The sequence below is a fragment of the Massilia sp. IC2-477 genome (genome assembly GCF_020707265.1).
Classification (GTDB): Bacteria; Pseudomonadota; Gammaproteobacteria; order Burkholderiales; family Burkholderiaceae_D; genus Telluria.
The window spans coordinates 681,436-739,106 of record NZ_JAJFEQ010000001.1 but is presented as its reverse complement, the minus strand read 5'-3'; the positions used below and the strand labels follow the sequence as shown (position 1 = coordinate 739,106).

The window sequence follows — 57,671 nt, the reverse complement described above, 5'->3', positions numbered from 1 at the left end:
GACACGCCGCGGTCGATCAGCGCTTTCGCCTTCTCCACCGACTCGGTCGGCAGCAGCATCGAGATGCGCATCCCGTGCTCGCTGAAGGGTCGCGCGGACTTGCTGTTGAAGTAGGCGCTGGGCTGGCCGGCCGCGCAGGTCTTGGCGCACTGGCCGCCGTCGAAGCCCAGGGTGTAGGCGCCGGTAATCGAATTGCAGTCGACCGCATAGGGCGCGGTCCAGACCATCAGCACCCCCTGCACGCCCGGCTTGAGCTGGCTGTCGATGTCTTCCTTCAGCAGGCGGAACTGGGCCGGACTGAGGCTGCGCGGCTTGCCGGGGATGCGCACGTGCACCACGTTAGCCGCGGGAATAGCCCGGCGCTTGCGATAGTACTCGCCAACCGCGACGCTGGACGGGTCTTCGTCATTGATGACGATGGCCAGTTCGGCTGGCTTGAGCGGTGCGGCGGCGGCCGGAGCGTGGATGGCGCAGATGGCGCCGAGGAGGGAGAACAGGACTACGCGCAGGCTGGCTGACAGGGTCGGTCGCATGGATCGGTCGCAGGATGAACGGATGGCGGAGCCGGGCTCCGCCGCCATCATGCCACAGCTTGCCGTTTTGTCAGCTGACGGCTGCCTGCCGGGCCGGGTTCAGTGCCTACGCTTGAGCGCCGGTTTGGCGCGGCGCCGCCATGCGGTCCAGCCCAGCAGGCCAATGCCGCCGATGTACATCGCCGTCGTACCCGGTTCCGGCACCAGCGAGATCGAGTAGACCTCGAGCGCGTCGACCCGGAACAGCTGGCCGCCGGTGCTGCCGTCGATGATGCTGGTGCCCTCGGACAGGCCGTCGCCATAGCTCACCTGCCAGGACAGGGCGGCGTTCAGGCGATCATTGACGAACAGGTCGGGACCGGCGCCGAAGGTCGGACCGTGGTTGGGTTCGTTGAAGGTCTGGCGCAGGCCGCGGTTGGGCAGGATGTCGTTCGACAGCACCTGGCGCCATAGCTGGGCGTCGGTGTAGTTGAAGATGAAGGCGGTGCGCTGCCAGTCGCGCGGCGTCTGGTGCCAGCCATCGGTGGACGACCAGCTCTGCGGATTGTAGCCGCCCACGACCCAGCTCTGGCCGAAGTCATTGGTCACCTGCAGCAGGGTGAAGGTCATGCCGGCGCCGTCGGCGGCCTCATGGAAATCGCGCGAGTTGTGGCCAAGCTGGCGCGTGTAGATGTTGCGCAGGTCCAGCGGGCCGGCGCCGAGCCAGCGTTCAAGCTGGCCATACAGGGTCAGGTCCAGCAGGGGTGTGCCGTTCTGGGCATGTGCGGCTGGTGCGGCCAGCGCGCTCAGCATGACACCCAGGGTGGACGCCGCAACGATCGATTTCATGATGCCCCCTCGTTCGGTTCAGTTGGGGGCATTGTATGCCCGCGTTACCACGGGGGTCCGCACGGTTCCGCTGCGCAAGCAGCGTCAGCCGTGCGGTGAGCGTCGCAGTGCGCCGTGTCAGGCGCGCTGGTAGATGTCCTCGAAGCGGACGATGTCGTCCTCGCCGAGGTAGCTGCCGGACTGCACTTCGATGAGGTCGAGCGGCAGCTTGCCCGGGTTTTCCAGGCGGTGGGTGACGCCGATCGGGATGTAGGTCGACTCGTTTTCCGACAGCAGGCAGACCTTGTCGCCGCAGGTCACGCGCGCGGTGCCCGACACCACGACCCAGTGCTCGGCGCGGTGGTGGTGCATCTGCAGCGAGAGCTTTTCGCCCGGCTTGACCGTGATGCGCTTGACCTGGAAGCGGTCGCCCGCATCGATGCCCTCGTAGTGGCCCCAGGGGCGGTACACGCGGGTGTGGTGCAGGTGCTCGGTACGGGCCTTGCTCTTGAGGTGGTCGACCACCTGCTTGACGCGCTGCACTTGATCCTTGTGGGTGACCAGCACCGCGTCCTGGGTCTCGACCACGACCAGGTTGTCGACCCCGACCACGGCCACGATGCGCGATTCGGCGCGCACCAGCGAGTTCGTGACATTGTCCAGGTAAACGTCGCCGCGCTGGGCATTGCCCTTGGCGTCCTTCGGCTGCACTTCCCACAGGGCCGACCAGGAGCCGACGTCGTTCCAGCCGATGTCGGCCGGGACCACGGCGGCATCAACCGTCTTTTCCATCACCGCGTAGTCGATCGAGTCGGACGGGCTGTCCGAGAAGGCCTTTTCTTCCAGGCGGCAGAAGTCGAGGTCGCGGTAGCCCGTGCTGACCGCCTTGTCGGCAGCAAGCGCGATGGCCGGCGCGTGCTCTTCCAGCTCCTTCAAGAAGCGCTCGGCATGGAACATGAACATGCCGCTGTTCCAGTAGTAGCCGCCTTCGTCGAGGAAGCCCTGGGCCGTGGCGGCGTCCGGCTTCTCGACGAAGCGCGCCACCTTGTAGCAGTCGCCGCAGTTGGCCACCGCGTCGCCGCGGCGGATGTAGCCGTAGCCGGTTTCCGGCGTCTTGGGCACGATGCCGAAGGTGGCCAGGGCGCCCTGCCCCACCAGGGTCACGGCGCGTTCGACCGCGTCGCGGAAGGCGGCGCCGTTTTCGATCACATGATCAGCCGGCAGCACCAGCATGATGGCTTCCGGGTCGATCGCTTTCAGGTAGTGGGCCGCCGCCGCCACCGCCGGAGCGGTGTTGCGGCCGACCGGCTCGAGCAGGATGCCGAGCGGGGTGATGCCGATCTCGCGCAGCTGTTCGGCCACCATGAAGCGGTGGTCGTTGCCGCAGACGACCAGCGGCGCCATCACTCCCGGCCAGCCGGCTACCCGTAGCGCAGTTTCCTGCAGCATGGTCCTGTCGGCTACCAGCGGCAGCAGCTGCTTGGGCAGCACGGCGCGCGAGAGCGGCCACAGGCGGGTGCCGGCGCCGCCGGAGAGGATGACTGGGTAAATTTTCATGCGCTTGCTTTCTCTTTGATTTTCTGTATGGCGTTCTGGGCCGTACCCTCGATGTCCTTGCGAACCGAACGGCGGCGGTCACGCGCGTTCAGCCATTCTTGCGACGAGTACTCCGAAGCGTGCTTCATCTCGCCCTTGCGGTCGACACTGTAATCCTTGAAAACGATCATTTCATGCAATGTTACATCATGCAACACCCGTGTGTATTCGAACAACACGCTGCGCACGATCTCGGCGCCTTCGCAGATGTGGCTGCCGTGGCCGATCCAGGTCGGGCCGACGATGCGCGCACCCGCTTCGATCTTGACGTTGGAGCCGATGTAGACCGGACCTTCAATCGTGGTGCCTTCCCAGTCGATGCTGGTGTTCAGGCCGGTCCAGACGCCCGGCTCGATCTGGATGCCCGGCACGTCCATGTGGTTGACCTCGCCGGTGAGGACCGTCTGCAGCACTTCCCAGTAGTCGCTCATGGTGCCGATGTCGAGCCAGTTGAACGGGCGGCCCTGGGCGTAGAACGGCAGGCCGCGCTCTGCCAGAAGGGGGAAGAGTTCGGAACCGATGTCGAAAGGCACCCCACTTGGGATCAGGTCGATGACTTCCGGCTCGAAGATGTAGATGCCGGTTGAGATGAAGTTGGACTTGGCTTCGGCTTCGGACGGCTTTTCCTGGAACTCGGTGATGCGCCCTTCGGCGTCGGTGACCACCACGCCATACGACGAGACCTTGTCCCACGGGACTTCCTTGGTGATGACGGTGGCCATCGCACCCTTGCGGCGGTGCTCGAGCAGCGCGGCCTTCAGGTCGAGGTCGATCAGGGCGTCGCCGCACAGCACGATGGTGGTGTCGTCGAAGAAGCCGCCGAATTCCTGGATCTTCTTCATGCCGCCGGCCGAGCCGATCGGTTCGGGGACGACTTCGCCGTCATCCTTGATGTAGCCCTCGAAGGAGTAGCCGATCTGGACACCGAACTGCTCGCCCTCGCCGAAGTACTCCTCGATCTTCTCGTGGAGCCAACTGACGTTGACCATGATTTCGGTCACGCCGTGCTTCTTGAGGTGTTCGACCAGGTAGGCCATCACGGGTTTGCCCAGCAGGGGAATCATGGGTTTAGGCAGGTCATAGGTCAGCGGGCGTACACGGGTGCCCTTGCCTGCAGCTAGGATCATGGCTTTCATCGGACCGTCCTTTACATTAGATTATTTGGCAGTGGTTTGGTAGCGCCACACGTCGGCGCACATTTGAGCGACGTCACGCTCGGCGGTCCAGCCCAGTTCTTCTCGGGCCTTGGCCGGGTCGGCGTAGCACTTGGCCACGTCGCCGGGGCGGCGGTCGACGATCTGGAAGGCGATCTTGCGGCCACTGGCCTGCTCGAAAGCGCGCACCATCTCGAGAACGCTGTTGCCGCGGCCGGTACCGAGGTTGTAGGTGACGATGCCCGGCCCCTTGGCCAGGCGGTCGAGGGTCTTCACGTGGCCGATCGCGAGGTCGACCACGTGGATGTAATCGCGCAGGCCGGTGCCGTCCGGCGTCGGGTAGTCGCCGCCGAACACGGACAGCTTGTCGCGCTGGCCGTTGGCGACCTGGGCGATGTAGGGAACCAGGTTGTTCGGGATGCCGTTCGGCTCTTCGCCGATCAGGCCGCTTTCGTGGGCGCCGACCGGGTTGAAGTAGCGCAGCAGCGCGATGCGCCACTCCGGCTCGGCCTTGGCCAGGTCGCGCAGGATGTCTTCGATCATCAGCTTGCTGCGGCCGTAGGGATTGGTGGCCGACAGCGGGAAGTCTTCGCGGATCGGCACCGAGGCCGGGTCGCCGTAGACCGTCGCCGAGGACGAGAACACGATGGTCTTGACGCCGAACTTGGCCATCGTCTCGAACAGGATGACGCTGCCGTTGACGTTGTTGTCGTAGTAGCGCAGCGGCTGCGCCACCGATTCGCCGACCGCCTTCAGGCCGGCGAAGTGGATCACGGCGTCGACCTTGTGCGCGCCGAAGACGCGCTCCATGGCCGCGCGGTCGCGGATGTCGGCCTCTTCGAAGACAAAGGTCTTGTCGGTGATGCGCTGCACCCGCTCGTGCACCGAGGAGACCGCGTTGGACAGGTTGTCCACCACGACCACTTCATGGCCGGCGTTCTGCAGTTCGACGACGGTATGCGAGCCGATGTAGCCCATGCCGCCGGTAACCAGGATCTTCATGTCGTTTCGCTCTCTGTGATATGTAAATTATATTAAATATGCAACTTTCAGTCGCACGGCATATCACCGCCACGCTCGCAGCCATGCGTTCACCCGGCGCCGGTCGCTGGGCGAAGGCGCGGGGGCCGCAAGGGCCAGGGGGCGGCGTCTCGTGTTCTTGTGTGTCCTGCTGGTGGGCGGCTTCTGCGGCCGCCCTATCCCTGTTTTACCTGCCTGCCTTTCAGGGCTTCCTTGAACAGCAGGCCGATGAAGGCCATGTCTTCAATGAAGTAGCGCCGGAACATGCGGCGCGGCTCCTGCAGGAAGCGGTAAAACCATTCGAGCCCGGATTTCTGCATCCACAGCGGGGCCCGCTTCACCTTGCCGATGGCGACATCGAAAGTGCCGCCGACGCCCATCGCGAAGGGAATCCGCATGTGGGCCTGGTACTTGCCGAGGAACTGCTCCTTCTTGGGCGAGCTGATCGCCACGAACAGCAGGTCGGCATTGCTGGCCCGGATCTGCTCGGCCACGGCCTGCTCTTCTTCCTCGCCCTTCCAGTAGCCGTTGCGGTAGCCCGCCAGCACCAGGCGTGGGTACTTGCGGGTATAGGTCTCGGCCACCTTGCTGACGACTTCCTCGCGTGCGCCGAGCAGGAACACGCGCCAACCCTTCTCGCCGGCGCGCCGCATCAGCGCTTCGAACAGGTCGACCCCGGCGACCCGTTCCTTGAGCGGCTTGCCGAGCAGGCGCGAGGCCCACACCACCGGCATGCCGTCGACGTTGATGAGCGCGCAGTCGTTGATGATTCTGCGCAGCTCGGCGTCACGGCTGGCTTTCACCAGCTTGTCCACGTTGACCACCACGTGCTGATGGGGCAAGCCGGACTGGATGAATCCTTCGACCTTGCCCAGTGTTTCTTCCATGGTCAGGTTATCCACCTGACAGCCCATCAACGTGATCCGGTCATCCATGTGATTCCTTTAATCGGTTAGGCGGCGAGGCCTTCCGGCTCTGCCGCTCCCGCGATCTCCCTGGCGAGGATCGCGACGATGCGTTCGGCCGCCTTGCCGTCCCACAGCTGCGGGCGGCGGCCCTGCTTGCCTTCGCCGCGCAAGACCTTCCTGGCTTCGCGCACGATGGCTTCGGGATCGGTGCCGGCCAGGACATTGGAGCCCTCTTCGACCGTCACCGGACGTTCGGTGTTTTCGCGGATCGTGACGCAGGGCACGCCCAGCGCCGTGGTTTCTTCCTGCAGGCCGCCGCTGTCGGTCAGCACCACGGCCGCGTCCTTCCACAGGTTGAGGAAGGCCATATAGGCCTGCGGGCCGGCCAGCGTGACGTTGGGGCCGAGGTCGATGCCGAATTTCTCGATGTTGGCGCGGGTGCGCGGGTGCACCGGGAAGATCAGCGGCAGTTCCTGGGCGATTTCCTTCAGCGCGCCGGCGATGCGGGCAAAGGTGGCCGGCTCGTCGACGTTGCTCGGGCGGTGCAGGGTCACCACGCCGTAGCGTCCACCCTTCTGCTGCTGCTCTGCCTTGAAGCCGCTGGTCTCGAAAGCCGAGGTATCGGCGCGCGACAGCTTGTCGGCCTGGTACAGCACGTTGTCCACCATCACGTGGCCGACGTAGTGCACGGCGGAATCCGGCTTGCCTTCGCGGCGCAGGTGCTCGACGGCAGCCGGCTCGGTGGCGAAGAACCAGTCCGAGATGCTGTCGGTGACGAGTCGGTTGATTTCCTCGGGCATGCTGATGTCGCCGCTACGCAGGCCGGCTTCGACGTGGGCCACCGGAATGACCAGTTTCTTGGCCACGATCGAGCAGGCCAGGGTCGAGTTGACGTCGCCCACCACCAGCACGGCGGCCGGGCGCTCGGCCATGCACAGTTCCTCGAAGGCCACCATGATCTTGGCGGTCTGCTGGGCGTGGCTGCCGCCGCCGGCCGCCATGAACACGTCCGGCTGCGGAATGCCGAGTTCCTCGAAGAACACGTCGTTCATCTCGCGGTCATAGTGCTGTCCGGTGTGGATGATCTTGAACGTCAACACATCCTGGGCCTGAAGGGCGCGCACGATGGGCGCGATCTTCATGAAATTCGGACGGGCGCCGGCAACGAGGTAAATCAGCATTTTGGACATTTCCCTTTTTTTAACTAGTTTTATTGTTGAATTTGGTAAATTTTTTGCTAATGCAGGAACGTTATTGTAAACCTGCATTCGACCGGAACGGCGGACGATACGGTCGTGATCCGCAGCACTTCGCACGGCCGCTTCGATTCATAGGTGCGCGAGCACCAGCCGAGCGGCGGGTTTTCCGCGCCGCGTACCAGTTCCAGCTGCAAATCGGCCCCGCTGGCCTGCATTTGCAGCACGAAGCGCTTGCCGCGCACGGACAACCCGTGGCTGGTCAGGCGCACGTCGAGTTCCGGCGCGAAGTGCCAGAACAGTTCGACCTTGTGCTGCTTGCGCGCCGACACTTCGTCGCGCACGGTCAGCGTGTTGCTGGCGCTGTCGAAGCGCACGCTGCGCATGTGGCGCACCGGGTCCGACAGGCGGGTATAGCCGTCGTGCGAGCCGCGAAAATCGAAGTCGTTCGGGCTGCTGGGCATGCGCTCGATGCGCGCCTCGGCCTTGCGCAGCCACATGAAGCGGCCGCCGCTGGTGGACTGGTCGAGGCCGTCGATGCGCACGGTGTTGTGGGCCGAGGTGCCGCGGAAGTAGTCGCGCCACTTCTGGTCCTGCCAGTAGGAATAGGTGCCGGGGTCGATCAGGCATTCCTCGCCCGCCACCGAGAGATTCAATGCCAGCGCGTCGGCATGGCCATGGGCGGCGATGCCGAGGTAGCCCAGCGGGCCGCAGTCGAGCATGCCCTTGATCTCGCTGTGCTCGCCGAAGTGGTTCCCAAACAGGAAGTAGCCGCCATCCGGGAAGGCCCAGCCGGTATCGACCTCGTGCGGATCGCAGTCGGGACGCGCGCCCGGCAGCGCATGCAGCAGCCAGCGCACGCCCGGATGATTGTCGACAGCGGCGCCGAACACGGTGTCGCCCAGCGCCAGCAACTGGGCGGCGCGATCGAGGCCGCCGGCGTCGAGGCGGAACACGCTGCCGTCGTCGGCGTCGCCCACCGCCGGCACGTTGCCGCCGACGTCGCGCACCGAGCGCAGGAAGCGCAGCGCGCGCTGCAGCGAGGCCCAGTAGTGGCGCGGGAAAGGCTGGCCGCAGGCCTGGCCCATCAGGCCGGCGACGAACAGGAATTCACTGGAGAAGATGTGGTAGGCAAAGGCCTGCTCGCGGTTGACGCCGTCGCGCGAGTACTGCGCCACGGCTTCGTGCTCGAGCTCGCGGCGCGCCTGCTCCATCCAGTCGGCCGACTCCTTCCAGCACGGCCAGGTGCTGGCGCCCACGTACAGGCCGGACAGTTCGCCGATCAGGTGGTTGTTGGCCGAGGAATGGCGCGACAGGTGGCGCGCGATGGTGCGGCAATGGGCGTGGATGCTGTCGAGCCAGTCGGCGCGCAGCTTCTGGCCGGATTCGCCGGCGAACAGCGCGCTGTTCTCGCCGCCGACCAGCTGCCACACCAGGCTCCAGTTGATCAGGCGGATGCCGAGTTCGAGCGAGCTGGTCCAGTTGGGGCCGGTCAGCGGCGGGCATTGGTCGAGCCAGCTGCGCAGCTGCTGTTCCAGCGCATGCAGCCAGCGCACCTCGCCGCTCAGGGTCCAGGCCTGGGCCAGGCGCACCAGGTGCAGGTGGCGGTTCAGCTCCCACACGTGCTTGATGTCGCCGACCAGTTCGCGATTCGTGATGGCGATGTCGCCGGCGTAGATGGACGGTCCGGTGACGCCGGTTTCAGGGTCGCGGTTCCAGGCGGTGGGCACGCCGACGTCGAAGCGGCGTTCGGCGAACAGCACCACGTGACCGGCGCAGATGCGGTCGGCGTCGAGCAGCAAGGCGTCGATTTCGGCCTGGTCGAGCGCAGGCGCACCCTGCACCGCCAGCGTGCGGGCACGCGGCAGGGGCGCGGGCGCCGTACGGCCGGCCATGCGGCGTCCCATCCTGGTCGCGGCCGCCTGGCGCATCCGGTAGCCCACTTCCGCCACCGACATGCATCTGAGCCGGTTCACCAGCCAACCTATCCTTACTGTTGCGTTCATCTCTTCCCCCCGCTTTGCGAAGTTGCCGCGATGCTGTCGCGCAGTTGCCGATACACCGCTGAAATTTGTCCGATCACGACGCCGGACTCGAATTCTTGCTCGATCGTGGCGCGCGCACGCGCGCCGAGGCGGCGACGTTCTTCGTCGTCACCGAGTAATTTGCTCAGGGCCTGCGCCAGTTGCTCGACCTTTCCCGGCTCGATCATCAGCCCATTGTCGCCGTCACGCAGCGCATCCGGAATACCTCCCACGCCGGTGCTGACCACCGCCTTGCCCGCTGCCATCGCTTCCAGCAGCGCCATCGGCAAGCCTTCCGCATGCGAAGGCAGGCAGAAGATCGACGCGCGCGCCAGCTCGTCGGCCTTGCGCTGTGCCGTGACCCAGCCCAGTTCCTCGATCCGGTCCAGCACGCCGGCGTCACGCGCCCGGCGCTTCACCTCAATCAGTTCGCCCTGCCCGCCGATCGCAAGGCGCATCTGCGGAAAGCGGTCCTTCAGCAGGGCCAGCGCGTCCACCAGTTCATAGATGCCCTTGCGCGGCTCGACCTGGCCCAGGAACAGGATGCGCCCCGCCTCGGAACGGTCCGCCGCAAGCGGCGGCAGCGGCACCGAGTTCGGGATCACCACCACCCTGGCCTGCGGCGCGAAGCCGTGCAGGAAGTCGGCCCAGCGCGTGGACAGGGCGATGACGACCGAACTCTGTTCCAGGGTATGGCGGATCCAGCGCCGCATCAGGGGGCTGGAACGCTCGATGAAACTGTCGAAGCAGGCGCCATGCAGGTGGAACACGGTCCTGGCGCCGCTGGCGCGGGCAAGGGCAAGCAGTACCGACTTGCGCACGAAGCTGCCGTTCGAGGCCGCGTGCGCATGGACGACTTCCGGGCGGCGCAGCAGGCAGGCGACAGTGCGCGCCAGGCCCTTGAGGGCGGCGCCGATCTTGGCCATGCGCGTGCCTTCGGCGTGGGTCGGGATGTAACACACCCCTTCGCGCTCGAACAGGCCGTTCTGGCGCAGCAGCGAGACCACGGTGGCTACACCGCCGCGTCCGCCAGGCTCGGTCCCCAGCATGAGCACCCGTGGCGACGCGTGCGTCGCCGCTGGCGCTGCTGGTGCCGATGCCCGGTTCATGCCATGTGCCTTTCCTTCATCTGCCTGCAATCAAGTTTGCAAAATAGAAATTCTCTTGGATGGTACAACACAGTTTTCCCCAGCATGCGCACGATACGATGCCTGACAGACTCCAGTGTTGCTTTTTCAACTCGATTGCGGCAGGATTTTTGTGTACGTTTCTGCAACAATCCGACCCAGAATAGCATAGGTGCGGTGGCTGTTAACGTACGCTGGGCCACGTTGCGCAAACTCGGCGGCGAGCCCGGGATCGTCCAGCAGGCGTTTGATGGAGGCGGCAAACGGCCCCGCCTCCATCGGCGCGCACAGCCCTGCCCGGCTTTCCTCGATCACCAATTGCTGGTCCGGGATGTCATTCGCCACGCTGGGGATGCCCAGCGCCAGGTATTCCACCAGCTTGGTCGGCGAGGACACGTCGAACAGGGTGCCGCGCGGGATCGGCGACAACCCGACCTCGGCCCGCACCGCATAGCCCAGGGCCACATGCTGGGGCAGCCAGCCGGTCAGCAGCACGTGCTGCCCAATGCCGCGGCGGGCGATCTCGGCGCGCATCCAGTCCATTTCGTCGTTCGAGGCGGCGTCGCCGGCAATCACCAGGAGCACGTCGGGCAGGTCCTGTTTCAGGACCTCCGCCACGTCCAGCAGGAAGTCGGAACGGCGCGCCTGGGCGATGCGGCCGAGGTAGAGGATCACGCGGCGGCCGTCCAGGCGTGCATCCTCGACCGGCGCTACCCTGCCGCGGTCGAACAGGCTGGCGTCCACGCCCATCGGCACGGCCGTCATGCGGCTGCGCTCGAAGCCCTTGCTTGCGAGCCAGTCCGCCATGGCTTCGCTCTGGACGAAGATGTGGCGCGCGCCGGGCAGCACCAGGTGGTAGATGACGAAACGGGAGGCGGCAGCGCGCAGGGCGTGGGCGAGCCATGTCAGGCCCTTGCCGCGGCTGCCGATCTCGTCGCGCCGCACCTCGAAGCCTTCGACGATCGGAAAGGACATCCAGTAGATGAAGGGGACGCGCAGCACGGCGGCGGCCATCCGGCCCAGCAGGCCGGAGGCGATCTTGTCGCGCACCTGGATGCAGTCGGGCCGGCGGCGGCGCCGGGCCTGCAGCAGGCCGCGCAGGTCCCACAGGGGCGACAGGATGGCGGCAAAGCGCGACTTCAGGCTGCCCACCGTGTGCATGCCGCCGGCCGGCCACGGGGCATCGGCTTCGCTGCCGGACTGCCCCACCAGTTCGGTGTTGACGCCATAGCGCGGCATCTCGGCGCCGAACAGGGTCAGCACGTCGGCGCGCAGCGGCGGCAGCGGATCTCGGACGATGAAAGCAATGGACAGGGGCTTGCGCATACTGTTCGGTTCAATCATGGGCAAGCGATTCTAGCCCAGCGTTTTCCGCGCACGCTTCAGCGGCATGGCGCTAATGTGCGCTGCAACACATCCAGGCTTAAAAAGAATACCTTGCCGGCCCCGCGTCAGCACAGCGAGGTCCGCAGCGCCGAAGCCTCGAAATAGATCTGGCGGATCACCGGATGCTCGGCGGCCACCGCCGCCTCGATCCGCGCGATCGCCTGCTCCACCTCGTCGATCGGCATGCCGCGCCGAAACTGGACCGAGGCCGCCAGCAGCACTTCCTCCGGCCCCATCTGCATGGTGCGCAGGCTGGTGACGCTGTCCAGCGCCGGCTCGCGCCTGAACAGCGTGTACAGGGCAGCGAGCTGGTCGCGGTCGATGCTTTCGCCGACCAGCAGGCCGCCGGTCTCGCGCGCCAGCATGAAGGCAGCCGCGATCAGCAGCAGGCCGATCAGGATCGAGGCGATCGGGTCGGCGTACGGGTTGCCGAAGTACTGGCCGAGCGCGATGCCCAGCGCGGCGATGCCAAGGCCCAGCAGCGCCGCCGAGTCTTCGATGAAGACCGTGAACACCGAGGCATCCTTGCTGGCGCGCACGGTCTGCCAGAGCGAGGCGCCCGGCTTGCGCACCGCGTTCAGGGCCTTGCGCGAGACGTTCCAGCTATAGCCTTCGAACAGGGCCGCGACCCCGAGCACGACATAGTTCCAGGTCGGGTCTTCTAGCGGCGGCGGGTTTTCCAGCGCATCGATGCCGTGGTAGATCGACAGTCCGCCGCCCAGCGAAAACACGGACAGGGCCACGATCAGGGCCCAGAAGTACAGCGACTTGCCGTAGCCGAAGGGATGCTTGCGGTCAGCCGGGCGCGTGCTGCGGCGCTCGCCCAGCAGGAGCAGGAATTCGTTGCCGGTGTCGACTGCCGAGTGGATGCCTTCGGCCACCATCGCCGCGCTGCCGGTGATGCCGGCAACGATGAACTTGGCCGTGGCGATGCCGAGGTTGGCCACGATGGCGGCGTAGATGACTTTCTGCGAGCCGCTGCGCGAGGTCGCCTCGGCGCTCACGTCGGCTTCGCGGACCGTGGCATCCACCGTTTTACTGTCGGGCATGGCGTCCTTCATGATTCCTCCGGATAGGAAGGCCAGCCTGATGCAGCCGGGAGAGACCGTCTGTGCGGGTGCGCACGCGCGCCGGATGGTTCAAGCCGCGGCGCGGCTTTCCTTCCACTGCCGCAGGCGCGGCAGCAGCCCGGCACTGGCCTGGCTGTCGAGCTTGCGGCAGAAGTGGGCGTTGGAGGCGCGGATGCGCTCGAAGTCGGCGGCGTCCAGCACCTTCGGATTGCGTGCGCCCTGCTCCGGCCACTGCACGTAGCGAAAGTTATCGGACAGGACGCGAACGGCGAAGCGCGAGTGCATGACCAGGGTCTGGAACAGCATCTCGTCAGGGCACTGGACGGTGCGCATGAAGCGCAGCAGGCGCGGATGGCTGTCCGCCAGGCGCAGCGCTTCAAGCAGGCAATCGCGCGACAGGGCCCACCAGGATGCCCCGCCGTGCGGCGCGAAGCCGTCCGGCATCCGGCGCCGCTGTCCCGTGAGGCGCAGCATGCGGTTGGCCAGGCCGCAGGCCAGGCGCTCCAGCTTCCCTCCCCCCTCGCGGTGGAAGAATTGGTAGCGAAAGCCCACGTTCCAGCCATCGGGCCGGATCGGCGCCGTCTCCAGCAGCTCATGGGCTTGCAAGCGCATGAGCTCGCGCTTGAGAAGCTCATTGGGCAGCAGCGGATAGTCCTGGGCGGACAGGAAGATCACCTTGTCGAAGTCAGGCTGCTCGCGCAGGATCTGGCGCAGCGAAACGAGAGTGGCCTGAACTTGCGAGAAGCCGCCCCAGCGCACGTCGATGCGCGGCGCAACTCGAATGGCGGAGGGATGCAGCGCGGCGGGATCGAGCGCGCTCTTGCGGTCGAGGTGGACGTAGACGATGAAGTCGGGATCGCGCAGCGCTTCGACCAGGCTGTTCAACTGGTCGATGTCCTTGTGCGCACAGATCAGGAATACCTGCTTCATCGCCCTCCCCCAAAAGAAAAGTCCCCCGCAGCGCCTGGCCGCGGAGGACTTTTGCTGCGCGCCGAGTCTAGCATGGCACGCCTCGGGGACAGCGCCCGCTTAGTTGATGCTCACCGTCTGGCCGCCCACGGTCACGGTACGCACCGAGCCCGAAGTCGAGATGTTCACGGTCGGCTTCTTGCAGCCGACGTCGAGCAGCACCAGGTACTCGGCGGTGGTGTTGGCGTTGGCCTTCAGGTAGAAGGCGCCGTGGTCTTCCACCACGTTGGTCTTGGCGCCCGGGCCGATCCACTTGGCGAAGCTGGCGTTGGTGTTCAGCGAACGCACGCACAGCGACTGGCCGCCGGCCTCGACCTTCACGTTCTGGCCGTTCTCGACGCTCATGATGGCCGGGGTGTGCATGTTCCACTCATAGGTGCGGGCCACCGTGCTGGCCAGGCGGTCGCGCACCAGGACGGCGTTGCCGGCGTTGCGCAGATGCCAGACCTGGCGCTTGGCCATGGTCAGCTGGCCGCCATACGACGGCGTCGCGTCGCCTTCGGCATAGTCGTAGCTCGGCTGTGCGGTAAAGGCGGTGATCTTGCCGTTACGCTGCAGCTGCTCGCGGTAGCCGTTCACCATCTGGCCCTTGCCGCCGTCGAAGGTGATCGCGTTCTGCGAACGGGTCTGGTGGTACCAGTCGGTCCAGTATGGCGAACCGTACCAGTCGTACCAGCCGGCCTTGATCAGCAGCGGCTGGCCGGCGATCGACAGCAGCAGGCCGTTCTGGTCGCCGTGGCTGTGGTTGAACGAGCCATAGGGGCTGGACTTGAAGTAGGTCGAGGTGCGCGCGGTCGAACCGAGGTTGCTGTGCATCGCCACCCAGCCGACGGTCGGGTAGTAGGCCGAGTTCTGCGGCGCTTCCTGGTAAGTCGTGTAGGTCACCGGCAGCGGGTATTCGGCCTGCAGCAGCGACATGGCGTCTTCCATGCCGGTGGTGTTCTTCACGTACCAGGCGGCGCGCGGCGACCACATGCGCGAGGCGAAGGCGCGGAACACGCGCGGGTCCGGCTTGGTCTCGGAGGCGTCGCCGAAGGCGTGCGTGCGTGCGCCCGGCGGGGTGAATTCCATCGCGAAGTCGAGGAAGCCCAGGGTCCAGGGCTTGCCGAAGAAGTTCACGCCGCTGGCGTTGGTGAGCGGATCCCACAGCGCCAGCAGGTAGCCGGCCGCGTATTCGGCGTAGGCGGTGCCGTTGGCGTAGCCGCCTTCCGGGCCGCCCCAGGGGTTCGGGCTCAGCGCATAGGCGCGGAACGAGAAGTCGAACCAGGTCTGGGCTTCCGGGATGTCGCCCAGGGTCAGGGTCGAGATCAGGACCAGGAACACCAGGCTGGTATTGCCGTGCGAGTCGAACGGGTACTGGTCGAGGCGGCCGTTGTCGCCGGCCAGGTTGTTGTAGATGACCGTGGTGCGGGCCTTGATCGAGGCCAGCCAGCGCGCCTTGCGGGTGCCGTCCAGCGAGCTGCCCAGCAGGTCGATGGTCTTGGCCAGGCCCCAGGCGATCTGGCGGGTGGCCTGGTCCTGGTTCTCGTAGCTGGTCGGGCCGTATGGGTTGAGCGCGGCCAGCTCGTCGCCGCGGCGCAGCGCTTCGGTCAGGAAGGCCGCGTCGCCGCGCAGGCGCCAGGTCAGCGCCGCCGCTTCCATCTGGCGGGTCGCTTCGTTGATGCGCTGGCGCACGTCGGTCTGCTGGCTGGCCATGGCGGCGGTCAGCGGCGAGGTGATGACGATCGACCAGCGCGAGTCGCTCAGGGACGGCACGGCCGTGGTCTGGGCCTTGACTTCGTTGGCCAGGCGGCTCAGGTAGGGCTCGAGGGTGGTGCGCTTGGCATAGTTCCAGGTCGAGAACGGGGTGACCGACGAGGGCAGCGAGCGCGGACGGGCCTTCGAGAGGATGCGGTTGCGCAGGGTCGCGTTGTCGGGCACTTCGAACACGGTCGAGCGGCTGGTGATCGAGAAGGTGCGCGGGCTCGACCATTCGCTGCTGCCGGCCGGGCGTACGCGCCAGGTGTAGTTGCCGAGGGCCATGGCCTTGGTCGGCAGGTACCAGTTGCGGTCGACAACGACCTTGGTCGGGCTTCCGCCCACCGGGGTGATCTCGATCTCGTAGCTGGCCGGACCGGTGGCGTGGCGGGCCCAGGTGAATGCGGGTGGGTTCTGCGCCTGCACCTGGTTCATTTCAGGCTTGGCCTGGACGACCAGGGGATCGGTCGACTGGACCCAGTCGGCACGTGCGCCTGCGCTCGCGAACAGCGAGGCGAAGGCAGCGGCCAGGAACAGGCTCTTCCGTTGAAATTGCATGTGGGTGCTCCAAGAAAAAAACTGAAATTCCGTGCGCCGTTCCGGGCTGTGCCCGCGGCTCGAGAAAGGTTTGCTGCGCTTGAAAAGCGACTTACTTGACAGGACTAATCCTACCCCAAAGTAAGTTGAACGCAGGCAAATTCCCCAAAGAAATCACCGATTTTTTGCTTGCTTTGCAGAAATCCCACGACAGAATTTCAACTTTTACAGGCCAATATTTTCAGGCTTTTAACGGTCGTAAACGGGCTGAAAAGACAAAACGGCAAAGCTGTCGGATTGCTATCGTTTCATGCAACCGGCACTGCGCGCGCCTCGGCCTGCAGCGCGCGCATGCGTTTCAGGTAGCGCAGGCAGTAAATACCGAAGGCCAGCGGCGCCTTGTCCATGTGGCGCCGGCGCACGTTGAACTCTTCCTGGCGCGCCTTGATGCGGTTGGCCGAGGACACGCTGCCCTCGTGGTCGCGGAACACCGTCAGCGGCTGGTCGATCATGGCCGGGCGCGATACCGCACCCAGGCGCAGCCACAGGTCGATGTCCATCGCGTACTTGAGCTTTTCGTCGAAGCTGCCGACCCGCTCGAAGGCGGCCTTGCGGATGAACACGGCCGGGTGCGGGATCGAGCTGCGCCCGGCCACGAAGGAGCGATAGGAAAAAGCCGGCATCGCATAAGGCGGCACCATCTTGCCGTTCTTCAGGACCTGGATATTGCCGTAGACCCAGTCAACGGGACGCCCCTGCGCCTGCGCCTCCTCGAAAGTGCGCTTGACGGTGGCCAGCACGTCGGGGCCATTGTAGTAGTCGTCCGAATGCAGGTGCGCGATGTATTCGCCGCGCGCCGCTTCGATCCCCTGGTTCATGGCGCGGCTGATGCCGCCGCCCACGTCGCGCAGCACCCGCTTGTTGCCGGGCCTGTCCTGCAGGTAGGCCGCGATCATTTCCAGGGTGCCGTCGGTGGAGCCGCCGTCGACGAAGATGTGTTCGTAGTCCTGGCAGGTCTGGGCCTGGACCGAGGCCAGGGTGTCGGCCAGGGTGGCGGCGCTGTTCCAGGTGCAGGTGACGATGGAAAACGTCGGCTTGGCGGTGGAGAGGGTCGAAGGATTATTGTTCATAAAAGTCCACGATCTTGGGAATAGCCTGGTAAACGTCCATCCCGGCGGACGCCGGCAAGGGACGCGCTTGTGCCGGCCGCGCCAGTTCGTCGACTAGGTGCGTGACCAGCTCCGGCATCGACGTGGCCAGGCGCAGCTGGCCGGGATAGGACTCGTAGACGGCAAGCTCGGGATTGCCGCCGCGCGCCAGCGCCAGGCAGGGCCGGCCCAGCGCCAGTGCTTCGAGGATGGTGGTGCCGCAGGGTTCTTCCCACACCGAGGGCACGACGCAGACATGGCTGGCGGCCGTGAGCGCCGCCACTTCCGTGTTTGGCTGCCAGCCGAGGAAGCGCACCTGCTCGCTCGCATACTCGGCTTCGAGGCGCGCGCGCAGCGGGCCGTCGCCGACCACCAGCACCTGCGCCTGCGGCGGCAGGCGGCCGCGCGCGCTTGCGAGGAATTCGGCGAAGCCCTTGCCGGTATCGATGCGGCCGGCCAGCAGCACCTGGCCCGCCTTGGGCGTGCCGCCGTTTTCCGCCAGGCGCGCCAGCTTGCGGTAGTTAATGAAGTTGTGGATCACGCGCGAGCGCGACAGGTCGGCGTGCGGCAGCGCGCGCAGGAACTGGCGGCGCAGGAAGTCCGACACGAAGATGGTCTTGTGGCGGGCGAAAGTGCGCTCGGTCTCGTCGCGGTAGCGCGCCACCGCATGGCCCGACAGAAGGCTGCGTACCGGTCCGGGCGCCGCATGGGCGCAGGCGGCGCAGGCACGCGGTGAAGTCTCGGTACACACGGCGTCGCCCTTGAAGCGCAGGTGGGTCACGCATTCGCTGCCCTGGTCGTGGCGGGTCTGCACGAAGTTCAGCGCCGGGTCGACGTACAGCCCGGCCATGGGCAGGTGGCCGTGGTAGTGCACCACGTCGTAGTTGCCGATGGCAAGGGCATGCTCGGACAGCGCGCGCGCCACCTTCGCCGCGAACCAGGGCCGCTTGGCCGGATTGAAGAAGCCGAGCTGGGCTTCCTTCCAGCCCACCCGGCGAAAATCGAAACCCGGAACGAAGCGCCCCTGGAAGCCGATCTCCTCGGCGCTCTTGGGGTGGGCGCGGTCGGAACGGCCCATGATGTCGACGTGGTGGCCCTCTTCCATCAGGGCGTTCGACAGGGTGACGACATGCTTGGCCAGGCCGCCGAGCTGGGCGCCAGGCAAATCTTCCGAAACCATCAATATCCGCAAACTCAAGCTCCCTTCGCCTGCCAGCGCGACCAGCCCGACTTCAGGCGCGTCCACGCCATCAAGCGGTCGTCGCGCTCGACGACGAACAGCGCGCCGTGTACGCCCAGCAGCAGCACGGTCACGCTCAGAATGAACAGGAAATCCCAGGCCCCGCGGTCGAACAGCTGCTCGGCCGCGGTGGCGGCGACCGCCACCAGGGCGACGCCGAACAGGCCCGGCGCATAGCCCTGGCCTACCAGGCGCGCGAGCGTGGTGGGCACGGTACGCCCGTGGACGTAGACCAGGAAGATCGTGGTGAAGACAATCGAGGCGACCAGGTGGCCCCAGGCTGCGCCGTCGATCCCCCACCCCGCCACGCCGACGTAGACGATGGCGAGACCGGCCAGGGCGCGGGTGACGGCGAACAGGCCGGACACGCGCGGGTGGCCCATGCCGTCGTTCACGAGCGACGGCAGGCTGGTGAGCGAATCGACGAACTGCGACAGCGCCATCACGGCCAGCACCAGCGCGCCGTTGCGGGCAAAGGCATCGTTCATCCAGTAGCCGAGAATCTGGTGCGCGAACACCGCCACCAGCACCAGGATCGCGGCATTCAGGAACACCACGTAGCGGGTTGCCTTCAGGTAGACGCGGTCCAGGCGGGCATACTCGCCGCTGGCGGCCAGCGCGCTGGCGGCCGGGAAGAACACGCCGGACAGGCGGAAGGTCAGGCTCAGCACGCGGTTGGCGAGCGTGGCCGCCACCGTGAAGTAGGCCAGGCCGGTGACCCCGACCAGGGCGCCGATGATCAGCTTGTCGGCATGGGCATACGACAGGGTGGCAAAGCGCGACAGGAAGGAATAGGCGGAAAAGCCCAGCAGCGCATTGCGAAAGCTCGCCCCCGGCCAGCGCCAGCGCATGCCGGGCAGCAGGCGCCGGATCGCGCCCCACAGGATGCTGCAATGGATGGTGGAAGCCGCCACCCGCAGCAGGATCACTTCGAACAGGCCGTAGCCGAGCAGCAGCACGCCGACGGTGGCGAGCGGCACCAGGGTGCCGAACACCATCTCCAGGCGCGCCGAGATGTCGTAGCGCATCAGCGACTGCGGCACGCTGTTCAGGTAGCTCTGCAGCTGCCCGGCCAGGAAGCCGAGCGCCGCCAGCCGCAGCGTGGCGGTGGCTTCCGGCACGAGCCCCGAGGGCACGGCGAACACGCCGCCCACCAGCGCCGGCGCACTGAAGTACAGGCCAAGCGCGCCCAGCACCCCGATGCCGGCGTAGGTGGCCAGGCCGAAGGAGATGGTCTCGAAGATCCGGTTCTCGTCCTTGCGCGCATTGTGCTCGGCGATGTACTTCACCGAGCCGGCGGTGACGTTGATGTCGATGACGGCGAAATAGCCGACGATGGCCGTCACCAGCGAATACACGCCATAGCCGGCGTCGCCCAGTCCCTTGACGACCAGCGGTACGGTGCCGAGCATCACCAGCGCGGGAATGGCGGCGCCCAGCAGGTTCGACCAGGCGTTACGGGCAAGACGCAGGTTCATCAGGCGGGCACCAGGTGGGGACGCGGTGGCATGAAGGGCTTCACCACTGGTTTCGTCACGGGCGCCGCCTTGGCCACCGCCATCGCCAGGTAAGGCAGGGCGATGCAGACCGCCAGCATCTGGCTGGTGCGTACCTGCGGGAACGGCGTGCCGATCAGGAAGTCGGGAATCATGAAGGCCAGCCCCGCCACCCCGGCCGTGGCCAGGCCGAGCAGTTCAGGCGGCAATTGCTTCAGCGCGCGGCGCGCGAACAGGATGAAGGTGGCCAGGGTGCCGAACAGCAGGAAGGTGCCGACCAGGCCGCTCTTGAGCGCGATGTGCAGCACCCCGCTGTGCAGGAACAGGCCGCCGTCCGGGTTCTGCTGCCAGGAGATGTACTGGTAGCCGGTGTAGCGGCCCCAGCTGCCGATACCGGTGATGGGGTTGGCCAGGAAGTCGCCCAGGGCGAACTTCAGTTCGAGCACCCGTTCGCTCTCGGGCCCGAAGCGCTTGGACTGCATGTCGTAGACCAGGCTTCCCAGCCCTCCTCCCGCGCCCTTGGTCTGGGACAGGCGCTGCACCGCCACGTAGGCCAGGGCGGCGCCGACCACCGGCAGGCCGGCCGTCATCAGCTGCATGCGGCGCTTGAGCGGGAAGCGCATCATGATCACCAGGAAGGCCAGCATGAAGCCGATCCAGGCGCTGCGGCGGTAGGACAGCAGGATGCACATCGCCGTCGATATCAGGGTCATCCACTCGATGGTGCGCCAGAACTTCGGGCGGTCCGTCTTGACGGTCTGGAACAGGTGGACGGCGGCAATCGCGAAGGCGATGGTGCAGACCAGGCTGTCGTTGATGTCGAAGAAGGTCAGGCGGATCTTGATCGCGTTCAGGTTCGCGTACACATTGTTCGGGTCGCCCCCGAAGGCGGCCCAGCGTACCAGCCCGAATAGCGAGCGGCACAGGCCGACGATCAGGATGAAGTGAGTCAATTCCAGCACGTGCTCGCGAGTGCGGAAGGACAGCAGCATCAGCGAGATCAGCGGCGCCATCCAGACGATGTTGGAAAAGCCCTGTGGGGTCAGCGATTCGGCGACGCTGACCTCGTTCACCAGGCCGACGCCGACGTGCGCGGCCAGCAGCACCGCCCAGCACCAGAACCAGGGCCGCAGGTTGCAGGCCGGGGTCGGGTAGCGCTGGAAGGTGGCGGCGACTCTGGCGCAGGCCCAGGCGCCCAGCACGTACCACAGCACCAGGCCGAACAGCAGCACGCCCGAGCCGCGGCTGTAGATGCTGCGGCTGGCGAAGATCGCCATGTTGCCGTAGCTGGTGGAGTTCATGCAGAAGTAGACCGCCAGGTAGGGATAGACCAGGAAGCGCGGCCACACCAGGCCGACGCCGATCCCCGCGACGGCCGCGATCGACAGGCCGATGATGAAGGCCCAGGGCAGCGAGTAATAGACGTAAGGGATGATGGCGTTCAGGTTCATCGAGCGTCCTTGCCTGCGTCCTCAGCCGCGCGCCGGCAGCTGTGACCCACCTCGGGGCTGCGCATGCGCCTGGACCGGGGCCGTCCCGGCCAGCCCGGCGCCGAGCAGGCGCGCGCGGTCGCGCGGCGCCATCACAGTCAGCATGTCGGTGACGAAGCGGTCCTGCACTCCGTAGGCCTGGGTGTCGCTGGCCTGGATGGTCGAGACCCGCACCAGCATGCCATCCGGGATCTCGCCCGACAGGCCATAGGCCAGGCGGCGCAGCTTCTGCTGGATGCCGGCGCGCGCGGCGTGTTCGCCGATCGTGATCCAGTAGGTGATCGGCTCGTTGCGCTCGTGCAGGCGCGCCACCAGGCGCTTGACCGGCAGTTCGCCGAAGCGGGTCGGAAGATTGTCTTCCGCTTCCTTCTCCATCTGGAAACCCTGCGCCACGTAGCAGACCTCGGGCAAGTGCAACTGCAGCGACTTGCTCTGGTCGCCGCCATAGGCGATCGAGAGCATTACGCGCTGCCCTGCCTCGTTGATGTAGGTGCGCGACAGGGTCTGGTCATAGATCTTTTCCAGCACGCTCTGCTGTTCGGGATCGGGCTGGAGCGGCACCACCGAGGGGTCGATGCGCCAGTCGCCGAAGCGCTGGGGGATCATTTGCTCGAGGCTGAACTGTTCGTGGGCCTGCGGTACCCGTGCCTTGGGCGTCAGGGCGCCGGTCAGGGCCGAGGTGCCGGCCATGGCCAGGCCCAGCACCACGCTGATGGCGAAACGGCGGTTCATGTTGCCTCCTTCAGGGTGCCGCGACCTGGCGCGCTGCGGCGGCCGCCGCCCGTGCCCGGACCGCTGCCGCCGCCTTCGCGGCGCTTGATCCACCATTGCAGGCCGTTGTCGACCGCGAGGATCAGCAGCAGCGCGGTGATGAACAGCACCATGCCGGCGAAGCCGTGCAGGAAGCCCTGGCCGGCGGCGTCGCCGAAGTAATAGGTGATCAGGGTCAGCGCGATCACGCGGATCACGTTGGCAGTGAACGAGATCGGGATGATCAGGATCGCCAGCGTGATGTTGCGGAAGGCCGACGGGTGGCGCATCAGGTTCAGGTAGAACAGGCCGAGCGCTTCCAGTGTGAGCAGGGTCTGCAGGCCGGCGCAGGCATCGGCCACCAGCAGCTGGTACTGGCCCATCTGCAGCACCACGCCCGAGCGCGAGATCGGGTAGCCCAGCGCAAACAGGATGTGCTCGGTCACCCAGGAGACCGCCATCTTCATCGGCATCGTCACCGCCGCCACCAGCTCGCTCGGCAGCGGGATCAGGAACAGCATGAAAAAGAAGGGGAACCACAGGACGCGCAGTGCGCGGCTGCCGAACTTGAGCAGGATCACGGCCGCCATTACCACCACGATCGAGGCGACTTCGAACATCAGGATCTTTTGCGAGCGGCCCAACAGGTGGAACATCAGACCGATGGCCAGCACCGGCCAGCCGGCCCAGCTTCCCGCGGGCGTCGGTCCGACGGCGGCATTGAGCTCCGGCCACTTGCGCCAGATCAGCCACAGGGCCAGGAAGAAGATGATCGGACCGTGCCCCTGCTCTTCGCCGATCCAGGCGCCGGTGAACAGGTCGTAGAAGGTGGGGCCGAGCAGGATTGCCAGGCCGGCATAGACCGGCCACCATTCGGGCAGCGAACGCCGCAGGGCGTCGAGGGTACCGGCCAGGGTCGGCGCGCTGTATTCCGGCATTGCCGCCTGGTTCTGTGCCGCCGTCGCCATCTCAGAACTCCACCACCACCGAGCCGACCACCTCGGCGCCGGATTCGGCCATCTGTTCGGCCATGCGGCTGACGTTGGCGATGCGCGTGCGGTGCTTGCAGGCCACCAGCAGCACGCCGCCGGCGCGTCCGGCCACGGCCAGCGCGTCGGCCCCGCTTGCGAAGGGCGGCAGGTCGTACAGCACCACGTCGTAGCGCGACTCGAGCTGGGTATTCAGGTTGCGGAAGCCTTCACGCGCCAGCAGTTCCTGCGGGTTCGGCGGCAGGGTCCCGGCGGGCATCAGGGACAGGTCGACAAAGGCCGGCACGCGCTGGATGACGTCGAGGTCGGCGCGGCCGGCCAGCAGGTCGGACAGGCCCTGGCGCGGCTTGACGCCGAACATTTCCTGCTGGCGCGGGCTGCGCAGGTTGGCGTCCACCAGCAGGGTCTGTTCGCCCAGCTGCGAGAACACCACCGCGAGATTCGCCGCGAACAGGCTGGAACCGTCTTCCGGGGTGACGCCGGCGATCGCCAGGGCGCGCCGGCCGCGTGCGAACCAGCGCAGCATCAGCTGGCTGCGGATCGCGCGCAGGGCTTCGACCTGCGGCGAGAACGGGTCGTAGGCGGCCACCAGCTTGGGCGACAGGTTGGCCTGCCCTTTCTGCAAATACGGATAGGAGAACTGGCGCGCCAGCACCTGCTGGATATCGTCCTCGCTGACCAGCCCCAGGCGCACGGCCGCTTCGCCGAAGCGGATCCCGAGATCCTTCTGCATGCGCAGCACGCGTTCCGCGCTCTCGGGCGTGAGCTTACCGGAATCAAGCAGCAGCGCGCCCATGCTCGAGTCGAGCGGGGCACCGTTGTGGATCGCGCCCTCATGCGGTGCGCCGGTGGGCAATGCGGATAGCACGGATGAATTCATGGTCTGGTCCTATTCTTTTGGTTCGGAAGCGCCGCCCCCGGCGCACCTCGTGGGCGCGCCGGGGGCGTGCCTCAGTTCAGCCGCAGCAGGCGGCGCGGGGTCATCAGCGCGCGGATGCCGGCGGAGCGCGGGCGCTTCATGCGCCACTCGATGGTGCCGAGCACCGGGATGCCCAGCATGTCCTTGACGTCGCCGACGGAGCGCACCGGACGGTTCAGGAGTTCCAGCAGCAGGGCCAGGCCGACGCCGAGGATGGTGCCCAGCAGGATCGAGACCAGGGTGTTGAGCAGCACGCGCGGGCCTGCCGGCTCGGTCGGCGGCACCGCCGGGTTCAGGATCGAGATATCGGACTGCTCGGACTGGGCCTCGATGCGGGTCTGCGAGAAGCGCTGGCTGGCGGAATCGAAGGCGCGCTGTGCGCTGTCGAGGTCCTTCAGCAGTACGCCGAGCTCGTCGCGGGTGCGGTTCAGCTCGAGCACGCGGGTCTTCTGGGCGGCCAGCTCGGCGCGCAGCTCGGACTCGCGCTGGCGGTAGATCTGGGCGTTGGAACCGACACTCTTCGACACGCTGCCCAGGGCGGCGTTCAGTTCGGCGCGCATCTTGCCCACTTCGGCCGAGGCCGACTGGTAGGCCGGGTGGTTGCGGCCGTAGCGCGAGGCCGCCTCGGCCAGCTTGGCTTCGCCGCTGGCCAGACTCACGCGCAGGCTCTGGACCAGGGCATTGTTGGCGACGTCGGGCGAACCGACGCCGTTGGCCATGCTGGCGCGCGAGCTCGCCTCCATGGCCTGGGTCTGGGCCGCCACCAGCTGGGCCGACAGGTCGTTCAGGCGCGACAGCTCGACATCGACGCGGTTGTTGTCGAGGCTGACGATGCCCTTCTCCTGCTGGTATTTCGACAGGCGCGCCTGGGCCGCTTCCAGGTTGTCGCGCAGCTGCTTGGTCTGTTCGTTGAAGTAGGCCGAGGCCTTCTTGGCCGGCTCGGTCTTGAGCTGGACGGCGATCTTCTGGTATTCGTCGGCGAAGGCGTTGGCGACCGCCGCTGCAAAGGCCGGGTCGGCGCCCTTGAAGCTGATCTCGACCACGCTCGATTCACGCGAAGGCATGATCTCGAGTTTCTTCAGCAGCAGGTCGGCCAGCCAGTCGCGTACCGAGCCCTTGCCTTCGCTCGCTTCGCGCCACTGGGCCTGCACGGCCGGGCTGGAGGCTAGGCGCAGCGAATCGACCACGCGCAGGGCCACGTTCTTGCTGCTGATGATGTCGATCTGGGTCGCCATATAGCCCGGCATCAGGTTGCCCGGCATGGTCAGACCGCTCACCGGGTCCACGCCCTTGTAGTTCAACAGCACGGATGCGGTTGCCTTGTAGGTCTTCTGCTGGACCAGGCTCCAGCCCAAAGCGAGCAGGACTGTGACCAGCAGGGTCGACAGGATGATCTTCTTCCTGGCAAGAAGAATCAGCAGGAATTGATGAACGTTCATGGCCTTACCTTTGCATCAGATGCCTTGACAGCGGGGTGGACAGAAACACGACGGGTACTACCTTGCTACAAAAACGGAAAACGAGGCGCGGCTGCGGCAGTACCGTAGGGTGGGCGAATCTCCGCCCACGCGGTCAAATCACGGTACTGCAGCCTGCGCGGCTATTCGTCATCCGACGATCACCGCGTGGGCGGAATCCGCCCACCCTACGTAAAACGAAAAACCTCAGAACCACGATTCACGCACCACGATGACGTCGTCGACCTGGACCGGATCGCTGGCCTTGACATCCATCGTCACCGGGTTGCCGCTGGCATCCTTGCGGGTGATCTTCATGCCCTTGTTGCTGCCGCGCAGGCTCAAGCCGCCGCCGGCCGAGACGGCCTGCTGGACGGTCATGCCGCGCTCGAGGCGGAACGGACCCGGGCGCTGGACTTCGCCGGTGACATAGGCACGCGGGGCGCGCTCGACGTAGATGATGTCGCCGCCGGCCACTTCGTAGTCCTTGTTCAGCTCGCCTTTGCGGACCATGTCGACCACGTCGATGGTTTCGCGCGTGGTGTTGCCGTTGCGGGTGCGCACCAGGCTGATGATGTCGCCGCCATCGCCATGGATGCCGCCCGCCATCGCCAGCAGGTCGAGCACCTTGCGGCGCCCTTCCACCGCGTAGCGGCCCGGACGGTTCACATAGCCCAGCACCGAGACCTGCTGGCTGGCCAGCGTGGTCACCAGCATGTTGACCTGGGCTTTCTTGAGGTAGCCGCCCTTCTCCAGCATGTCACCGATCTTCTTTTCCGCGGCGGCCACCGACAGGCCGCCCACCGCCACCTGGCCCAGCAGCGGGAAGGTGATGTTGCCGCTTTCGCTGACCCGGGTTTCCAGCGACAGGTCGGGGCTGCCGTAGACCGACAGCTTGACCACGTCGCCCGGTCCCAGCAGCACTTCGGCGGCGCCTGCGACGCCCATGCTCAGCACCAGCGCAGCGGCCATCATCCACTTGACGAATCGTTTCATGATTGCTCCTTCACTCCTGTTGTTCGAATTGGTCGGGGACATCGCTTACTTCAGGCCTGCGACGCCGCGGTCGAGCGCCGCCTTGTCGGCTGGCGCGCCGGTGTCAGCGGCCGGCGCGACCGAGTTCTGCGCGGCCGGGGCCACGCCGGCGGCATCGGCGCCGGCGACGGCTGTTGCGGCCGGGTCCGCTGCGCCCGCTGCCGGCACGGCTGCCGGCGCAGTTGCCGGGGCGTTCGGGTTCGGAGCGTAGTCCTTGTTCAGGTAGGCAATCTTGGCGGTGCCGCGCAGGCGCTGGATTTCGGCGGCGGCCGCTTCCTTCTGCTTCTTGTTCATCAGGTACTGGCCGATCTGCGGGCCGGCAATCGCCAGGGTGACGGGCGCATCGCGCACTTCGGCGATCGAGATCAGCATCGCGCGGTCGCCTTCCTTGACGGCGAACAGCTGGCCCTTGTCCATCGACAGCAGCTTGCTCGACAGCTGGGGATTCAGGTCGGCGGTGCTGCGGGTGACCTGGGCGCGGCCGTACTTGATGTTGCGGGCGTCGAGGAAGACGGCGACTTCTTCCAGCGACTTGGCCTTGTCGGCGGCGGCGCGCACTTCCGGGGTCAGGTCGCTCGCCGCCAGGATCAGTTCGTTCATGGCGAACTGCTTGCGGTTGGCGAAGAACTGCGGGTTCTTGTTGAAGTAGTCTTCCACTTCGGCCGGCGACGGACGCACCGGCTCGCCCAGGCGCTTCTGCATGTAGGCCTGGGCGATGATCAGGGATCGGGCCCGCTCGATGGCCTGCATCACCTTCGGATCACGGTCGAGTTTTTCCTTGGCAGCCTCGCTTTCCAGCAGCTCGCGGTCGACCAGCGCCTGCAGGACCTGCTTGCCGGCCGCCTGCTGCTGCTGGCCCGACACGCCGAGGCGCTGCAGTTCTTCGTTCAGTTGCAGCACGGTGATTTCTTCGCCGTTGACGCTGGCCAGGGCCTGGCCCGGCTTCGATTCCTTGGGTGCTTCATCCTTGCTGCAAGCGGCCAGGCTTGCCGCGCACAGCACCAGCGCCGCCGCGGACAGCAGGCGCCGGGGGCTGGGGAAGGAAGTTTGGTTGGCTGCCAAATGGAAGGTTTTCAAGATAGTTTCCTCGACGTTGGTGAGCGGGAAATCCGCTTTTTTGTTCCTCTTGTTATTCCGCATTTCATTCGTGACCCGGAGCTGGATCGGGACTCAACCATTCTGGGTTCCACACGATTCGTTCTCTGTTCGTCAATTAACACTTTACTAGCGCGCCGAAACAATCGGCGCGCCATCGTCACGCTCAGGCGGCAACACGCGCCGCGCCGCCCGGCGCACGTCCCAGCAATTCGGCGGGGACGGCCTCCGGCCCTGCTTCCGCTTCTTCGTCCTGCTGGGCGACGAAGGCTTCGTAGGCGCGGCGCAGGCCGTCCTGCAGTGGCGTGCTGGCGCGCCAGCCGAGCGCGGCCAGCTTGGATACGTCGAGCAGCTTGCGCGGCGTGCCATCCGGCTTGGAAGCATCGAAGACGATGTTGCCGCGGTAGCCCACGGTCTCGCCTACCAGGCGCGCCAGTTCTGCGATGGTGACGTCCTGGCCGGTGCCGACGTTGATGTGCGAATGCATGGGGTCGGTATTCGCCGCATACACCTCGCAAGGCAGGTTCATCACGTAGACGCTGGCGGCCGCCATGTCGTCCACGTACAGGAACTCGCGCATCGGCTTGCCGCTGCCCCAGATCACCACTTCCGGCGCATCGTTGACGCGCGCTTCGTGGAAGCGGCGCAGCAGGGCCGGGATCACGTGGCTGTTTTCCGGGTGGTAGTTATCGCCCGGGCCGTACAGGTTGGTCGGCATCACGCTGCGGTAATCGGTGCCGTACTGGCGGTTATAGCTCTCGCACAGCTTGATGCCGGCGATCTTGGCCATCGCATACGGCTCGTTGGTCGGCTCGAGGATGCCGTTCATCAGGTATTCCTCGCGGATCGGCTGGGCCGCCAGGCGCGGGTAGATGCAGGAAGAACCGAGGAACAGCAGCTTGTTCACGCCGGCACGCCAGGCCTCGTGGACCACGTTGGCCTGCACCATCATGTTGTCGTAGATGAACTCGGCCGGATAGGTGTTGTTGGCATGGATGCCGCCCACCTTGGCCGCCGCCAGGTAGACCTGGTCGATGTGTTCGGTGCGGAAGAACTCCCGCACCTGGGCCTGGTCGGTCAGTTCCAGTTCGGCATGGGTGCGGGTGACGATGTTGGTGTAGCCCTGGGCGCGCAGGACGCGCACGATGGCCGAGCCGACCAGGCCACGATGGCCGGCGACATAGATGCGAGGCTGATTATTCAACACATTTACTCCAGTGAAAGTGCGACGTTGTAGCCATGCGAGGCGAGCAGTTTGTGGCGGCGCGCCGTGTCGAGGTCGTGCGCCACCATCTCCTTCACCATCGCTTCGAAACTGGTTGTCGGTTCCCAGCCGAGGCGCTCGCGCGCACGGCCCGGGTCGCCCAGCAGGGTCTCGACCTCGGTCGGACGAAAATATTGCGGATCCACCGCCACGATCGGCTGGCCGACCGCGACGCCGGGGGCGTGTTCGCCGTGCACGGCGGCCACCAGGCCCCGCTCCTCGACGCCCTGCCCCTGCCACGCGATCTCGATGCCGAGCTCGCGCGCCGCCACCTCGACGAAGTCGCGCACCGAATACTGGCGCCCGGTGGCGATCACGAAGTCTTCGGCCTTGTCCTGCTGCAGCATCAGCCATTGCATCTGCACGTAGTCGCGCGCATGGCCCCAGTCGCGCAGCGCGTCGAGGTTGCCGAGGAAGAGCTGGGGCTCGAGCCCCTGGGCGATATTGGCCAGCGCACGCGTGATCTTGCGGGTGACGAAGGTCTCGCCGCGGCGCGGGGATTCGTGGTTGAACAGGATGCCGTTGCAGGCATACATGCCGTAGGCCTCGCGGTAGTTCACGGTGATCCAGTAGGCATACAGCTTGGCCACGGCGTAGGGGCTGCGCGGATAGAACGGGGTCGTCTCGCGCTGCGGCGTTTCCTGCACCAGGCCATACAGTTCGGAGGTCGAGGCCTGGTAGAAGCGGGTCTTCTTTTCCAGCCCCAGCAGGCGGATCGCTTCCAGCAGACGCAGGGTGCCGATGCCGTCGACGTCGGCCGTGTATTCGGGCGATTCGAAGGACACCGCCACGTGGCTCATCGCGCCCAGGTTATAGACTTCGTCGGGCTGCACCTGCTGCAGGATGCGGGTCAGGTTGGAAGTGTCGGTGAGGTCGCCGTAATGGAGGATGAAGCGCGGATTGTCGGCGTGCGGGTCTTCGTAGATATGGTCGATGCGCCCGGTGTTGAACAGCGAGGCGCGCCGCTTGATGCCGTGAACCTCGTAGCCCTTCTCCAGCAGCAGCTCCGCCAGGTAGGAACCATCCTGGCCGGTCACGCCGGTAATCAGTGCTTTCTTCATATTCTTTTCCCGTGCGGAACAGACGAATCCCGTCCCGGCAGTTGCAAACTCATCAACGATTCTACGCAGCTGGCATGGTCACGCAAGCAAGATAGCAATCGTGCGCGTTGCTTTTAAGTCGGCTCTAAGCGAATTGTTTCCAACTCGAACTTAAAGTGTTTTCACTGGTAAATAACTGCATATTGCGAGCAGTTAATTACTTTTCGATGCAGCCGAATACCCTCGACTTTCCAGCTGTCCGACACCGGAATGCATGGCCGGGTTCAATGCGCGCAGAGTGCACGCTCAGTGTGCGTTCTCCCGCGTCAGCACTACCTTCACTGTCTTCACGATGATCCACAGATCGAGCCACAGCGACCAGTTGCGCAGGTAATCAAGGTCGTACTGGATGCGCGCTTCCATCTTGTCGAGGGTGGCGGTCTCGCCGCGCAGGCCGTTCACCTGGGCCCAGCCGGTGATCCCCGGCCTGACCTTGTGGCGCAGCATGTAGCCCTTGATCAGCTTGCGGTACTGCTCGTTGTGTGCCACGGCATGCGGTCGCGGTCCGACAAGGCTCATGCGTCCCTGCAGCACGTTGATGAACTGCGGCAGTTCGTCGAGCGAGGTGCGGCGCAGGAAGCCGCCGATTCGGGTCACGCGCTGGTCGTTCTTTTGCGCCTGCACCACGTTCGGGCCATCCTCGGTGACGGTCATCGAGCGGAACTTGTAGACGTAGATCTCTTCGCCATACAGGCCGTAGCGGCGCTGGCGGAAGATGATGGGACCAGGTGAGGTCAGCTTGACCGCGATGGCGATCGCCACCATCAGCGGCGCCAGCAGCAGCAGGATGATGCTGCCGATCAGGATATCGCTGCCGCGCTTGATCACGCTGTTGAAGCCCATGAACGGCGTTTCGCTGATCGCGATCACCGGCATGCCGCCCACGGTGTCGAAGCGCGCCTGCATCAGGTCGAACACATAGACGTCCGGCAGGAAGTAGACCGAGGCGGTGGTGTCCTTCAGCTCGTCGATCAGCTTGCGGATGCGCGGCTGGGCCGAGATCGGCTGGCTGATGAAGATCATCTTGATGTTGTGCTGGCGCACGTAGTGGCAGACGTCGGCCATGCCGCCCAGCACCGGGTGGCCGACTCCGCTCGGGCGGCGCTCGTCGTTGCGGTCTTCGAAAAAGCCGCAGACTTCCATGAACAGGTTCGGGTGGCGCTCGCAGACCTTGGCAAACTTGATGCCGACGTCGTTGATACCGACCACCACGATCGAGCGCACTTCGCGCGAACGGTCGCGGCTGCCGGTGGCCTTGCGCACCGCCAGGTGGCTGACCAGGATGGTCACCGGCGTGGCGATGAACCAAGCCAGCAGCACCCGCTCGTCGTAGAAATATTTCAGGCCGCTGGCCGAGCCCAGGAAATACAGCACGGCGATGGTCAGGCACCAGCCGAACACGGTATCCCGCGCATAGGCCAGCATGCGGCCGCTGCGCCAGGTGCGGTAGGGATCGACGTGCTGGTAGACCGAGGTGGAGATGAAGAAGGCCAGGATCATCAGCACCAGCGAGTATCCGGAGAACGGCTCACCGTAGTACAGCGTCGCGAGATACAGGGTCCCCATGATGATCAGGGGATCGAGCACGCGCTGAAAAAAGGAAATGATCGGGATATCGTTGACCGTCATAAGTCGCTTCGTGAAACCTGCTTCAGAACAGCACGTTCGCGTTCACCATCACGGTGTTGGCGTCAAACTTGCCCAGGTTCAGGGTCTGCGAACCGCTGCGCGACTGGTGCTGCCAGCCGGCCGACACGGCGATCTTGCGCTTGACCTGCCAGGTGGCGCGCAGGCTGGCGGTCCGGAGCGAGTCTTCCAGCGAGTCCGAGCCGGCAAAGGCGCGCCGCGGCTCGAAGGCGCGCTGCTCGTAGGCGGCGTTGGCGTCGACCTTGATCTTGCCGGTGGCCTGCCAGCTGGCGCCGACGCTGGCGCCGCGGTTCAGCGTATAGCTGACGATGCTGCTCTCGATCGGGGCGAATTCGCGCCATACCGAGGCGTTGTAGGTCACCTTGCCGCGCGGCTGGTAGAAGCCGTTCAGGCGACCGTTGAAGCCGCTGGTCTTGCCTTCGCCGAACGAGGGCTGCTCGCGCCGCACGTAGCCACCAAGGGCCTGCAGCGTGGTAGAGCCGGTGGCGTACCAGTTGACGCGCACCTTCAGTTCGTCCTGGGTGAAGTCGTCGGTGAGGCCGCCCGGGCTGGATGGGCGGCGGAACGGGTATTCGCCCTTGACCCGGCGCGCCACCAGGCCCACCGAGTTGCGCGTGCGCGGCGTGTACAGCAGTTCCAGTTCCGCGGCGCGTTCAGTGCGGTTGTTCCAGCGCTGGGTCAGCAGCTCGTATTCGTAGCGCTCGCGGGTGAAGCCGGTGCGCAGCTTCCAGCTCGGGTGCATCTTCCAGCCGGCATCGAACCACTGGCGACGGCGCTCGCGCACGTTGCGTTCCTCGCTGAAGAAGTCGGTGTACGAGGACAGCGAGCGGTCGTACAGGGTACCGGCCTGCCCTTCGAACTTGTTGCCCAGTTCCCAGAACCAGGTGGCCTGCATGTCGCGCCCGTTGTAGTCGAGCTGCTTGAAGAAGTCGAAGTCGACCTTCGAGGCCTTGGCCACCACCGCCACGCGCTGGCGGCTGATGCGCTTGTTGTAGACGACGCCTACCTCGGTCTGGCGCCAGCGGTCGCTGCGCTTGCCCTGGAAGGCGGGGCGGTTATCCGGCACCCGCAACAGGTTGTCGTCATAGCCCCAGCCGATGCCACCGTAGAGCTTGAGGCCTTCTTCCTGCTGGGCCGTATTCTGCGCTGCAGCGTGCTGGAGCGGGAGGATGAACAGTGCGCCGAGCAGGGCTGCCAGCGGGCGCAGTGTGTAAGGGCGTGAATGCATCATGTTGTTCGTCTTATCAAGAGTCATTGCGCGTGGAATATCAAGCCTGTGCTTACCAGAACGCCCAGCTGCCGGTCGCGACCACCCAGACCCCGAGCAGGCCATTGGTGACAGCGTGGGCGATTACCGCGGACCAGAGGTTGCGGTGACGCATGTACAGGAGGCTGTAGGCGACGCCGGCGACAATGCCGGCCAGCCAGAGGTTGTGCTCGAAGCCGAACAGGACGACCGAGACCAGGAAACCCTTGATGCCCACGCGCGCCGGGGCCAAAGCTTCGAAGTCGGCGGCATCGACCCAGCGCATGACGAAAGAGCGCCAGAACAGTTCTTCCATGACAGGCACCACCAGCGCTGCGCCGGCGATGCGGATGAGGATCAGGAGCCAGTCGAGTTCGCCGTTGGTGCGCGGGTCGTAGCCCGGGCTCGAGCCGACCGTCATCCAGGGCGCGTCGAGATTCACCCACAGCACCAGCACCAGCACGCCGACCAGCAGCGCAAGCAGCAGCTGCTTCAGACCAGGGAGCGGCGCGCGCAGCTCGTGGTAGCTGCGCCAGTTGACGCCCAGCAGCAGCGCGACGACGGCGATCTGCACCGGGTACAGCCAGCGCAGGTCGGCACGGGACATGCCCGTGCGTTCGAGCATGTCACCGAGGATGATGAAGAAGATATAGGCGCCGAATGGCAGGATGCGCGCCCAGGCGGCGCGGCTGAAGAGGGGTGCGTCGACCGGGAACGCGGGAGGTGCAGTTGGAGCGGTACGTGGATCGTTATGCTCGGTCATGTCCCGGTCTGGTCCTTTCCTTGCAGGCGCCTGGCCTGCCCCGTTCGTTACGCTACTCGCCCCTTGCGCGGGCTTCGATGCGCTCCCAGCGATTGAGAGCGTCGAGCAGCAGGTCGTCGATCTCGGCATGACGCTCGCTCAGACGGCGCGCGTCACCGGGATTCTGCTTGTAGAAATCCGCCGAGTTCAGCTGGGCTGTAATGGCGGACTGCTCATCTTCAAGAGTGGCGATCAGCTGGGGAAGTTCCTCCAGTTCGCGCTGTTCCTTGTAGCTCAACTTTACCTTTTTACCAGTCCCGCTCTGTGCGGTAGATGACATTTCACCAGCTTTGGCCGCGGGCTGCGTGGGGCTGGCGGATGCGGCTTGTACGGCCTTTTGTACCACGGACGCGGGCTTGGCCGGCTCGCTCGCACGCGCACGCTCCCAGTCCGTGTAGCCACCGACGTATTCACGCCACAGACCGTTTCCTTCGGCCACGATTACCTGGGTCACGACGTTATCGAGGAAGGTGCGGTCGTGGCTGACGAGGAAGACGGTGCCCGAATATTCCTCAAGCAATTCCTCGAGCAGTTCGAGGGTTTCGATGTCGAGGTCGTTGGTCGGTTCGTCCAGCACCAGGCAGTTGGCCGGCTTGGCAAACAGGCGCGCCAACAGCAGTCGGTTGCGCTCGCCACCGGAGAGCGACTTCACCGGCGAGCGCGCGCGTTCCGGCGCGAACAGGAAGTCGTTCAGGTAAGTCATCACGTGCTTCTTCTGGCCATTGATTTCGACCCAGTCGCTGCCCGGCGAGATGGTGTCGGCCAGGCTCGCCTCTTCGTTGAGCTGGGCGCGCATCTGGTCGAAATAGGCCACGTTCAGCTTGGTGCCCAGCTTGGCCGTACCGCTGTCTGCGGTCTCGTCGCCCAGGATGATCTTCAGCAGCGTGGTCTTGCCGGCGCCGTTCGGTCCGATCAGGCCAACCTTGTCGCCACGCATGATGGTGCCGGTGAAGTTGCTGATGATGACTTTCTCGCCGTACGACTTGGAAATGTTTTCCAGCTCGGCGACGATCTTGCCCGAGCGCTCGCCGGTGCCAACGTCGAGGCGTACCGTGCCCTGCTGCTCACGGCGTGCCGCGCGCTGCAGGCGCAGCGCCTCCAGGCGCCGTACCCTGCCCTCGTCGCGCGTACGGCGTGCCTGCACGCCCTTGCGGATCCATACTTCTTCCTGCGCGAGGAACTTGTCGAACTTGGCATTCTCGACTTCTTCGTTCGCCAGCAGTTCGCGCTTGCGTTCCTGGTAAGTCGAGAAATTGCCCGGGAAGGACAGCAGGCGGCCGCGATCGAGTTCGATGATGCGCGTGGCGACATTGTCGAGGAAGCTGCGGTCGTGGGTGATGAACAGCACCGAGCCGCGGAATTCGCGCAGCAGACCCTCCAGCCATTTGATGGAGGTGAAGTCGAGGTGGTTGGTCGGTTCGTCGAGCAGCAGCACGTCGGGTGCGGACACCAGGGCCACGGCCAGCGCCACGCGCTTCTGCATCCCGCCCGACAGCGTGCCCATCTTCGCTTCCCGGTTCAGTCCGAGACGGTCGAGCGTGGTGTCGACCTTGTGCGCCAGGTTCCAACCATCGATGGCATCGAGCTTGAGCTGGATCTCGTGCATGCGCTCCATCAGCGCCTCGTCGTTGTCGCCGCCGAACTGGCCGGTCAGCGACTCGTACTCGGCCAGCATGGCCTGCTGGTCACCCATGCCGGCCGCCACGGCGTCGAACACGCTGGACTCGGGATCGAACACGGGCTCCTGCTCGACGTAGGCGATCTTGACGCCCTGCTGCATGACCAGGAGGCCATCGTCGAGTTTTGAGCGGCCCGAGATGATCTTCAGCAGCGAGGACTTGCCGGTGCCGTTACGGCCGATCAGGCCGACGCGTTCGCCGGTCTCGAGGGAAAAGTCAGCGTGGTCGAGCAGCGCGACGTGACCAAAGGCCAATTGCGCGGAAGTGAGGGAAATGACAGCCATGATCCGTGAACCCGTCCGCCACCAGGGGCGACAGACGCAAAATGTTGAAAGAAGCGTGCATTGTACCGACTGGCGCGCCCGAGGCGCGGCTGAAGCACTACACAACGCGATATCTGTCCACGGAAACGTTTTTCCTGCAGAAAAATAATGCTAATGTGACTGCTTTCACCACGCGAGGGCGATCATGTTCAAGAAACTGGCAGCGGAAGCACTGGGCATCAGCGATATCGGCGTCATCGTCGGGCCTGCGGACTACAACAAGGTCGACGCCGACGATTACCTGTTCAGCGAAGACGGCGAGCAGATCTTCTTCCTCATCAAGAGCAAGAAGGACGAATACTGCTTCACCAACCTGGCGCTGATCCATGTCGACGGCGATTCGGCGGTGTCCTCGAAGCGATCGATCAAGCGCTACGACTACGCCTCGCACCAGGTCTCGAAGGTCAGCATCGAGACCGCCGGCACGCTGGACATGGACGTCGAACTCAAGTTTGACATCGACAACATCCGCTTCTCGATCGACATCAAGAAGACCTACATCGAACAGCTGAAGGACATCTACAAGGCCCTGATCACGATCGGCAAGCAGCAGCACCGCGACGCCGTGTGCCGCGACAATGCGCTGCGCACGCTGGATGCGACGGCCTCGGTGCACAAGCTGAACCTGGCGCCGGGCGAAGGTGGTCTGGTTGCCTCGTACGGGCAGCTACTGAGCGCGCTGAACACGGCGATGCTGGAGACGCATACCAAGCGCGACTTCAGTGACGTGTTCACCAAGTACATTCATAACTGATGTTCGCCGGCCGGAACGTCTGATCTTCCCGGCCGGATCTGTCGAGCGTCCGCTATCGGAAGCGGACATTTGCATTCACTGGGATTGCAAACATGATCCTGCGTAGACCACAGTTCCGCCCTGTCGGTGCGTTTGTGCTTACTCTGCTTCTTGCAAGCTTGTACTTCTGCTGCACGCTTGTGTTGCTTCCATCAAGCGTGAATATGCTGTCTAAGCTGCTGGGTCATGCGCTTTTTGTTTGGGTCCCTATCGCACTCTGTGCTCTGACGTATGCAATGACCGTTACCGATTCTTCACCTCGACTTGCGAGGTTGCTTCGTACTGCCGCTGCATCTACGCTAGCGCCTTCTCTGGCATTTGCATTCGTTGCGTTCGTAGGTTTCGTTTGGCTCGACTGGAAGATGTAATCGTCATGGAGAAGCTGCCGCGGGGATACCTGCCTTCGTAGGTCCGCAATGGGTCGGAAGCGGCCCCTACAATGCGTCCGCAACCGGCAAACAGCGGACAGTTACTCGTTCAAAATAAATGCGAATCCTCCAGTTAGGAAGAACGAAGACATGCGCCTTCAAGGAAAAGTTATAGAGTGGAACGATGAGCGTGGTTTTGGTTTCGTAATCCAACACGGGGCAAATGAGCGAACCTTCCTGCATATATCTGCACTTGGCAGGACGAAAAAAGGTCGTCCACGTCTGGGAAGCTTGGTAACCTATGAGATTCGGCGAGATGAAAAAGGCCGACCCCAGGCAATTGCTGCTGAGCTCATTGGAAGCAAGCCATCCAGGCAAAGTTCTTCAGGCGGCTTATCTTCTGCGATATTCGGCTTGGTGCTTCTGCTCATGCTTGGATATGTCGGTTATGTTCGGCACTCAAACCAAGACAGCACAATCCCCGCGAGCGTATACAAGATCGTTTCGGCTAGAGACGCACTTAGGCCGCATCCAGAGTTTCAGTGCACACCAGAGAAGAACTCGTGTTCAAAAATGGGATCGTGTGCTGAAGCACTGTTTCACCATGAACGATGCAAGGTTCCTGACATGGACGGCGACGGCGACGGAATCCCGTGTGAGCAACAATGGTGCAATTAAAAAGGCCCAACAATCCATAGCTGCTCTGCGGGCAACAGCCTGGTACGCAGAGCCGTCATTACAGGGTCAAGTCTGACATTCAGACACAAGCTCAGCGCTTATCCACGAGCTGCGTGCGGATGTTCTTGCATACCGGACTTAGCTGATAGTATCCAACAAGCCTAAAGCCGAGTTCGTGTCCGGATGTCAGACCTGACCCCGGTTCCGTGGACGCACTGGAATTCGTCAGTCCGCCGCGCCTCGCCCTTCCGCCGTCGCCAGCCACGCCGCCAGCGCATCGGTCTCGACCGGCTTGACGAAGTGCGCATCGAAACCCGCCGCTTCGGTCTCGCGCCGGTCGTGCGGCTGGCCGTAGCCGGTCATCGCCGCCAGGCGTACGTCTTCCAGGCCGGGCATCTGGCGCAGGCGGCGCGCCAGTTCCTTGCCGTCCATGCCCGGCAGGCCGATGTCGAGCAGGCAGACCTGGGGCATGACCTGGCGCGCCCGCTCCAGCGCCGCGGCCGCGCTGAACTCGACACAGACGTCGTAGCCGAGCAGGCCCAGGAACATCGCCACCAGTTCCGCGGCATCGGTATTGTCGTCGACCACCAGCACGCGCAGCGCGGCGGGAGCGGCCTGCGGCTCTACGCCGTCCGCCTGCGCCTGCGTGGCGCCGCCCTGTTCAGGCAGCGGCAGGCTGACGGTAAAGGTGCTGCCGCGCCCTTCTCCCTGGCTGGCAGCGCGCACCGTGCCGCCGTGCAGCTCGACCAGGCTGCGCACCAGCGCCAGGCCGATACCGAGCCCGCCCTGCGCGCGGTCGGAGCTGCGCGTCCCCTGGTGAAACAGCTCGAAGGCGCTGGCGACCAGCTCGGGCGACATGCCGATGCCGTTGTCGCGCACGGACAGCACGGCGCGGCCCTCGTCGATGCCGGCCTTGAGCACGATGTGTCCGCCCGCCGGCGTATAGCGGGCCGCATTGCCGAGGATGTTGGCCAGCACCTGCACCAGGCGCTTGCGATCGCCGCGCACCCGGATACCGGCGGCGCCGGCCGCCTGCAGCTCGAGCCGGTGCGTCCTGCCCTCGACCAGCGGGCGCACCTGCTCGACGGCGTCGTCGATTACCTGCGCCAGGGTGAGGTCTTCGCGCTCCAGGGTCACGAGTCCGCGGGTGACGCGCGAGACGTCCATCAGGTCGTCGATCAGGCCCGTCATGTGGGCGGTCTGGCGCGAGATCACGGCGCCTACCTGGCGCACGCGCGCCGGGTCCTGCGCCGCCATCGTCAGCAGTGAAGCCGCGGTGGCGATCGGCGCCAGGGGATTGCGCAGTTCGTGCGCCAGCATCGCCAGGAATTCGTCCTTGCGCCGGTCGTTTTCCTGCAGCGCCTGCTGGGTCAGTTTCTGTTCGTGGATATCGGTGCAGGTGCCCATCCAGCGCACGATGCTGCCGTCCTCGGCGCGTACCGGCAGCGCGCGCCCGAGCGCCCAGCGGTAGTGGCCCGAGTGGTGGCGCAGGCGGTATTCGATCTCGTAGGGTTCGCCGGTGCGCAGCGAATGGCGCCACTTGTCCCAGGCTGCCGCCTGGTCGTCCGGATGGAACAGACCGTTCCAGGCGTCGCCGTCGGTCGAACCGTAGGGCATGCCGGTGAAGGCATACCACTGGTCGTTGTAGTAGTCGTGGAAGCCGTCGGGACGGGTCGACCACACCGCCTGCGGCATGGCATTGGCGATCACCCGGAAGCGCGCTTCGCTTTCCTTGAGGGCGCGCTCGGCGGCGCGGATGCCGGAAATGTCGAGCACGTAGCTGATGCCTTCGTCCGGATTGCCCTCGACGTTCGCGGCGCCGAGGTAGACGGCGGCGCGGCTGCCGTCGCTGCGCAGGTACTCCTTCTCGTAGGGTTCCATCACGCCGGTGGCGCGCAGCTGGGCCCAGCCGCGCTCGTCCGCCTCGCGCCACTCGGGCGGCGTCAATGCCCGCCACGACAGGCCCGCGCGCTCGAACTCGGCGCGCGTGACACCCAGGATGTCGAGGAAGGCATCGTTCGGATCGAGCAGCGCGCCGTCGGCGCGGTACTGCACGATGCCGAGCACGTTCGATTCGGCCAGGCGCCGGAAGCGCGCCTCGCTGCGCTGCAGGCGCGCCTCGGCCTCTTTCTGGGCAGTGACATCGAGCGCGATGCCAGGCAGCCATTCGGGAAGCCCGTCGGCCCCAAACGTCACCTTGCCGCGCGCCTCGACGTGGCGCCAGCTGCCGTCCGCGGCGCGCAGCCGGTAGTTTTCGCTGAAAGCGTCGCCGGTGCTCAGGGCATGCTCGATGTGCGCCCCTACCTTGGCCACGTCGTCGGGGTGGATCGCGGTCAGGTAGGCCTCGATAGGTCCGCCGTCGGCATCCCGGTCCGAGACGCTGTACATGCGCGCCAGGTTGGCGTCCGCATACACGCGGTTGGCGCGAATGTCCCAGTTCCAGGTCGCGACCTGGGCAGCGCCGAGCGCGGCTTCCAGGCGCAGCTGGGCGTCGTGCAGCGCCGCCTCGCTGCGGCGCCAGGCGTCGATATCGGTCGTCTCCAGCACCACGCAGCTGAAGCCCAGCACCGTGCCGTCCAGGCGCCGCAGCGGCGAATACGTAAAGGAGAACGAGACCTGCTCGTCGACCCCGTTGCGGGTCACGACAAAAGGAGCATGCGAGAAACTGGTCGGCTGGCCCGCCATCGCATTTGCCACGGCAGGCGCCACGGCCGGATAGGCCTCCGGCCAGACGTGCTCGAACGACTGTCCCAGCGCATGCGGATGGCGCAGCCCCAGGATCGGCACGTAGGCGTCGTTATAGAGGAAGGTTTCGGCCTCGCCCCAGACCATGAACATCGGCACCGCCGCATCGAGCATCTGGCGGAGCGCATACTGCAGCGCCGGTTCCCACCCGGACGGCTCGCCGCAAGGCGTGGCGCGCCAGTCATGGGCGGCCATCAGCGTCTCGACGGTATCGGACTTGCCGGCGGGCGTGGGAGCGGTGAGGAACATCGAGCGGGTCCGATTGAATGACGGGCGCCGCCCGGACGGGCCAGCGGAGCGGCAAGTATAGCCGGGCGGAAAAGCGCTTGCCCGGATGGGCGGAGAATGGTGTCGCCAGCAGGAATCGAACCTGCATCTAAGTCTTAGGAGGACCTTGTACTATCCATTGTACTATGGCGACACGCGCAGACCGCTATTGTACCAGTCGTCTTGCCAAAGCAGAACTGCCGTCCTCCCGAAGCATGGCCCACTGTCGAAAAATCTTACAGAACATCTCCTATCAACAGAGGCATCCTTGGCAACTCATTGATTTCCATAAATATTTCTACTATGGCATAAAACTTGCTTTATAGATAGCATAGTTTCTCCATTAGAAATAATATGACAATGAATGCAACCCGCCGAATCGCTTTTGCTGTGCTGTACTTGCTGGCAGCGCTGACTACTCCCGCTGCGCAAGCGGCGCCAATTTTCGCGGTCGACGTCAAGATTGGCGAAGCAAAGATGAACAATTCGAGTGACGCAGCCGAGCTCGACATGCTGCGCAAACTGTCTGGCGACAAGACCCTGTTCCTGAGCGGCAAGGCTGATGCGGACCTCATCAGCGCCAGCGCGGTGCCCGGCATGCCCGGCGCCTGGTTCTTGACCGACCTGACCCAACCGGGTTACTTCGCATTGAAGTTCGGCACCGGCGGCACCAATGCCACCGCGACCACCTTCTTCTTCCGCAACACCGGCAACCTGAGCCAGCTCGTCTGGACCGACGACCAGGTGCAGTTCCTCACTGGCGGCGCCTGCGCGAACAACCAGAGCAAGTGCAATATCGGCCGCCTGAGCCACTACACGACCACCATGGGCGTGTCCTACGACCAGGTCGAGCTGCCGGAACCGGGCGGCATCGTCCTGCTCGGCCTGGGCCTGCTCGCGGCAACGGGTGTACGCCGCCGTCGCGGCTGATGGCTACTTCGGGTCGGCAATCCTGAGCCGGCCCTTCATCGAGGCCAGCAGCCCGATCAGGCTGGCCTTGTCCTCGGCCGGGATATCGGCCAGCATCTCTTCGATCCAGCGCTCGTGGACCGCCGCCATGTCGGCAAAGGCCTTGCGGCCGGCCGGCGTCAGGCGCACCGCCCAGGCGCGCCGGTCGTGCGGGTCGGGCATCCGCTCCACCAGCTTCTCGCGCTCGAGCTGGTCGGTGATGCCGGTGACGTTGCCTCCCGTGACCATCATGCGCTTGGACAGCTCGCCCATGCGCAGGCCCTCGGGATGACGCTCGAGCTGGGCCATCAGGTCGAAGCGCGGCAGCGTGATGCCGAAACTGGCGCGCAGCCGGGCCCGGATCTCGTTTTCGATGCGCACCGTGCACGACAGCATGCGCAGCCACAGCTTGAGCGACTGGTGGTGTTCCTGCCGCAAGCGGCTTGCCAGGTCGAACTCGTCTTCCCTGCCCTGCCCGCCATCCTCGAGATCCGACATGTTTTCCTCAGACCGCATCCAAGCGTAATTTAAACCGTTGCAGTTTACCGGTTTCGGTCCGCGGCAGTTGTTCGCGGAAGCGCACCACGCGCGGGTACTTGTAGGGCGCGATCTGGGCCTTGACGAATTCCTGCAGGGCCAGCGCCGTCTCGCTGCTCGGCGCGACGCCCGGTTTCAGCACCACATGGGCCTCGACCACCTGCCCGCGCTCCTCGTCCGCCCGCCCCACCACGCCGCATTCGGCCACCGCCGGATGGTGCAGCAGCGCTTCCTCGACTTCGGCGCCGGCGATGTTGTAGCCGGCCGAGATGATCATGTCGTCCAGCCGCGAACGGTAGTAGAAGTAGCCGTCGGCATCCATCTCGTAGGCGTCGCCGGTGATGTTCCAGCCACCCTGCACGTAGTTGCGCTGGCGCGGGTCGCTAAGATAGCGGCAGCCGGTCGGCCCTTTCACGGCCAGGCGCCCCACCACGCCCGGCGCTGCCGGCTGTCCGTCCTCGTCGAGGATGCAGGCGAGGTAGCCCGGCACCGGCTTGCCGGTGGCGCCAGGGCGCACGTCGCTGCCGGCGGCGGAGATGAAGATGTGCAGCATCTCGGTGGCGCCGATCCCGTCGATCATCTCGAGGCCGGTCGCAGCCTTCCACGCTTCGCGCGTCGCTACCGGCAGCGCTTCGCCGGCCGACACGCTGCGCGTCAGGCTGCTCAAGTCAAAGCGCGGCGCCAGCTGGGCCATCTGGCGGTAGAAGGTGGGCGCGGTGAAGCACACCGTGGCGCGCCGTTCCTGGATCGCGGCCAGCAGGCCTTCCGGATTCAGTTTTTCGATCAGGACCGCGCTGGCGCCCACCCGCATCGGAAACAGCAGCAGCCCGCCCAGGCCGAAGGTAAAGGCCAGCGGCGGCGTGCCGATGAAGACGTCCTCGATGCGCGACTCCAGGGTGTAGCGCGGGAAGCAGTCGCAGATCGCCAGCAGGTCGCGGTGGAAGTGCATGGTCCCCTTCGGAACGCCGGTGGTGCCGGAGGTGAAGCTGATCAGGCAGACATCGTCGGCGGCCGTGTCTAGCGCGGCGAAGGGGGCGTCGTGGGCCGCCATGCGCCGCTCCAGTGCATCCGGCGCGTCGGGATCGTCGAACAGGACCAAGGGAAGTCCACCCGGCTCCATCGCATCGACCTCGGCGCGCAGCGCGGCCGCGCACAGGACCGCGTCGACCCGGGCGCGCGACGCGATGGTACCCAGCTCGCGGGCACGCAGCAGCGGCATGGTGGGCACCGCGATGCAGCCGGCCTTGATCACGGCCAGGATGCAGGCCGCCATCATCGGGCAGTTGGCGCCGCGCAGCAGCACCCGGCTGCCGGTCGCGAGCTCGAGGTCGTGGTGCAGCACATGGGCGATGCGGTCGACCCGCGCGCGCAATTCGGCATACGTCAGCCGTTCGCGGGCGCCGATCAGGGCCGTGCGTTCGTCCCAGCCGCGCAGGGTGGCGGCGTCAAACAGCTCGGCCACGCAGTTGAGGCGCGGCGGGTACTGGAGCTCGGGCAGGTCGAAGCGCAATTCCGGCCACTCGTCCAGCGGTGGCAGCATGGCGCGGGCGAAGCCGTCGGCATAGCCGGACGGCGCAAGTGCTGCGGAGGCATCGGTCATGTCGGGTCCCTGTGAAAGTCCGGCAGTGGTGCAGCAAGGTCGCGGATTACTTTAAATCTAAAGTAATTGGCCGGCAAGCGAAATCAGGGCTGTGCTTGCGCGCGCGCCTGTTGGCGCAGAACACCGCCCAGGGCCTGGGCCAGCGCGGTCTGGGCGAGCTGCGCATCGTCCTGCACGCCGGCGCTGCGCAGCCGCGCGGCGCCATCCGCCAGCCCGAGCGTGGCGCAGCCTTCGGCCAGGCGCTCCAACTGCGCCGAGCGCGCCAGGCTCGGGAGGGACGCGATGGCCGGTCCCGCCTCTTCCAGCTGGCGCTGCAGGCCGCCCAGGTAGAGCAGCAGGCGGTCCAGGCTGACCCCGAGGCGCTGCGCGACCTCGGCCGGGTCGGCATCGGGCTGCACCAGGCGCGCGAGCTGGGCCCGTACCTGCCCCGCCGCGAAGGGTTTCACGATGTAGCCGTCGGCGCCCAGGCGCCCGGCTTCGGACAGGGTGTCGCCGTCCGAAGCGGCGGAGACCAGCACCACCGGCAGCGCCGCCAGCACCGGATCGGCGCGCACCCGCGCCAGCAGGCCCATGCCGTCCAGGTTCGGCATGCGCAGGTCGCAGAACATGATGCCGGGGCGCAGGCCGTCCGCCAGCATGCGCCAGGCATGCTCGCCGTCCTCCGCCTCCACGATCTCGAATTGCCCGCAGTTGTCGATCTGATGCATCAGCATCATGCGCGCCACCACGTCGTCATCCACCACCAGCACCTTCATCCAGTCCGTGCTCCCATGCCGTTTCCTGTAGTTGCCATTATAGGCACAGCTGCGCTCAGGACTGCTCGAAAGCGTCGAGCTGGGGCTGGAGCCTCGCCAGGCCGGCCAGCACGCGCGGCAGGTGGCCGGCGTCGGCGGCTGCTTCCAGTTCGGCGCACAGCGCGCCCAGCGTGGTTTCGCCGAGGTAGGCGGCGCTGCCGCGCAGGCCGTGCAGCACCCGGCCGGCCGCATCCAGGTCGCCGCTGGCCAGCGCCGCATCCAGTTCGGCGCGGCGGCGCGGCAGGTCGGCGGCGAAGGCGGCGCGCAGGCGGCCGGCCAGCGCATCGGCCGCTTCCTTCGGCGCCGGCGCAGGCGCGGTGGTGACGCCGAACATCGCGTCCAGCACCGCCACCGTCGGCGCCGGTGTCGGCGCAGGCATCGGCGGCAGCGTGATGCCGCGCGCCAGCTGGCGCTCGATGGCGCGCGAGATCTGCTGGTGCAGCGCGTCCTCGTCGATCGGCTTGGTCAGGAAGGCATCCATGCCGCAGGCCAGGTAGCGCGCCCGGTCTTCGCCGCTGGCGTTGGCGGTCAGGGCCACGATCATCAGGTGCGGATCCAGCACCCGCGCCTCGAACGTGCCCCCGGCGCGGATGATGCGGGTGGCGCTGGCGCCATCCATCTCCGGCATGCGCCCGTCCATCAGCACCAGGTCGTAGCGGGTGCGGGCGCAGGCCGCCACCGCCTGGACGCCGTTGTCGGCGATGTCGATCTGGTGGCCCATCTCCTCGACCATGGTGCGGGCGATGATCTGGTTGGTCGGGAAGTCCTCGGCGCACAGGATGCGCAGGCGATGGGTGTGCGGCGCGCGCTGCGCGCTTTCCACGTGGGCCGGCTCGACGCCGTCGGCCAGCGGCAGCAGCACGCTGAAGGTGCTGCCCTTGCCCTCGAGGCTGTTGACGCCGATGGAACCGCCCATCAGGGCCACCAGCTGGCGGCAGATCGCCAGGCCCAGGCCGGTGCCGCCGTAGCGGCGCGTGGTGGTGGTGTCGGCCTGCTCGAATTTCTGGAACAGGCGCGGCAGCGCGTCGGCCGGGATGCCGATGCCGGTGTCGCGCACCGTGAAGCGCACCATGTTCCAGCCATCGCCGCGCACCTGGTCATCGCCCCGCAGCTCGACCCCGAGCGTGATCGAACCGGAGCGGGTGAACTTGAAGGCATTGCCGACCAGGTTGACCAGCACCTGGCGCAGGCGGGTCGGATCGCCCACCACGAAGCGCGGCAGCACCTCGTCCACCACCACCTCGAAGCCGACGCTCTTTCCGGCCGCCTGCTCCTCGAACAGGCTGGCCACGTTGCGGATCATGGCATGCAGGTCGAAGTCGATGTTCTCGATGCTCAGCTTGCCCGCCTCGATCTTGGAGAAGTCGAGCAGGTCGTTGATGATCGCCAGCAGGGCCTGGGCATTGCCCTGGCCGCGCTCGATCTGCTCGCGCGTGGTCTCGCGCAGGCTGCCGTCGCGCAGCGCGAAGCCGAGCATGCCGATCACGCCGGCCAGCGGGGTGCGCATCTCGTGGCTCATGTTGGCCAGGAATTCGGACTTCTGGCGCGTCGCGTCCTCGGCGCGCTGCTTGGCCTGGCGCAGGAATTCCTCGTTCTCCTGCAGCGCGCGGTAGGCGCGCGCCAGCTCGTTGGACTGCTGGCGCACGCGCTGCTCCTGGTCGCGCAGCTCTTCGGTCTGGCGCTCCAGCGTGCGGTTCTGTTCTTCCACCTGTTCGGTGCGCAGGCTGACCTGGCGCGCCAGCTGCTCCTTCTGGCGGCGCAGGCCGGACATGCGCATGCGGTTGGCCGCGTACAGCAGCGCCAGCGCGAGGAACAGGACGATCGCGCGGAACCAGGGCGTGCCCCAGGGCGGCGGCTCGATGGTGATCGCGAGCGCCGCCACCTGGTCGCTCCAGACCCCGTCCTTGTTGGCCGCGCGCAGGCGGAACACGTAGGTGCCGGGGTCGAGGTTGGTGTAGGTGGCGAAGCGCTTGGCGGCGTCGCCTTGCACCCAGTCCTGGTCGAAGCCGTCGAGGCGGTAGGCGAAGCGGTTGCGTTCCGGCGCGGCGAAGTGCAGCGCCGAGAATTCGAGCGAGAACACCGAGGCGCCAGCCGGCAGCGTCACCGTCTCGGCATGCTCGACCGGGCCCTTGAGCACGCCCGGCAGCACTTCCTCGGCCGGCCGGTTGAAGATCGTCAGGCCGGTGATGACGGGTCGCGGCGCCATGCGGTTGTCGCGGATCGCGCGCGGGTCGAAGGCGGTGATGCCGTTGAAGCCGCCGAAGTACAGGGTGCCGTCGGCGCCGCGCACCGCCGCGGCGTCGAAGAAGGCGCCCTCGGTCAGGCCGTCCGCCGCCGTGTAGTTGCGCCAGCGCTTGTTGACCGGATCGAAGCAGGAAAGTCCGCTGGTGGTGCTGATCCACAGGCGGCCGTCGCCGTCTTCCAGGATCGCGGCCACGGCGTCGTCCACCAGGCCGTCGCGCGTGGTGTAGCGCACGAAGCTCACCGAGCCGTCGGCGGCGGTCACCATGCGGTTCAGCCCAACCGCCGTGCCGACCCAGACGTCGCCGCGGCTGTCCTCGAACAGGTCATGCACTTCGTCGTGGCTCAGGCTGGCCGCATCGTAGGGGTCGTGGCGGAAGTGGCGGAAGCGCCCGCTGGCGGGATCCATCAGGTCGAGGCCGTCGAAGGTGCCGATCCACATGCGCCCGCGCCGGTCCTGCAGCATCGGGCGCACGATGTCGTCGGCGAGGCTGGTCGAGCGCGCGGGGTCGTGGCGCCAGCTCTCGACCGCGCGCGTGCCTGGCGCAAGGCGGTGCAGGCCGCCGCGGGTCGCGATCCAGATGCTGTCGTCCGGCGTGGCGTACAGGGCGCGCACGTTGTTGGCGTCGGCATCGCCCGGCAGCCTGCGGCGCACGAAGCGTCCAAGGGCCGGATCGAAGGAAGTCAGGCCGGTGCGGCTGCCGATCCACAGCATGCCGGCGCGGTCGCGCGCCAGTGCGGATGCCGGCAGGCCGGCCAGGCTGTTGGGCTTGGCGGGGTCGGGCCGGTACACGGTGGTGTAGCCGGTGGCCGGGTCGATGTGGTTGAGGGCGCTGCCGGTGCCGACCCACAGGCGCTCGTTGTCGCCGCGCGTGTCCATGAGCAGCGCGCGCGCCTTGTTGTCCGCCAGGGTGTTGGGCACGTCGTCGCGGCGCACGATGCGGGCGAAGCCGCCGCTGCCCAGGTCGACCCGCGACACGCCCGCATACCAGGTGCCGACCCAGAAGGTGCCGAGGCGGTCGCGGTACAGCGCCGAGACCTGGTTGTCGCCCAGGCTGTGGCGGTCGGTGACGGCGTGGCGGTGGTTGTCGAAGCGGTCCTCGCGGCCGCGCCAGCGCAGCAGGCCGTCGTCGTGGGTGCCGACCCAGATCTCGTTGCCGGCGTCGCGGTACAGGGTCGTGATCCACCACGGACCGACGCCGTCCTGTGCATCGAAGCGCTTGACCTTGCCGGCGTCCGGGCCGGCCAGTGCATGCCGTTCCAGCCCGCCCAGGCGCCCCACCCACAGGCGCTGCTCGCCGTCGATCATCAGGGCATGCACCGGGTTGCTGCGCGGCCCCAGGCCGGAAGGATGGTGCTCGATCCGTTCGCGTTTCGGGCCGAGGCTGTCCAGTCCCCCGCCGGTGCCGATCCACAGGCGCCCGGTCGTATCCAGCACCAGGGCGTTGACGTTGTCGTCGCTCAGGCTGCGTTCGTCACCGCGTTCGTGGTGCCAGGTGGTGAAGCGGCGCAGCGCCGTGTCGAAGTACTGCAGGCCGTCGTTAGTGCCGATCCACAGCCCGTCGCCGCCGTCGCCGACGATGGCGTTGATGTGGCGGTTGCCATTCCCGCGCCTGGCCGTCTCTTCCGGCACGAACAGGGTAAAGGACTGGGTCGCCGGGTCGTACAGGTTGAGGCCCCCGTCGGTGCCGAGCCACAGGCGCCCGTGGCGGTCCAGGTGCAGGACCCGCACCCAGCTGTTCGACAGCGAATTGGGCTTGCCCGGTACGCTGCGGTAGTTGATGACGCGGTAGCCGTCGAAGCGCGACAGGCCGTTCTGGGTGCCGAACCACATGAAGCCGTCGCGGTCCTGCAGCACGGCCAGCACGGTTTCCTGGGGCAGGCCCTGGCCCACCGACAGGTGCTCGAAGCGCAGGGTCGGGCGTGGCGGGCCGGCCAGCGCGCCCGCGCACACGGCCAGCAGCAGCATGCTCGCCAGGAGTCTAAACCAGGCCTTCATTGCGGGAAAAAGGCCAGCACGTCGTCGCGCCGTGCCAGGGTGTCGTGTTCGCCGAGGCGGATCAGTTCGCGCGTGTAGCTGCCCTCGAACAGCAGGTAGGACGCGAGCGCCGCGCCGCGCGTTTCCAGCGCCCCGATCCCGCCCAGCAGGGTGCGCACCGGCGCCGGCAGGCTATGCACGTGGCGCAGCGCGATGTCGTCCAGCCGCTCCGAGGGGGCGATCACCAGCAGTTCCATGCGCCGCAGCGGCAGCGCCGCGCGTGCCTCCAGCGGCACCCGCTCGAGGGTCTGGTTCACCCGCTGCAGGCGCTCGATGTCGGCCGCCAGGCTGTCGAGGAAGATCGAGGACAGCGCATGGCCGGCGATCTGCGCCAGGCTCGGATAGCCGCTGGTGGGCACAGGGTCGACCGCCGGCTCCGCCATGCGTCCCGCCCCCACCACCAGCACCCGGGTCGCGCCCAGGTGGATGGCCGGCGCGATCGGCGCCAGCTGGCGCATCGAGCCGTCGCCGCAGTATTCGCGCCGTCCGGCCAGGTACAGCGGCACCGCCGGGAAGATGAAGGGGATGGCGCTGGAAGCCAGCAGGTGCTCGACCCCGATCTGGGTCGACAGCGCCAGGCGCTGGTGGCGCTGCCAGGGCGTGATCTCGCGCGCCGCCTGGTAGAAGGTGATGTGGTGGCCGCTGCTGTACGACGAGGCGGTGATCGCCAGCGCATGCAGCACGCCATCGGCCAGCGCCGCGTCCAGCCGCGGCAGGTCGAGCACGCGGTGCAGCAGGCCGGCCAGCGGGGTGTTGTCGAGCAGGGACTGGGGCGGCGCCGCTCGCCACTTGCGCAGCAGCCAGCCGAACGAGAGCAGCGAAAGCCAGCGCGCGCCGGAGCGCAGCACGGCCAGCGAATCGGCGCGGTAGACCTGGTGGGCGGCCACGCTTTCCCACACGCCCAGCAGGCCGCGCACGGCACTCGTGAAGTCGTCGGCGCGGCAGGCCAGCGCGGTGGCGTTGAGCGCCCCGGCCGAGGTGCCGCAGATGATGTCGAAGGGAGAGCGCAGGGCCGGGCGGCCGGCGTCGGCCAGGATGCGCGCGATCGCATGCATCACGCCGGCCTGATAGGCGGCGCGCGCTCCACCGCCTGTGAGGACCAGGCCTGTTTTCTCGTTGCTGTCCACCTCCCAAGGGTAGCAAAAATCGACTATCTCTTGGGAAATAAATAGCCTGTTAGTTGGTTTTCACCGACGTTCCGCGCGGGTCAGCCGGAGCTGCCAGGTGAAGACGGCGGCGCAGGCGCCGAAGAACAGCATGCACAGCAGGCCGCTCAGCCATTTCCCGAGCAGCAGGACCATCGACAGTCCTCCGAGCGCGAACAGCCAGCTGACGATGACCATGATCCATAGCAGCGGCCGGCCGAGCGCGCGGCCCTGGTCCGCCACGGCGCTGTGGCGCTGCTCACGTGTCATGGGCGCAGGCGGCTCGGTCTTGTCCAGGCCGAAGGTGTACAGCCAGAGCAGCAGGTAGTTCAAGGCAAGGATGCCGGCGCCGCCGATGACCACGCCCTTGGTGATCGGTACGGGCGGGTAGTGCGCGACGAGCGCAATCAGCGCGCCGTAGAAGGCCAGCTGGGCCCAGGCGCGGGTGCGGCGCTGGGCCAGCGTCATCACGTAGCAGGCGCCGCGGGCTCCCAGGGGCCGATACACGAAGCGGCCGTCCGGAAGCCGGACGGAGAAGGTCCCGGCCATGAAATCGAGAATATTCATGCGCGCCGCTCCCGCGTGCAGGCTGGCGGCTGCGCATGTACCAGCAGTTTTTTGTCCATGGCCCAGTGTAGCCCCGCCGGACTCGCGAAAAAATCTCACATTGTCACGGGCGGCGGCGCAGGCAGACGCCGAGGGAGAAGCCCATGCTGCCGAGGATGAAGGTGAGCAGGAAGACTTCCGGCAACAGCATCAGCGTACTGAAACGCTGCGCCGGGCTGCCGAGCACCAGCCCGGCGCCGCCCCAGCCGGCCAGGGCCAGCGCCAGGCCGGCGAAGAAGTCGTCGGCAAGCGCCCTCGCCCGCCCGGCCAGCACGGCCAGCGCCATCGCGAACAGGACCGCGGCGCCCAGGTGAGCGGGTGCAAACCACAGCGCCAGGCCGCACACGGCAAAGGCCAGCATGCCGAGTAACAGCGGGCGGGGATGGCGGCCGGCCTGGTGCGCATGGATGCCGTTCATGGGATCCGGATGCTGCGCACATGGCCGTCCGCGCGCAGCAGCGCGGGGTCGGCATCGGCCGAATGGGTGCCGGGTCCGTTCTCCATGCCGGCGGCCAGCCAGCCGCCATTCCAGGGCGCCACCGAACGCAGCTGGTTGTGGCGCGGCCCGACGCCCGCCGGCAGCTGTTCGCGCACGCGGCCGTCGGCCTCGAGCACCAGCAGCAGGGGCTTGGCGTCCTCGGAGATGCTGGCGCCGTTCGGGTTCTGGAAGTAGCCGGTGCTGCCCGAGGCCAGCAGGCGCCCGTCCGGCAGCGACGCGACGTCGAGCAGCACGTCGCCGCGGTCGATGTCGACCGTGCGGTAATCCGCCCGGCCCTTGCTGCCGGCCGGGATCAGGCTCAGCACGCCGTCCCAGCCGTAGCCATCGGGACGGCGGACCGGCAGCACGCGGCCGACCGCGGCGATGGCGTTGCCGTGCCATTTCACGGCCTTCAGTTCGAAGGGCGTGCGCGGTTCGATGTAGCTGGTGCCGACGCGGCGGCCGTCGGGCGCCAGTTCGGTGATCAGGGCCCCGGCGTAGAAGCTGGCCGGCAAGGCCTCCTTGAAATGCTCGGCGTGGGCCTCGGCATAGTCCGTCGGGTTCAGGTTGACGCCAACGGCGATGCGTCCGTTGGCATCGGCGTCCAGCAAGACCTGCCATTGCTCGCCCAGGCTGCCATAGGGATCGTAGGTGCCGCTGATGACGCTGCGGCCGCTCACGAACACGCCCGGCTCCACCAGGGTGCGCCAGTTGCGGGCAAAGCCGCCGGCGCCGTAGGCGTAGCGATAGGCCAGGATTGAATTGCGGGCGGTGTGCAGCGCCATGGCCAAGTGCTCGCCGAGCGGCGCCAGGCGCACGCCGTCGCGGGTCGCCTTCGGCAGCAGGGCCTTGTGATTGGGGATGGCGGGGTCGCTGAAGAGAGGGTCGTCGGCGATGGCGGCGTCCTGGAAGGCGTGCTGCGCCAGTACCGCGCCGCGCCGGTCCAGGCGCAGCAGTCGCACTTCGCTGTCGGTGGCGATGACGACGCTGATCTCGCGGCTCGGGTGCACGGCGAAATCGAGCAGCGACCAGCCTTCGGGCGGCGCATAGGTACTGGAGGCGGCGGCGCCTTCGGCGATCACCAGCCGCCGCGCCGGGCGCAGGAACGAGGCGAACGAGGGCTGCAGCTGGTCGACCAGCACAACCCAGCCGGCCCCGGCGCCGCGCACCTTGACGACGGCTTCGCCGGTCACGCGGTGCTCGACGCTCGTCTGCACCGGCGGTGGAGGATTGTCCTTGCCGCCGCCGGCGCCGCCACCGGCGTCCCCTCCTCCGCCGCCGCAGGCGCTGAGCAGGGCCAGCAGGCTGGCGGCGAGCAGGATGGGGCGGGCGGTGGTGGGGCGCATGGCAATCTCGATGTCGGTGTCAATACCGTCATCGTAGGCAGGCGCCGTCACCCATCTGTCGCAAGTTTGTCGGACAGGCTTCCCGAATTGGTCACCAGTTGTCCGGCTTTTTCACCGGTTTGTAGCGACCGGGTTCAGTCCCCCTTTGCCACGCCTTCGCGGCGCGGGTCGGCGCCGCCGTACCACAGCGGCACGCCATGCACCTCGATGCGCTGGATGCCGTGCAGGCCCGAGGTCTGCTCGCCAAGTCGCACCTTGTGGCCGCGCGCGTTCAGCGCTTCGATCGTGGTGGACGGGAAGCGCCCCACTTCCAGCTCGGTGGGGCCGTTGCGGCTGCCGAAGTTCGGCAGCGAGATCGCTTCCTGCACGTTCAGGCCCCAGTCGAGCGTGCCGACCAGCACCTTGGCCACGTAGTTGATGATGGCCGGGCCGCCGGGCGAACCGACGGTCAGCACCAGCTTGCCCGTCTTGCGGTCGAACACGATCGTCGGCGACATCGCGCTGCGCGGGCGCTTGAGCGCTTCCACGCGGTTGGCGATCGGGCCGTCGGCATCCCGCGATGCGAAGGAAAAATCGGTCAGCTGGTTATTGAGGATGAAGCCGTCGACCATCTGGCGCGAGCCGAAGGCGTCTTCGATGGTGGTGGTCATCGCCAGGCCCATGCCATAACCATCGACGACGGCCACGTGCGAGGTGGACGGGGTTTCGATGGCGTTGTCCTTGCCCCAGTGCCAGGCCAGGTCCATGCCGGGCGGCTTGCCGGCCGGCGCCTCGCCCATCGAGCGCGATCCGACGAGCTTGGCGCGCGCGGCCAGGTAGCCCTTGTCGATCAGGCCAGGCAGGCCGCGGCCAGGCAGCGGCACGAAGTCGGTGTCGGCCGCGTAGCGGTTGCGGTCCGCATAGGCCAGGCGCCCGACTTCGCTGAACACGTGCAGCGCGTCCGGTCCCGGCACGCCCTTCGCTGGCGCCAGCGCCTTCATGTCCATGGTCTCGAACATGCCCAGCATCTGGGCCACGGCGATGCCGCCGGAAGACGGCGGCGGCATGCCGCACACGGTATAGGCGCGGTAGTCGCTGCACACCGGCGTGCGTACTTTCGGCTGGTAGGCGGCGATGTCGGCGGCGCTCAAGAGGCCCGGGTTGGTCGGGTGGCCCTGCACCTTGGCCGCGATGTCGCGTGCGATGTGGCCCTTGTAGAAGGCGTCGGCGCCGCCTTCGGCGATCTCGCGCAGGGTCTTGGCCAGCGCGGGGTTCTTCAGGATGTGGCCGACCGGCCAGGGCTGGCCGCCATTGCCGTAGAAGTAGCGCGCGGCCTCCGGGTCCTTGCGCAGGTGCTGGTCGCCGGAGAGCAGCGCGTGCAGGCGCGGGCTGACTGCGAAGCCTTCTTCCGACAGCTTGATGGCCGGCGCGAACAATGCCTTCCACGGCAGCTTGCCGTGCTCCTTGTGCGCCAGCTCGAGCATGCGCAGCACGCCCGGCGCGCCGGTCGAGCGGCCGCCGACAATGCCTTCAGTGCGCGACAGCGGCGTGCCGTCGGGGCGCTGGAACAGGCGCTCGTCGGCCTTACCAGGGGCGGTCTCGCGGCCATCGAACGCCTGGGTCTTGCGGCCGTTGTAGTGAACGAGGAAGGCGCCGCCGCCGATGCCCGAGGACTGCGGCTCGACCAGGGTCAGGACCAGCTGGGTGGCGATCGCCGCGTCGATCGCGCTGCCGCCTTGTTTCAGTATCTGGTAGCCCGCTTGCACTGCCAGCGGGTTGGCCGCGGCCACCATGTATTTTTTCGCCGGCCAGCCGGCTTTTTCCTGGTAGCCGGTGGCGGCTTCGGGCGCCGCCTGGCGGACGTCCTGCGCCAACAGGGGGTGAACAGTAAAGGCCAGTGCCAGGGCCAGGACGGTGCTGCGCAACTTCGTGTTATTCAAATCGTTTCTCCAAAAGCAAAACGGGCACGCGGCTTGCGCCACGCGCCCGACATCTGCCAATCCTACAACAATTGGCATCACGCTTCAGGAAGCGATATGTATGTACTTATTTCGGTTGCATGCGGATCGCGCCGTCGAGGCGGATCGTTTCGCCGTTGAGCATCACGTTTTCGATGATGGCCTTGGCCAGGTGCGCGTATTCCTTCGGCATGCCGAGGCGCGGTGGGAACGGGACCATCTTGCCGAGCGAGTCGCGCACTTCCTGCGGCATGCCCATCAGCATCGGGGTTTCGAAAATGCCCGGGGCGATGGTCATCACGCGGATGCCGCTGCGCGCCAGGTCGCGCGCCATCGGCAGGGTCATGCCGGCCACCGCCGCTTTCGAGGAGCCGTAGGCTGCCTGGCCGATCTGGCCGTCGAAGGCCGCGACCGAGGCGGTATTGATGATGATGCCGCGCTCGCCGTACTCCGATGCTTCGGTTTTGCCCATGGCGTCGGCCGCCAGGCGGCACATATTGAAGGTACCGACCAGGTTGATGTTCACCGCGCGCTGGAAGGCGTCCAGCGGGTGTGGGCCGTCCTTGCCGACGGTCTTGACGGCCGGCGCGACGCCGGCGCAGTTGACCAGGCCACGCAGGGTGCCCAGCTTCGAGGCCGCCTCGACCACGGCCAGGCCGTCCGCTTCCGAGGTCACGTCGCACTTGACGAACTGGCCACCCAGTTCTGCCGCCAGGGCCGCGCCGGCCTCAGCCTGCACGTCGGCAATGACGACCTTGCCGCCCGCTTCGGTGATCATGCGCGCGGTGGCTGCTCCAAGCCCCGACGCGCCACCGGTCACGATGAACACATTGTTCTGAATTTGCATGGTTTTCCCTTTTTAAAAATTCTTGTGCGCTTTTACGTTAACGTAAACGTCAAACAGCGGCATTGTAGCGAACTTTTGGCAAGAAAAACCATCGGGGGCCCGCAGCCCCGTCAAATGCACTGCATGTTGGCGCCGTTGCGGGTGCACAGGCGGCCGCTGCTGCTCACGGTGGTATTGCCCGGGCCGCTGGCGTTGTAGCTGCCGCCGTTGACGTCGGTGCAGCCGCTGCCGGCGCAGCCGATTACCTGGCTGGTTTGCGGTCCCACCGGCGCGGACACGCCAGGCGCCGGGGCGCGCGGCGTTAGGGTCGGCGCAGGCGCGACGATGCGCGGCGTGCTCGTGATCTGCTGCACCGCGCCCGGACGGCGCTGGGCCTGCTTCTTGGTCTGCTGCTGGCGCTCGGGCTGCCCGCGCTTTTCCTGCTCGGTCATGGGCTGCTGGTTCTGCTGCCGGGTCTGCGGCTGCGCCTGCCCTTGCGGCGGATTGCTGCCTGGGGCCGGGCGGGCCGACGGATCGACCTCGACCTGCTTGCTGGTAACGGGCGGCTGGCCGGCCCGCTCTTCCTGCGCCTGGGGCCGGGCTTCACCGGCGGCCTGGGTAGGCTGCTGCGTGGTCGCCGGCGGCGTCTGCGGGTTCAGTACCGGACCGTAGCTGGCGCTGTCGGACACCGGCTTGCCGGTCGGCGGTTGCGGCGACGCCCCGTTCTGGGCCAGCGCGCAGCTGGATCCCAGCGCGAGCAACAGGGCAATCATGGACTTGGTGGGACGCATGGTGCACCTCGTGAGTTTGAAATGTGGACAGCTCATTATCTGCCCCTGCAAGCGGCGTCGGCGCACGCGAAACAATTCCTCACATGATTGTTGGGCGGTAACGGGCGGCATAGCCCCGGGACGGCATGCGAAGATCGGGCCAACACATATCGACAGGAGAAGGCATGAGCCAGTTGCAGATCACGGAAAACGACCACGTGCGCGGACGCCCGGACGCCGACATCGTCATCGTCGAGTACGGCGACTTCCAGTGCCCCTATTGCGCGCGTGCCCACCCTACCCTGGTCGAGCTGCAGCAGCGCTACGGCGAGCGCCTGGCCCTGGTCTACCGCCACCTGCCGCTCGGCATGCACCCGTTCGCGGAAGGCGCCGCCGAGGCGGCCGAGGCGGCCGGCGCCCAGGGCAAGTTCTGGCAGATGCATGACGCACTGTTCGAGCACCAGGCGCAGATGTCGCCAGCCCAGCTGCCACTGGTGGCCCAGCAGCTCGGCATCGAGAACGGCCGTTTCCAGGAAGACCTGGCGGCGCGCCGCTACCGCGAGCAGATCCGCGCCCAGGCCGACGAAGGCAAGGCGCTTGGCGCCAGCGGGACGCCGAGCTTCTTCATCAACGGCGAGCGCTACCACGGGGATTCGGACCGCGAGTCGCTAACAGCCGCCGTCGAGAAGTACCTGTAGGGTGCACGGCTCGTCCGTGCGCGCGTTCAACTCCTCAATGAGCAGTCGTCATGCGTGCCGGAGTCGAACGCGCGGTCGGCAGGGCGGACCACCCTACGAGCTGACCGCGGCCGTCGAGAAATATTTGTAAGCACCAATGAAAAACGGCCCCGCGGGGCCGTTTTCACACATGCGCTGACGGTTTATTCCGACAGCGCGGCGAAGGCTGCGTCGCGTACCTGCTCGACCGGGCCGACACCCGAGATCTTGCGGTACTTCGGCGCGCCCGGCAGGCCCGACTGGGCCCACTTGTTGTAGTAGCCCAGCAGCACTTCGGTCTGGTTGTGGTACACGGCCAGGCGCTTCTGCACGGTCTCTTCCTTGTCGTCGTCGCGCTGCACCAGCGGCTCGCCGGTGACGTCGTCGATACCCTCGGCCTTCGGCGGATTGAACTTGGTGTGGTACACGCGGCCCGATGCCTGGTGGGTGCGGCGGCCCGACATGCGCTCGACGATCAGTTCGTCCGGCACGTCGATTTCCAGCACGTAGTCGATCGTCACGCCGCTGTCCTTCATGGCGTCGGCCTGCGCGATGGTGCGCGGGAAGCCGTCGAACAGGTAGCCGTTGGCGCAATCGGTCTCTTTCAGGCGCTCTTTCACCAGGCCGATGATGATGTCGTCGGACACCAGCTGGCCCGCATCCATCACCTTCTTCGCAGCCAGGCCCAGTTCGCTTCCAGCCTTGATTGCGGCACGCAGCATATCGCCGGTCGAAATCTGGGGAATGTTGAACTTTTCCTTGATGAAGTTGGCCTGGGTGCCTTTGCCGGCGCCGGGTGCTCCTAACAAAATGAGACGCATGAGTTTCCTAGATTCTTAGAGGATGTTGATAATTTTTATGTAGGCGAGCAATGTTGGAGATGCGCGCGCTTGATGCATATCTGCTTACTTGATACGAAAGTTACCACAAAAGTCAGCTTTAACGCCAATTCCGGGGCCTTCCGCCAGTAGGTTTTGATGTAGCGCAGACAACAATAAACTAGCTGCGATCCGCCTTTCAGGAAGCGTAGTGGCGGCGCACGCGCTCCAGGTCATCAGGGGTGTCGACGCCGGCTGGCGGCGCGCTGTCCGTGA

At 66.3% G+C, this 57,671-nt stretch carries 47 protein-coding genes and 1 tRNA gene (2 of these 48 only partly in view); 4 read left to right on the top strand and 44 right to left on the bottom strand.

The window, feature by feature from the left end:
• The 29 genes from LK542_RS03310 to LK542_RS03170 form a co-directional block, all read right to left on the bottom strand.
• Positions 1 to 533, bottom strand: the 5' portion of a protein-coding gene (locus tag LK542_RS03310) for a TIGR03790 family protein (RefSeq protein WP_227800547.1). It extends 499 nt beyond the left edge of the window; 533 of the gene's 1,032 nt are visible here — the first part of the coding sequence; the start codon lies at positions 531 to 533; the stop codon falls past the left edge of the window.
• Positions 534 to 632: 99 nt separating this feature from the next.
• Positions 633 to 1,361, bottom strand: coding sequence for a PEP_CTERM-anchored TLD domain-containing protein (locus tag LK542_RS03305; protein WP_227800546.1), 729 nt, complete (start codon positions 1,359 to 1,361; stop codon positions 633 to 635).
• Positions 1,362 to 1,478: 117 nt separating this feature from the next.
• A complete protein-coding gene (locus LK542_RS03300) occupies positions 1,479 to 2,897 on the bottom strand; it encodes a mannose-1-phosphate guanylyltransferase/mannose-6-phosphate isomerase (protein WP_227800545.1) in 1,419 nt (472 codons plus the stop codon).
• A complete protein-coding gene (locus LK542_RS03295) occupies positions 2,894 to 4,072 on the bottom strand; it encodes a sugar phosphate nucleotidyltransferase (RefSeq protein WP_227800544.1) in 1,179 nt (392 codons plus the stop codon). Before LK542_RS03295 ends, LK542_RS03300 begins: the two co-directional genes overlap by 4 nt.
• Before the next feature lie 21 nt (positions 4,073 to 4,093).
• Positions 4,094 to 5,092, bottom strand: coding sequence for a UDP-glucose 4-epimerase GalE (gene galE / locus LK542_RS03290; RefSeq protein ID WP_227810782.1), 999 nt, complete (start codon positions 5,090 to 5,092; stop codon positions 4,094 to 4,096).
• 194 nt (positions 5,093 to 5,286) lie between these two features.
• Positions 5,287 to 5,997, bottom strand: a complete 711-nt coding sequence (locus LK542_RS03285) for a WecB/TagA/CpsF family glycosyltransferase (RefSeq protein ID WP_227810781.1) — start codon at positions 5,995 to 5,997, stop codon at positions 5,287 to 5,289.
• A gap of 65 nt (positions 5,998 to 6,062) precedes the next feature.
• On the bottom strand, positions 6,063 to 7,199 hold the full coding sequence (gene wecB, locus LK542_RS03280) for a non-hydrolyzing UDP-N-acetylglucosamine 2-epimerase (RefSeq protein WP_227810780.1): 1,137 nt from the start codon (positions 7,197 to 7,199) through the stop codon (positions 6,063 to 6,065).
• A gap of 56 nt (positions 7,200 to 7,255) precedes the next feature.
• Entirely contained in the window at positions 7,256 to 9,190 is a 1,935-nt protein-coding gene (locus LK542_RS03275; RefSeq protein WP_227810779.1) for a heparinase II/III family protein, read from the bottom strand.
• 26 nt (positions 9,191 to 9,216) lie between these two features.
• On the bottom strand, positions 9,217 to 10,347 hold the full coding sequence (locus LK542_RS03270; RefSeq protein WP_227810778.1) for a glycosyltransferase family 4 protein: 1,131 nt from the start codon (positions 10,345 to 10,347) through the stop codon (positions 9,217 to 9,219).
• A gap of 126 nt (positions 10,348 to 10,473) precedes the next feature.
• On the bottom strand, positions 10,474 to 11,709 hold the full coding sequence (locus LK542_RS03265; protein WP_227810777.1) for a glycosyltransferase: 1,236 nt from the start codon (positions 11,707 to 11,709) through the stop codon (positions 10,474 to 10,476).
• Positions 11,710 to 11,816: 107 nt separating this feature from the next.
• Positions 11,817 to 12,800: a cation diffusion facilitator family transporter gene (locus LK542_RS03260; protein WP_227810776.1), complete on the bottom strand. Its 984-nt coding sequence runs from the start codon at positions 12,798 to 12,800 to the stop codon at positions 11,817 to 11,819.
• A gap of 90 nt (positions 12,801 to 12,890) precedes the next feature.
• Positions 12,891 to 13,751: a beta-1,6-N-acetylglucosaminyltransferase gene (locus LK542_RS03255; protein ID WP_227810775.1), complete on the bottom strand. Its 861-nt coding sequence runs from the start codon at positions 13,749 to 13,751 to the stop codon at positions 12,891 to 12,893.
• 99 nt (positions 13,752 to 13,850) lie between these two features.
• The gene (locus tag LK542_RS03250; protein ID WP_227810774.1) at positions 13,851 to 16,085 is read right to left on the bottom strand and encodes a DUF4962 domain-containing protein; all 2,235 of its coding nucleotides are present in this window, start codon (positions 16,083 to 16,085) and stop codon (positions 13,851 to 13,853) included.
• Positions 16,086 to 16,372: 287 nt separating this feature from the next.
• The gene (locus tag LK542_RS03245; RefSeq protein WP_227810773.1) at positions 16,373 to 17,194 is read right to left on the bottom strand and encodes a glycosyltransferase family 2 protein; all 822 of its coding nucleotides are present in this window, start codon (positions 17,192 to 17,194) and stop codon (positions 16,373 to 16,375) included.
• The gene (locus LK542_RS03240) at positions 17,184 to 18,392 is read right to left on the bottom strand and encodes a glycosyltransferase family 4 protein (protein WP_227810772.1); all 1,209 of its coding nucleotides are present in this window, start codon (positions 18,390 to 18,392) and stop codon (positions 17,184 to 17,186) included. Before LK542_RS03240 ends, LK542_RS03245 begins: the two co-directional genes overlap by 11 nt.
• Positions 18,393 to 18,406: 14 nt before the next feature.
• Positions 18,407 to 19,930: an oligosaccharide flippase family protein gene (locus LK542_RS03235; protein WP_227810771.1), complete on the bottom strand. Its 1,524-nt coding sequence runs from the start codon at positions 19,928 to 19,930 to the stop codon at positions 18,407 to 18,409.
• Complete coding sequence (locus tag LK542_RS03230; RefSeq protein WP_227810770.1) at positions 19,930 to 21,399, bottom strand: O-antigen ligase; 1,470 nt, start codon at positions 21,397 to 21,399, stop codon at positions 19,930 to 19,932. Before LK542_RS03230 ends, LK542_RS03235 begins: the two co-directional genes overlap by 1 nt.
• A gap of 21 nt (positions 21,400 to 21,420) precedes the next feature.
• Positions 21,421 to 22,170 (bottom strand): exosortase-associated protein EpsI, B-type, encoded by a 750-nt coding sequence (gene epsI / locus LK542_RS03225; RefSeq protein WP_227810769.1) that lies wholly within the window; start codon positions 22,168 to 22,170, stop codon positions 21,421 to 21,423.
• On the bottom strand, positions 22,167 to 23,156 hold the full coding sequence (gene xrtB / locus LK542_RS03220; RefSeq protein ID WP_374040112.1) for an exosortase B: 990 nt from the start codon (positions 23,154 to 23,156) through the stop codon (positions 22,167 to 22,169). Before xrtB ends, epsI begins: the two co-directional genes overlap by 4 nt.
• Before the next feature lies 1 nt (position 23,157).
• Positions 23,158 to 24,057 carry a chain length determinant protein tyrosine kinase EpsG gene (gene epsG, locus LK542_RS03215; protein WP_227800528.1) on the bottom strand — a complete coding sequence of 300 codons (900 nt, stop codon included), beginning with the start codon at positions 24,055 to 24,057 and terminating at the stop codon, positions 23,158 to 23,160.
• A gap of 71 nt (positions 24,058 to 24,128) precedes the next feature.
• Complete coding sequence (epsF, locus tag LK542_RS03210; RefSeq protein ID WP_227800527.1) at positions 24,129 to 25,535, bottom strand: chain length determinant protein EpsF; 1,407 nt, start codon at positions 25,533 to 25,535, stop codon at positions 24,129 to 24,131.
• 225 nt (positions 25,536 to 25,760) lie between these two features.
• Entirely contained in the window at positions 25,761 to 26,549 is a 789-nt protein-coding gene (gene epsE / locus LK542_RS03205) for a polysaccharide export protein EpsE (RefSeq protein ID WP_227800526.1), read from the bottom strand.
• Positions 26,550 to 26,594: 45 nt separating this feature from the next.
• Positions 26,595 to 27,665 carry an EpsD family peptidyl-prolyl cis-trans isomerase gene (locus LK542_RS03200; protein ID WP_227810768.1) on the bottom strand — a complete coding sequence of 357 codons (1,071 nt, stop codon included), beginning with the start codon at positions 27,663 to 27,665 and terminating at the stop codon, positions 26,595 to 26,597.
• Positions 27,666 to 27,849: 184 nt separating this feature from the next.
• Positions 27,850 to 28,887, bottom strand: a complete 1,038-nt coding sequence (locus LK542_RS03195) for a GDP-L-fucose synthase (protein WP_227800524.1) — start codon at positions 28,885 to 28,887, stop codon at positions 27,850 to 27,852.
• Between the two features lie 5 nt (positions 28,888 to 28,892).
• Positions 28,893 to 30,008 (bottom strand): GDP-mannose 4,6-dehydratase, encoded by a 1,116-nt coding sequence (gene gmd, locus LK542_RS03190; RefSeq protein WP_227810767.1) that lies wholly within the window; start codon positions 30,006 to 30,008, stop codon positions 28,893 to 28,895.
• Between the two features lie 285 nt (positions 30,009 to 30,293).
• Positions 30,294 to 31,676: an undecaprenyl-phosphate glucose phosphotransferase gene (locus tag LK542_RS03185; RefSeq protein ID WP_227810766.1), complete on the bottom strand. Its 1,383-nt coding sequence runs from the start codon at positions 31,674 to 31,676 to the stop codon at positions 30,294 to 30,296.
• Between the two features lie 22 nt (positions 31,677 to 31,698).
• The gene (gene epsL / locus LK542_RS03180; protein ID WP_227800521.1) at positions 31,699 to 32,925 is read right to left on the bottom strand and encodes an XrtB/PEP-CTERM-associated polysaccharide biosynthesis outer membrane protein EpsL; all 1,227 of its coding nucleotides are present in this window, start codon (positions 32,923 to 32,925) and stop codon (positions 31,699 to 31,701) included.
• 49 nt (positions 32,926 to 32,974) lie between these two features.
• Positions 32,975 to 33,703, bottom strand: a complete 729-nt coding sequence (locus LK542_RS03175) for a CAAX prenyl protease-related protein (protein WP_227810765.1) — start codon at positions 33,701 to 33,703, stop codon at positions 32,975 to 32,977.
• 52 nt (positions 33,704 to 33,755) lie between these two features.
• Complete coding sequence (locus tag LK542_RS03170) at positions 33,756 to 35,705, bottom strand: ATP-binding cassette domain-containing protein (protein ID WP_227810764.1); 1,950 nt, start codon at positions 35,703 to 35,705, stop codon at positions 33,756 to 33,758.
• A gap of 184 nt (positions 35,706 to 35,889) precedes the next feature.
• On the opposite strand from LK542_RS03170, the gene LK542_RS03165 reads away from it, so the two are divergent.
• Both LK542_RS03165 and LK542_RS24930 read left to right on the top strand, forming a co-directional pair.
• Positions 35,890 to 36,498 carry a PH domain-containing protein gene (locus LK542_RS03165; RefSeq protein WP_227800518.1) on the top strand — a complete coding sequence of 203 codons (609 nt, stop codon included), beginning with the start codon at positions 35,890 to 35,892 and terminating at the stop codon, positions 36,496 to 36,498.
• Positions 36,499 to 36,953: 455 nt separating this feature from the next.
• A complete protein-coding gene (locus LK542_RS24930) occupies positions 36,954 to 37,583 on the top strand; it encodes a cold shock domain-containing protein (RefSeq protein ID WP_374040111.1) in 630 nt (209 codons plus the stop codon).
• 225 nt (positions 37,584 to 37,808) lie between these two features.
• On the opposite strand, the gene LK542_RS03155 is transcribed toward LK542_RS24930, so the two are convergent.
• On the bottom strand, positions 37,809 to 40,577 hold the full coding sequence (locus LK542_RS03155) for a PAS domain-containing protein (protein WP_227810762.1): 2,769 nt from the start codon (positions 40,575 to 40,577) through the stop codon (positions 37,809 to 37,811).
• Positions 40,578 to 40,674: 97 nt separating this feature from the next.
• Positions 40,675 to 40,749 (bottom strand) — tRNA-Arg (locus LK542_RS03150).
• 323 nt (positions 40,750 to 41,072) lie between these two features.
• Here LK542_RS03150 and LK542_RS03145 point away from each other — a divergent pair.
• Positions 41,073 to 41,525 (top strand): PEP-CTERM sorting domain-containing protein, encoded by a 453-nt coding sequence (locus LK542_RS03145; RefSeq protein ID WP_227810761.1) that lies wholly within the window; start codon positions 41,073 to 41,075, stop codon positions 41,523 to 41,525.
• A 3-nt stretch (positions 41,526 to 41,528) separates the two neighbouring features.
• Here the strand turns inward: LK542_RS03145 and LK542_RS03140 are convergent, their stop codons facing one another.
• The 11 genes from LK542_RS03140 to LK542_RS03090 all read right to left on the bottom strand — a co-directional run bounded on the left by LK542_RS03140 (position 41,529) and on the right by LK542_RS03090 (position 55,882).
• The gene (locus LK542_RS03140) at positions 41,529 to 42,041 is read right to left on the bottom strand and encodes a MarR family winged helix-turn-helix transcriptional regulator (RefSeq protein WP_227810760.1); all 513 of its coding nucleotides are present in this window, start codon (positions 42,039 to 42,041) and stop codon (positions 41,529 to 41,531) included.
• Positions 42,042 to 42,048: 7 nt separating this feature from the next.
• A complete protein-coding gene (locus LK542_RS03135) occupies positions 42,049 to 43,680 on the bottom strand; it encodes an AMP-binding protein (protein ID WP_227810759.1) in 1,632 nt (543 codons plus the stop codon).
• Between the two features lie 83 nt (positions 43,681 to 43,763).
• Complete coding sequence (locus LK542_RS03130; RefSeq protein WP_227810758.1) at positions 43,764 to 44,435, bottom strand: response regulator; 672 nt, start codon at positions 44,433 to 44,435, stop codon at positions 43,764 to 43,766.
• A 55-nt stretch (positions 44,436 to 44,490) separates the two neighbouring features.
• Positions 44,491 to 48,684, bottom strand: a complete 4,194-nt coding sequence (locus LK542_RS03125) for a two-component regulator propeller domain-containing protein (protein ID WP_227810757.1) — start codon at positions 48,682 to 48,684, stop codon at positions 44,491 to 44,493.
• 26 nt (positions 48,685 to 48,710) lie between these two features.
• On the bottom strand, positions 48,711 to 49,880 hold the full coding sequence (locus tag LK542_RS03120) for a patatin-like phospholipase family protein (RefSeq protein WP_227800510.1): 1,170 nt from the start codon (positions 49,878 to 49,880) through the stop codon (positions 48,711 to 48,713).
• Positions 49,881 to 49,940: 60 nt separating this feature from the next.
• Positions 49,941 to 50,465: a hypothetical protein gene (locus LK542_RS03115; protein ID WP_227810756.1), complete on the bottom strand. Its 525-nt coding sequence runs from the start codon at positions 50,463 to 50,465 to the stop codon at positions 49,941 to 49,943.
• 103 nt (positions 50,466 to 50,568) lie between these two features.
• Positions 50,569 to 50,922, bottom strand: coding sequence for a hypothetical protein (locus tag LK542_RS03110; RefSeq protein WP_227810755.1), 354 nt, complete (start codon positions 50,920 to 50,922; stop codon positions 50,569 to 50,571).
• Positions 50,919 to 52,328 carry a hypothetical protein gene (locus tag LK542_RS03105; protein WP_227810754.1) on the bottom strand — a complete coding sequence of 470 codons (1,410 nt, stop codon included), beginning with the start codon at positions 52,326 to 52,328 and terminating at the stop codon, positions 50,919 to 50,921. Before LK542_RS03105 ends, LK542_RS03110 begins: the two co-directional genes overlap by 4 nt.
• Positions 52,329 to 52,462: 134 nt before the next feature.
• Positions 52,463 to 54,325, bottom strand: a complete 1,863-nt coding sequence (gene ggt / locus LK542_RS03100; protein WP_227810753.1) for a gamma-glutamyltransferase — start codon at positions 54,323 to 54,325, stop codon at positions 52,463 to 52,465.
• A gap of 28 nt (positions 54,326 to 54,353) precedes the next feature.
• Entirely contained in the window at positions 54,354 to 55,112 is a 759-nt protein-coding gene (locus tag LK542_RS03095) for a 3-hydroxyacyl-CoA dehydrogenase (RefSeq protein WP_227800505.1), read from the bottom strand.
• 110 nt (positions 55,113 to 55,222) lie between these two features.
• Positions 55,223 to 55,882 carry a hypothetical protein gene (locus LK542_RS03090; protein WP_227810752.1) on the bottom strand — a complete coding sequence of 220 codons (660 nt, stop codon included), beginning with the start codon at positions 55,880 to 55,882 and terminating at the stop codon, positions 55,223 to 55,225.
• A gap of 164 nt (positions 55,883 to 56,046) precedes the next feature.
• Between LK542_RS03090 and LK542_RS03085 the strand changes: the two genes are divergently transcribed.
• Entirely contained in the window at positions 56,047 to 56,559 is a 513-nt protein-coding gene (locus LK542_RS03085; RefSeq protein ID WP_227800503.1) for a thioredoxin domain-containing protein, read from the top strand.
• Positions 56,560 to 56,741: 182 nt separating this feature from the next.
• On the opposite strand, the gene adk is transcribed toward LK542_RS03085, so the two are convergent.
• A complete protein-coding gene (gene adk, locus LK542_RS03080; RefSeq protein ID WP_227810751.1) occupies positions 56,742 to 57,398 on the bottom strand; it encodes an adenylate kinase in 657 nt (218 codons plus the stop codon).
• Positions 57,399 to 57,594: 196 nt separating this feature from the next.
• A protein-coding gene (kdsB, locus tag LK542_RS03075; RefSeq protein ID WP_227810750.1) for a 3-deoxy-manno-octulosonate cytidylyltransferase crosses the window boundary here: on the bottom strand, positions 57,595 to 57,671 show its 3' end. It continues 676 nt past the right edge of the window; only the last 77 of its 753 coding nucleotides appear in the window; its start codon lies beyond the right edge, outside the window — the gene reads right to left on this strand; its stop codon occupies positions 57,595 to 57,597.

Coding starts and splice junctions, on each gene's coding strand:
- LK542_RS03305 (WP_227800546.1), bottom strand. CDS start 1,361: ATGAAATCGATCGTTGCGGCGTCCACCCTGGGTGTCATGCTGAGCGCG.
- LK542_RS03300 (WP_227800545.1), bottom strand. CDS start 2,897: ATGAAAATTTACCCAGTCATCCTCTCCGGCGGCGCCGGCACCCGCCTG.
- LK542_RS03295 (WP_227800544.1), bottom strand. CDS start 4,072: ATGAAAGCCATGATCCTAGCTGCAGGCAAGGGCACCCGTGTACGCCCG.
- galE (WP_227810782.1), bottom strand. CDS start 5,092: ATGAAGATCCTGGTTACCGGCGGCATGGGCTACATCGGCTCGCATACC.
- LK542_RS03285 (WP_227810781.1), bottom strand. CDS start 5,997: ATGGAAGAAACACTGGGCAAGGTCGAAGGATTCATCCAGTCCGGCTTG.
- wecB (WP_227810780.1), bottom strand. CDS start 7,199: ATGCTGATTTACCTCGTTGCCGGCGCCCGTCCGAATTTCATGAAGATC.
- LK542_RS03270 (WP_227810778.1), bottom strand. CDS start 10,347: ATGAACCGGGCATCGGCACCAGCAGCGCCAGCGGCGACGCACGCGTCG.
- LK542_RS03265 (WP_227810777.1), bottom strand. CDS start 11,709: ATGATTGAACCGAACAGTATGCGCAAGCCCCTGTCCATTGCTTTCATC.
- LK542_RS03260 (WP_227810776.1), bottom strand. CDS start 12,800: ATGCCCGACAGTAAAACGGTGGATGCCACGGTCCGCGAAGCCGACGTG.
- LK542_RS03255 (WP_227810775.1), bottom strand. CDS start 13,751: ATGAAGCAGGTATTCCTGATCTGTGCGCACAAGGACATCGACCAGTTG.
- LK542_RS03250 (WP_227810774.1), bottom strand. CDS start 16,085: ATGCAATTTCAACGGAAGAGCCTGTTCCTGGCCGCTGCCTTCGCCTCG.
- LK542_RS03245 (WP_227810773.1), bottom strand. CDS start 17,194: ATGAACAATAATCCTTCGACCCTCTCCACCGCCAAGCCGACGTTTTCC.
- LK542_RS03240 (WP_227810772.1), bottom strand. CDS start 18,392: ATGGTTTCGGAAGATTTGCCTGGCGCCCAGCTCGGCGGCCTGGCCAAG.
- LK542_RS03235 (WP_227810771.1), bottom strand. CDS start 19,930: ATGAACCTGCGTCTTGCCCGTAACGCCTGGTCGAACCTGCTGGGCGCC.
- LK542_RS03230 (WP_227810770.1), bottom strand. CDS start 21,399: ATGAACCTGAACGCCATCATCCCTTACGTCTATTACTCGCTGCCCTGG.
- epsI (WP_227810769.1), bottom strand. CDS start 22,170: ATGAACCGCCGTTTCGCCATCAGCGTGGTGCTGGGCCTGGCCATGGCC.
- xrtB (WP_374040112.1), bottom strand. CDS start 23,156: ATGGCGACGGCGGCACAGAACCAGGCGGCAATGCCGGAATACAGCGCG.
- epsG (WP_227800528.1), bottom strand. CDS start 24,057: ATGAATTCATCCGTGCTATCCGCATTGCCCACCGGCGCACCGCATGAG.
- epsF (WP_227800527.1), bottom strand. CDS start 25,535: ATGAACGTTCATCAATTCCTGCTGATTCTTCTTGCCAGGAAGAAGATC.
- epsE (WP_227800526.1), bottom strand. CDS start 26,549: ATGAAACGATTCGTCAAGTGGATGATGGCCGCTGCGCTGGTGCTGAGC.
- gmd (WP_227810767.1), bottom strand. CDS start 30,008: ATGAAGAAAGCACTGATTACCGGCGTGACCGGCCAGGATGGTTCCTAC.
- LK542_RS03185 (WP_227810766.1), bottom strand. CDS start 31,676: ATGACGGTCAACGATATCCCGATCATTTCCTTTTTTCAGCGCGTGCTC.
- epsL (WP_227800521.1), bottom strand. CDS start 32,925: ATGATGCATTCACGCCCTTACACACTGCGCCCGCTGGCAGCCCTGCTC.
- LK542_RS03175 (WP_227810765.1), bottom strand. CDS start 33,703: ATGACCGAGCATAACGATCCACGTACCGCTCCAACTGCACCTCCCGCG.
- LK542_RS03170 (WP_227810764.1), bottom strand. CDS start 35,705: ATGGCTGTCATTTCCCTCACTTCCGCGCAATTGGCCTTTGGTCACGTC.
- LK542_RS03165 (WP_227800518.1), top strand. CDS start 35,890: ATGTTCAAGAAACTGGCAGCGGAAGCACTGGGCATCAGCGATATCGGC.
- LK542_RS24930 (WP_374040111.1), top strand. CDS start 36,954: ATGGGTCGGAAGCGGCCCCTACAATGCGTCCGCAACCGGCAAACAGCG.
- LK542_RS03155 (WP_227810762.1), bottom strand. CDS start 40,577: ATGTTCCTCACCGCTCCCACGCCCGCCGGCAAGTCCGATACCGTCGAG.
- LK542_RS03145 (WP_227810761.1), top strand. CDS start 41,073: ATGAACAATTCGAGTGACGCAGCCGAGCTCGACATGCTGCGCAAACTG.
- LK542_RS03140 (WP_227810760.1), bottom strand. CDS start 42,041: ATGTCGGATCTCGAGGATGGCGGGCAGGGCAGGGAAGACGAGTTCGAC.
- LK542_RS03135 (WP_227810759.1), bottom strand. CDS start 43,680: ATGACCGATGCCTCCGCAGCACTTGCGCCGTCCGGCTATGCCGACGGC.
- LK542_RS03130 (WP_227810758.1), bottom strand. CDS start 44,435: ATGAAGGTGCTGGTGGTGGATGACGACGTGGTGGCGCGCATGATGCTG.
- LK542_RS03125 (WP_227810757.1), bottom strand. CDS start 48,684: ATGCTGCTGCTGGCCGTGTGCGCGGGCGCGCTGGCCGGCCCGCCACGC.
- LK542_RS03115 (WP_227810756.1), bottom strand. CDS start 50,465: ATGAATATTCTCGATTTCATGGCCGGGACCTTCTCCGTCCGGCTTCCG.
- LK542_RS03110 (WP_227810755.1), bottom strand. CDS start 50,922: ATGAACGGCATCCATGCGCACCAGGCCGGCCGCCATCCCCGCCCGCTG.
- LK542_RS03105 (WP_227810754.1), bottom strand. CDS start 52,328: ATGCGCCCCACCACCGCCCGCCCCATCCTGCTCGCCGCCAGCCTGCTG.
- ggt (WP_227810753.1), bottom strand. CDS start 54,325: ATGCCAATTGTTGTAGGATTGGCAGATGTCGGGCGCGTGGCGCAAGCC.
- LK542_RS03095 (WP_227800505.1), bottom strand. CDS start 55,112: ATGCAAATTCAGAACAATGTGTTCATCGTGACCGGTGGCGCGTCGGGG.
- LK542_RS03090 (WP_227810752.1), bottom strand. CDS start 55,882: ATGCGTCCCACCAAGTCCATGATTGCCCTGTTGCTCGCGCTGGGATCC.
- LK542_RS03085 (WP_227800503.1), top strand. CDS start 56,047: ATGAGCCAGTTGCAGATCACGGAAAACGACCACGTGCGCGGACGCCCG.
- adk (WP_227810751.1), bottom strand. CDS start 57,398: ATGCGTCTCATTTTGTTAGGAGCACCCGGCGCCGGCAAAGGCACCCAG.